The organism is Rhodococcus sp. C26F, from assembly GCF_053345925.1.
In genome coordinates this window covers 212,442-263,534 of the sequence record NZ_JBKFBA010000001.1, presented here as the reverse complement: position 1 = coordinate 263,534, position 51,093 = coordinate 212,442, and the positions used below count along the sequence as shown (strand labels likewise).

General features: G+C 68.2%; 43 protein-coding genes and 1 tRNA gene. 24 read left to right on the top strand and 20 right to left on the bottom strand.

All coding sequences use genetic code 11. The features are described from left to right. Both ACLBYD_RS01180 and ACLBYD_RS01175 read left to right on the top strand, forming a co-directional pair. The coding region (locus ACLBYD_RS01180) for a Dyp-type peroxidase (protein ID WP_447815089.1) at nt 1-686 on the top strand (686 nt) is incomplete at its 5' end. 45 nt (nt 687-731) lie between these two features. Next, the gene (locus ACLBYD_RS01175; protein WP_258259963.1) at nt 732-1,721 is read left to right on the top strand and encodes a R2-like ligand-binding oxidase; all 990 of its coding nucleotides are present in this window, start codon (nt 732-734) and stop codon (nt 1,719-1,721) included. On the opposite strand, the gene ACLBYD_RS01170 is transcribed toward ACLBYD_RS01175, so the two are convergent. Beyond that, on the bottom strand, nt 1,722-2,828 hold the full coding sequence (locus ACLBYD_RS01170) for a hypothetical protein (protein WP_447815088.1): 1,107 nt from the start codon (nt 2,826-2,828) through the stop codon (nt 1,722-1,724). Nucleotides 2,829-3,043: 215 nt separating this feature from the next. On the opposite strand from ACLBYD_RS01170, the gene ACLBYD_RS01165 reads away from it, so the two are divergent. Next, on the top strand, nt 3,044-4,336 hold the full coding sequence (locus ACLBYD_RS01165; protein ID WP_447815087.1) for an alpha/beta fold hydrolase: 1,293 nt from the start codon (nt 3,044-3,046) through the stop codon (nt 4,334-4,336). A 73-nt stretch (nt 4,337-4,409) separates the two neighbouring features. Here ACLBYD_RS01165 and ACLBYD_RS01160 read toward each other — a convergent pair whose 3' ends face one another. Continuing rightward, nucleotides 4,410-6,365 carry an acyl-CoA dehydrogenase family protein gene (locus ACLBYD_RS01160; RefSeq protein WP_447815086.1) on the bottom strand — a complete coding sequence of 652 codons (1,956 nt, stop codon included), beginning with the start codon at nt 6,363-6,365 and terminating at the stop codon, nt 4,410-4,412. 355 nt (nt 6,366-6,720) lie between these two features. Next, nucleotides 6,721-7,185, bottom strand: a complete 465-nt coding sequence (locus tag ACLBYD_RS01155; RefSeq protein WP_447815085.1) for a hypothetical protein — start codon at nt 7,183-7,185, stop codon at nt 6,721-6,723. Between the two features lie 101 nt (nt 7,186-7,286). Here ACLBYD_RS01155 and ACLBYD_RS01150 point away from each other — a divergent pair, with 101 nt between their 5' ends. Together ACLBYD_RS01150 and ACLBYD_RS01145 are read left to right on the top strand one after the other, a co-directional pair. Continuing rightward, on the top strand, nt 7,287-7,814 hold the full coding sequence (locus ACLBYD_RS01150) for a peptidylprolyl isomerase (protein WP_024102562.1): 528 nt from the start codon (nt 7,287-7,289) through the stop codon (nt 7,812-7,814). A 10-nt stretch (nt 7,815-7,824) separates the two neighbouring features. Continuing rightward, nucleotides 7,825-8,751, top strand: coding sequence for a rhomboid family intramembrane serine protease (locus ACLBYD_RS01145; protein ID WP_447815084.1), 927 nt, complete (start codon nt 7,825-7,827; stop codon nt 8,749-8,751). On the opposite strand, the gene ACLBYD_RS01140 is transcribed toward ACLBYD_RS01145, so the two are convergent. Then, entirely contained in the window at nt 8,736-9,194 is a 459-nt protein-coding gene (locus ACLBYD_RS01140) for a PH domain-containing protein (protein ID WP_447815083.1), read from the bottom strand. The two genes, ACLBYD_RS01145 and ACLBYD_RS01140, sit on opposite strands and share 16 nt — an antisense overlap. A gap of 107 nt (nt 9,195-9,301) precedes the next feature. Further along, a complete protein-coding gene (crgA, locus tag ACLBYD_RS01135) occupies nt 9,302-9,565 on the bottom strand; it encodes a cell division protein CrgA (protein ID WP_006550938.1) in 264 nt (87 codons plus the stop codon). A gap of 103 nt (nt 9,566-9,668) precedes the next feature. Here crgA and ACLBYD_RS01130 point away from each other — a divergent pair, with 103 nt between their 5' ends. Both ACLBYD_RS01130 and ACLBYD_RS01125 read left to right on the top strand, forming a co-directional pair. Next, on the top strand, nt 9,669-10,394 hold the full coding sequence (locus ACLBYD_RS01130) for a DUF881 domain-containing protein (RefSeq protein ID WP_447815082.1): 726 nt from the start codon (nt 9,669-9,671) through the stop codon (nt 10,392-10,394). 140 nt (nt 10,395-10,534) lie between these two features. Then, nucleotides 10,535-11,197, top strand: coding sequence for an aminodeoxychorismate/anthranilate synthase component II (locus ACLBYD_RS01125; protein WP_447815081.1), 663 nt, complete (start codon nt 10,535-10,537; stop codon nt 11,195-11,197). A 61-nt stretch (nt 11,198-11,258) separates the two neighbouring features. Here ACLBYD_RS01125 and pknB read toward each other — a convergent pair whose 3' ends face one another. The 7 genes from pknB to ACLBYD_RS01090 form a co-directional block, all read right to left on the bottom strand. Continuing rightward, nucleotides 11,259-13,163 (bottom strand): Stk1 family PASTA domain-containing Ser/Thr kinase, encoded by a 1,905-nt coding sequence (pknB, locus tag ACLBYD_RS01120; protein WP_145690339.1) that lies wholly within the window; start codon nt 13,161-13,163, stop codon nt 11,259-11,261. Next, nucleotides 13,160-14,728: a serine/threonine-protein kinase gene (locus tag ACLBYD_RS01115; protein ID WP_447815080.1), complete on the bottom strand. Its 1,569-nt coding sequence runs from the start codon at nt 14,726-14,728 to the stop codon at nt 13,160-13,162. Before ACLBYD_RS01115 ends, pknB begins: the two co-directional genes overlap by 4 nt. 1 nt (nt 14,729) lies before the next feature. Next, the gene (locus ACLBYD_RS01110) at nt 14,730-16,214 is read right to left on the bottom strand and encodes a peptidoglycan D,D-transpeptidase FtsI family protein (RefSeq protein WP_106200896.1); all 1,485 of its coding nucleotides are present in this window, start codon (nt 16,212-16,214) and stop codon (nt 14,730-14,732) included. After that, nucleotides 16,211-17,659: an FtsW/RodA/SpoVE family cell cycle protein gene (locus ACLBYD_RS01105; protein WP_447815079.1), complete on the bottom strand. Its 1,449-nt coding sequence runs from the start codon at nt 17,657-17,659 to the stop codon at nt 16,211-16,213. Before ACLBYD_RS01105 ends, ACLBYD_RS01110 begins: the two co-directional genes overlap by 4 nt. Further along, nucleotides 17,659-19,188: a protein phosphatase 2C domain-containing protein gene (locus tag ACLBYD_RS01100; protein WP_447815078.1), complete on the bottom strand. Its 1,530-nt coding sequence runs from the start codon at nt 19,186-19,188 to the stop codon at nt 17,659-17,661. Before ACLBYD_RS01100 ends, ACLBYD_RS01105 begins: the two co-directional genes overlap by 1 nt. Continuing rightward, nucleotides 19,185-19,646, bottom strand: a complete 462-nt coding sequence (locus tag ACLBYD_RS01095; protein WP_006550946.1) for an FHA domain-containing protein FhaB/FipA — start codon at nt 19,644-19,646, stop codon at nt 19,185-19,187. The genes ACLBYD_RS01100 and ACLBYD_RS01095 overlap by 4 nt, the downstream gene beginning before the upstream one ends. Nucleotides 19,647-19,800: 154 nt before the next feature. Next, nucleotides 19,801-21,117, bottom strand: coding sequence for an FhaA domain-containing protein (locus ACLBYD_RS01090; protein WP_447815077.1), 1,317 nt, complete (start codon nt 21,115-21,117; stop codon nt 19,801-19,803). A 202-nt stretch (nt 21,118-21,319) separates the two neighbouring features. Here ACLBYD_RS01090 and ACLBYD_RS01085 point away from each other — a divergent pair. Next, a tRNA-Leu gene (locus ACLBYD_RS01085) sits at nt 21,320-21,402 on the top strand. 130 nt (nt 21,403-21,532) lie between these two features. Beyond that, on the top strand, nt 21,533-22,237 hold the full coding sequence (locus ACLBYD_RS01080) for a hypothetical protein (RefSeq protein ID WP_447815076.1): 705 nt from the start codon (nt 21,533-21,535) through the stop codon (nt 22,235-22,237). A 43-nt stretch (nt 22,238-22,280) separates the two neighbouring features. On the opposite strand, the gene ACLBYD_RS01075 is transcribed toward ACLBYD_RS01080, so the two are convergent. After that, the gene (locus ACLBYD_RS01075; RefSeq protein WP_231911987.1) at nt 22,281-23,036 is read right to left on the bottom strand and encodes a pentapeptide repeat-containing protein; all 756 of its coding nucleotides are present in this window, start codon (nt 23,034-23,036) and stop codon (nt 22,281-22,283) included. A gap of 556 nt (nt 23,037-23,592) precedes the next feature. Between ACLBYD_RS01075 and ACLBYD_RS01070 the strand changes: the two genes are divergently transcribed. From ACLBYD_RS01070 to ACLBYD_RS01040, 7 genes are all read left to right on the top strand, one after another. Continuing rightward, entirely contained in the window at nt 23,593-24,234 is a 642-nt protein-coding gene (locus ACLBYD_RS01070; protein WP_064256026.1) for a dihydrofolate reductase family protein, read from the top strand. Nucleotides 24,235-24,280: 46 nt separating this feature from the next. Further along, nucleotides 24,281-24,487: a hypothetical protein gene (locus tag ACLBYD_RS01065; protein ID WP_006553307.1), complete on the top strand. Its 207-nt coding sequence runs from the start codon at nt 24,281-24,283 to the stop codon at nt 24,485-24,487. A gap of 235 nt (nt 24,488-24,722) precedes the next feature. Further along, nucleotides 24,723-25,070, top strand: coding sequence for a metal-sensitive transcriptional regulator (locus ACLBYD_RS01060; protein WP_024102573.1), 348 nt, complete (start codon nt 24,723-24,725; stop codon nt 25,068-25,070). A 40-nt stretch (nt 25,071-25,110) separates the two neighbouring features. Next, complete coding sequence (locus ACLBYD_RS01055) at nt 25,111-25,317, top strand: heavy-metal-associated domain-containing protein (RefSeq protein ID WP_064256025.1); 207 nt, start codon at nt 25,111-25,113, stop codon at nt 25,315-25,317. Further along, entirely contained in the window at nt 25,314-26,276 is a 963-nt protein-coding gene (locus ACLBYD_RS01050; RefSeq protein ID WP_447815075.1) for a hypothetical protein, read from the top strand. The genes ACLBYD_RS01055 and ACLBYD_RS01050 overlap by 4 nt, the downstream gene beginning before the upstream one ends. A gap of 26 nt (nt 26,277-26,302) precedes the next feature. Beyond that, nucleotides 26,303-28,585, top strand: coding sequence for a heavy metal translocating P-type ATPase (locus tag ACLBYD_RS01045; RefSeq protein WP_447815074.1), 2,283 nt, complete (start codon nt 26,303-26,305; stop codon nt 28,583-28,585). Nucleotides 28,586-28,631: 46 nt separating this feature from the next. Continuing rightward, on the top strand, nt 28,632-29,630 hold the full coding sequence (locus tag ACLBYD_RS01040) for an MDR family oxidoreductase (RefSeq protein WP_254583527.1): 999 nt from the start codon (nt 28,632-28,634) through the stop codon (nt 29,628-29,630). A gap of 16 nt (nt 29,631-29,646) precedes the next feature. Here the strand turns inward: ACLBYD_RS01040 and ACLBYD_RS01035 are convergent, their stop codons facing one another. The 6 genes from ACLBYD_RS01035 to ACLBYD_RS01010 form a co-directional block, all read right to left on the bottom strand. Then, nucleotides 29,647-30,906 carry a glycosyltransferase 87 family protein gene (locus tag ACLBYD_RS01035; RefSeq protein WP_447815073.1) on the bottom strand — a complete coding sequence of 420 codons (1,260 nt, stop codon included), beginning with the start codon at nt 30,904-30,906 and terminating at the stop codon, nt 29,647-29,649. A 67-nt stretch (nt 30,907-30,973) separates the two neighbouring features. Further along, entirely contained in the window at nt 30,974-31,690 is a 717-nt protein-coding gene (locus tag ACLBYD_RS01030) for an SOS response-associated peptidase (RefSeq protein ID WP_387397656.1), read from the bottom strand. Nucleotides 31,691-31,812: 122 nt separating this feature from the next. Beyond that, nucleotides 31,813-32,535 carry an ABC transporter ATP-binding protein gene (locus tag ACLBYD_RS01025; protein ID WP_447815072.1) on the bottom strand — a complete coding sequence of 241 codons (723 nt, stop codon included), beginning with the start codon at nt 32,533-32,535 and terminating at the stop codon, nt 31,813-31,815. Continuing rightward, the gene (locus ACLBYD_RS01020) at nt 32,511-33,398 is read right to left on the bottom strand and encodes an ABC transporter permease (RefSeq protein ID WP_229566666.1); all 888 of its coding nucleotides are present in this window, start codon (nt 33,396-33,398) and stop codon (nt 32,511-32,513) included. Before ACLBYD_RS01020 ends, ACLBYD_RS01025 begins: the two co-directional genes overlap by 25 nt. A gap of 25 nt (nt 33,399-33,423) precedes the next feature. Next, the gene (locus tag ACLBYD_RS01015; protein WP_447815071.1) at nt 33,424-34,800 is read right to left on the bottom strand and encodes an LLM class flavin-dependent oxidoreductase; all 1,377 of its coding nucleotides are present in this window, start codon (nt 34,798-34,800) and stop codon (nt 33,424-33,426) included. Between the two features lie 20 nt (nt 34,801-34,820). Beyond that, on the bottom strand, nt 34,821-35,876 hold the full coding sequence (locus tag ACLBYD_RS01010; RefSeq protein WP_447815070.1) for an ABC transporter substrate-binding protein: 1,056 nt from the start codon (nt 35,874-35,876) through the stop codon (nt 34,821-34,823). 221 nt (nt 35,877-36,097) lie between these two features. On the opposite strand from ACLBYD_RS01010, the gene ACLBYD_RS01005 reads away from it, so the two are divergent. From ACLBYD_RS01005 to ACLBYD_RS00985, 5 genes are all read left to right on the top strand, one after another. Further along, a complete protein-coding gene (locus ACLBYD_RS01005) occupies nt 36,098-37,519 on the top strand; it encodes a wax ester/triacylglycerol synthase domain-containing protein (protein WP_447815069.1) in 1,422 nt (473 codons plus the stop codon). Between the two features lie 49 nt (nt 37,520-37,568). Continuing rightward, nucleotides 37,569-38,315 carry a Clp protease N-terminal domain-containing protein gene (locus ACLBYD_RS01000; protein ID WP_447815068.1) on the top strand — a complete coding sequence of 249 codons (747 nt, stop codon included), beginning with the start codon at nt 37,569-37,571 and terminating at the stop codon, nt 38,313-38,315. Nucleotides 38,316-38,401: 86 nt separating this feature from the next. Next, nucleotides 38,402-39,058 (top strand): superoxide dismutase family protein, encoded by a 657-nt coding sequence (locus ACLBYD_RS00995; RefSeq protein ID WP_447815066.1) that lies wholly within the window; start codon nt 38,402-38,404, stop codon nt 39,056-39,058. Nucleotides 39,059-39,194: 136 nt separating this feature from the next. Continuing rightward, the gene (locus tag ACLBYD_RS00990) at nt 39,195-40,676 is read left to right on the top strand and encodes a carboxylesterase/lipase family protein (RefSeq protein WP_447815065.1); all 1,482 of its coding nucleotides are present in this window, start codon (nt 39,195-39,197) and stop codon (nt 40,674-40,676) included. 80 nt (nt 40,677-40,756) lie between these two features. Next, the gene (locus ACLBYD_RS00985) at nt 40,757-42,874 is read left to right on the top strand and encodes a catalase (RefSeq protein ID WP_447815064.1); all 2,118 of its coding nucleotides are present in this window, start codon (nt 40,757-40,759) and stop codon (nt 42,872-42,874) included. Between the two features lie 129 nt (nt 42,875-43,003). Here the strand turns inward: ACLBYD_RS00985 and ACLBYD_RS00980 are convergent, their stop codons facing one another. Further along, nucleotides 43,004-44,047 (bottom strand): FAD-dependent monooxygenase, encoded by a 1,044-nt coding sequence (locus ACLBYD_RS00980; protein WP_447815063.1) that lies wholly within the window; start codon nt 44,045-44,047, stop codon nt 43,004-43,006. Between the two features lie 68 nt (nt 44,048-44,115). Here ACLBYD_RS00980 and ACLBYD_RS00975 point away from each other — a divergent pair, with 68 nt between their 5' ends. The 3 genes from ACLBYD_RS00975 to ACLBYD_RS00965 all read left to right on the top strand — a co-directional run bounded on the left by ACLBYD_RS00975 (nt 44,116) and on the right by ACLBYD_RS00965 (nt 51,017). Continuing rightward, the gene (locus ACLBYD_RS00975) at nt 44,116-44,676 is read left to right on the top strand and encodes a TetR/AcrR family transcriptional regulator (RefSeq protein WP_447815061.1); all 561 of its coding nucleotides are present in this window, start codon (nt 44,116-44,118) and stop codon (nt 44,674-44,676) included. 301 nt (nt 44,677-44,977) lie between these two features. Beyond that, entirely contained in the window at nt 44,978-49,573 is a 4,596-nt protein-coding gene (gene gltB, locus ACLBYD_RS00970) for a glutamate synthase large subunit (protein ID WP_447815060.1), read from the top strand. Beyond that, nucleotides 49,566-51,017: a glutamate synthase subunit beta gene (locus ACLBYD_RS00965; protein ID WP_447815059.1), complete on the top strand. Its 1,452-nt coding sequence runs from the start codon at nt 49,566-49,568 to the stop codon at nt 51,015-51,017. The genes gltB and ACLBYD_RS00965 overlap by 8 nt, the downstream gene beginning before the upstream one ends. The last annotated feature ends 76 nt before the right edge of the window (nt 51,018-51,093 follow it).

Below are 51,093 nucleotides of genomic sequence, written 5' to 3'. Positions count from 1 at the left end.
ACGACCCGGTGACCGTCTCGCACGCGGTCCGCACACTCACCAAGAGTGTGCGATCGGTGGCGACGGTCCGCTGGATCCAGCGAGGGTTCCGGCGTGCGGCCGGCACGCGACCCGACGGGACGACGATGCGCAACCTCATGGGGCAGGTCGACGGCACCGTCAATCCCGCGCCGCACAGCCCGGACTTCGACCGGCAGGTGTGGAATCCGGGTGACCCGCCGTGGATGGCCGGTGGCACCTCGCTCGTGTTACGCCGGATCCGCATGGAACTCGACACCTGGGACGAGCTGGACCGTCCCGCTCGGGAACTCGCCGTCGGCCGGCGACTGTCGAACGGTGCTCCGCTGACGGGTTCGGAGGAACACGACGACGCCGACTTCGAGGCCACCGACCGGTTCGGTATCCCGGTGATCCCGCCGGAATCGCACGTCGCGCGGGCGCGTCCCCGCACCGGCGACGAGCAGTTCCTGCGACGGGGGTACAACTACGACGACCAGGACGGCGCCGGATTGCTGTTCGCCACCTACCAGGTGGACGTGGAGCGTCAGTTCGTCCCGGTGCAGCAGCGCCTCGCCGAGCACGACGCGCTGAATCCGTGGATCACTCCGATCGGGTCGGCCGTCTTCCTCCTCCCGCCGGGATTCGGTCCCGACGGCTATCCCGGCGACGTCCTGCTGGGTGTCTGAGACAAGTCCGCGACGGATGTGGAATCGAGGTCTAGCCTCGATTGTGTGACCGAGATTACACAGATACGTCAAGGCTTCGCGTCGCTGCGGGAAGGCGGTCTGAACTGGGACGCCTTCCCGCTGCGTCTCTTCGCGAAGGGCAACGCAGCACATTGGGACCCGATGGACATCGACTTCTCCCACGACGCCGACGACTGGGCCTCGCTCAACTCCGAGCAGCGCCGCAGTTCGACCTATCTGGTCGCGTTGTTCGTCGCGGGTGAGGAGGCCGTCACGCAGGACATCCTCCCGTTCCTCCGCGCGATGGAGGCGGAAGGGCGGCTGGGCGACGAGATGTACCTGACGCAGTTCTGCTACGAGGAGGCCAAGCACGTCCAGGTGTTCCGTCGCTGGATGGACACCGTAGGACTCACGTCCGACCTGCATCCCTTCGTCGCCGAGAATCCCTACTACCGGAAGCTGTTCTACGAGGAACTGCCGCACAGCCTCCGCGTCCTCGACCGCGATCCGTCGCCGGCCAACCAGGTCCGCGCGAGCGTCACCTACAACCACGTCATCGAGGGCAGCCTCGCGCTGACGGGGTACTACGCGTGGCAGAAGGTGTGCACGAAGTTCGGGATCCTGCCGGGCATGCAGGAGATCATCCGGCGGATCGGATCCGACGAGCGCCGGCACATGGCCTGGGGCACGTTCACCTGCAGACGGCATGTGGCAGCGGACGATTCGAACTGGAACGTCGTGCTGCAGCGGATGGAGGAACTGCTTCCCCTCGCGACCGGCATGATCCAGTGGCAGAACGAGCAGTTCGACGAACAGCCCTACGGGCTCGACAACGACGAGTTCATCTCCTACGCGGCGGACCGTGCCCAGAGACGGCTCGGCGCAATCGAATCCGCGCGCGGACGTCCGCTCGAGGAAATCGATCTCGATTTCGCTCCTGCGGTGCTCGAGGAACGTTTCGGCGACGAGGACGCTGCCGCGCTCGCCGCGGTGCCCGCTCCCGACCGCGCCCCGGCGGAGCGAGCGGGGCAGTAGTCAGAGCAGCACGCCGGCAACGAGCGCGATCAACACGAGAACGGCGACGACCCCGATGACCACCGTTCTCGTGTTGCCGCCGCCGCTCTCCTCCTCGGTGTCGGCGGTGAGAACGGGAACGGGTGCGGACTCCTCCGCGGCGCCGCGTGCGTCCACGAAGTTCTCGGCCTCGACGCGCCGCTCCTCGAGTTCGCGCAGTCGCGCGAGACCGCCGGTGAGGACGTCGGTTTCGTCGTAGGAGGGCGGCAGCCCGATCCGGGTCTTGTTGGTCTCGCGTGCCGGGGTGAATCCGGCCGCGAGGATCGCTGCGCCGAGTGCCGCGGTCTGTTCCGGGCCCGGCCCGACGAGGCTGCGCACCGTGAGTTTCGTGGCGAGGCTGTTGGCGATCTCCTGGATGTGGGTGCGGTCGCGGGCGACGAGACCGTCGCCCATGACGACGACGGCCTCGAGATTGTCGGGCATCCAGCCGAACGATCCGAGGGCCGTGGCGAGTTGGGCCGCCGGGGACGGAGCGCCCTGAGCGGGGGTGCGGTAGGCCTTGCCGGCGGGCACGCCCGAACGTACGAGGGTGACGGTCGAGCCGCCGTCGTCGAGATGGAAGACCCCCACGAGCTGTCCTGGGGTCTCGGATATCTCGGAGGCGTACCAGGCGGCGGCCGCCTGCGCGTCGGACACGAGGTCGACGTGGCGCAGATCCGCGTAGTCCAGGGCCGCGCGCAATGTCGCGATGGTGTCCGGATCCCAGTGCGACGGGTAGGTCGCGGCGTAGCCGGGGTCGCTGTCGCGGTCCATGCCGCCGAAGGTCGGCAGCGGATGGCACTCCCGCAGCAGGCAGTGGATGGCAGTGGCCATCGCGTCCTCGGCGCGGTACATGCGACCGTCGCTCGCGGTGATGCCCGAGGCGTCGCCGACCCGCGTGAGGAAGCCCGCGATCGTGCGTGCTTCGTCCCCGTGCGCCACGCTGCCGAGCGACGTGTTGCCGTCGTGGTCGACGTGCAGGACGGAGTCGCGGGCGAGGACGACAGGGTCGGGAGTGCCGGGTTCGTTGGATGCGATGACCGCCGTGGACACGACTCGCCCGATCCGGAGGCCGACACCGATTGCCATGTCTTCCCTTCCTCGAGAGGCTGCTCGTCCGTCTTGCTGCCGAGGACCCGACTCGCTCCGGGTGCGCCGGACAAATGCACCGCTTCGGGCGCGAAGAACGATTGTGGCAGACAGGGAGGGAAGTGCCGACCTTACTTTCCGGTAAGTACGTGTTACAGTCCGTACCGCCGTGACGAGGGACACACGGCTCCGGTGGATCCAGGTGGAGGAACAACATGGTGGGGCGTGCTCGGAAGTGGATGGCCGCGGCGGTGACGTCGACGGTCCTCGTGGGCGGGCTTCTCGGAACCGCGACGACAGCGGGAGCCGAGACGGACTTCTATTTCCCGCCGGAACCGCTGCCGACGGGTGCCCCCGGCGACGTCCTGCGCACGGCACCGTCCGATCTGGCATTGCGCGCGCCGGTCGCCGAAGGCGTCTTCCCCGGTCAGGGCACCAAGCTGCTGTACCGCAGCAACGACGCCAAGGGCGCACCCAATGCGGTGAGCGGAACCTACATCGAGCCGTCGACGCCGTGGAACGGTCCTGGCGACCGGCCGCTCGTCGCGCTGGCCATCGGTACCCACGGTCAGGGTGACCAGTGCGCGCCGTCCCGCAATCTCGGGGCGCTCGTCAACTACAACCCGCCCCTCGACTTCTTCACCGAGTACGAGGTGCTGTCGATCAACGCGCTGCTGCTGCGCGGCATCGCCGTGGTCGTCACCGACTACGACGGTCTCGGTACGCCGGGGCACCACACCTACGTGAACCGCGCCGCCGAAGCCCACGCGGTGCTCGACTCGGTGCGCGCGGCGCTGAAGCTCGAGAACGCGTCGGTGACCGAGAAAAGCCCGGTCGGCCTCTTCGGCTACTCGCAGGGCGGCGGCGCGTCGGGCGCTGCGGCCGAGCTCGCACCCGAGTACGCGCCCGAACTGAACCTCGTCGGCGCCTACGTGGGTGCTCCGCCCGCCGACCTCGTGGCCACGCTGAAGCAGATCGACGGCACGCTGCTCACCGGTGCCATCGGGTACACGATCAACGGTCTGGCCGACGCCTACCCGGAGATCCGCGACGAGATCGACGCCGAGGTCAGCGATCGCGGCCGTGAAATGCTCGCCGCCGTGGCGGACCAGTGCGTCCCGGAGACGATCGCGAACTTCGCGTTCCAGCGCACCGGCGACTACACCCGCACGGGTGAGCCCCTCGACGTCGTGCTCGAGCGCCTTCCCCAGGTCCAGAAGATCCTCGCGGAGCAGCGCATCGGCAACCGCACGCCGGCCGTGCCCGTCCTGCTCCAGCACGGCACGCAGGACGACACCGTCCCCTACGGTCAGGGCCATCAGCTGGCGCTGGACTGGTGCGACAAGGGCGCGACGGTGCAGTTCCTGCCCAACACGACGCCGCCGATCCTGCCCGGCTTCATCATCAATCACGCGGTGCCCATGATCGGCGGACTGCCCGACTCCGTCGCGTACATCGAAGCGCGACTGCGCGGTGAGCCCGCACCGTCGAACTGCGGAGCCTTCTGACGATCCTTCGAATCCGCAATCGATCCGGCCCGCACTCCCTTCCGGGGGTGCGGGCCGGGTCCGTGTGCAGGGTCTACACCGAGTGACGGGTGTCGATGATCCGGCGTGCGACGTTCGTCTCGGTCGACGGGCCCGGTTCCCAGCGGGAGATCCACGGACCGGTGCCCTCGCTCGGATCGAGCACACCGCGCTCGAGCCACTCGTATCTGCCCTCGAGAACGCCGGCCGCGGTGCGCCGGTCCTCGGCGTCGGTGTTCGTCCACAGCGCGTCGAACAACTTCTCCACGCGCAGTCGCGACTGCTTGCAGAAGGCGTCGGCCAGTTCGAAGGCAGAGTCGGCTCCCGGATGCCCGTCCACGCGTTGCCGTTCGGCGCGCACGCACACGGCGGTCGCGGCGAACAGTTCGCCTCCGATGTCGACGATCCGGCCGAGGAAGTTCTCCCGCTTCTCGAGTCCGGCCTGCCAGCGGGCCATCCCGTAGAAGGTCGAGCGGGCGAGCTTGCGCGAACTGCGTTCGATGTACCTCAGATGCGGCGCCAGGGAACCGAATTCGTTGTAGGTTCGCGGTAGTTGCCCCTTGCCGGCGACGAGCTTCGGGAGCCACCGGGCGTAGAACCCGCTCGCACGCACCGCGGCCTGCGCCTTCTCCTTGCCCGTCGAATCGGGGTCGGCGAGTTCGCCGGCCGCACGCAGGTGGGCGTCGACCGCCTCGCGGGCGACGAGCAGACGCATGATCTCGCTCGACCCCTCGAAGATCCGGTTGATCCGCAGGTCGCGGACGAGTTGCTCTGCGGGAACGGCTCGTTCGCCGCGTGCAGCGAGCGACTCGGCGGTCTCGTAGCCGCGCCCGCCGCGGATCTGCACGAGTTCGTCGGCGATGAGGCATCCCATCTCGCTCGCCCACAACTTCGCCAGCGCCGCCTCGATGCGGATGTCGTTGCGCTGCTCGTCGTTCATCTGACCCGACAGTTCCACGACGGACTCGAGTGCGTAGGTGGTCGCGGCGATGAACGAGATCTTCGCGGCGACGGCCTCGTGCTCGCCGACCGGCTTGCCCCACTGCACCCGCTCCGACGACCATTCGCGGGCGATCTTCAGCGCCCACTTCCCGGCACCCGAACACATCGCGGGAATGGCGAGGCGACCGGCGTTGAGCGTCGTCAACGCGATCTTCAGCCCGTCGCCCTCACGCCCGATCAGGTTCTCCTTCGGAACCCGCACCTTGTGCAGCCGGGTCACGCCGTTCTCGATCCCGCGCAGACCCATGAAGGAGTTCCGGCGTTCGACGGTGATGCCGGGCGAATCCGCTTCCACGACGAAGGCGGAGATCCCGCCGCGATGGCCCTCGCTCTTCGGTACGCGGGCCATGACGACGAGCAGTTCGGCGACCACCCCGTTGGTCGTCCACAGCTTGACGCCCTCGAGTTCGTAGGCGCTGCCGTCCTCGACCGGGATGGCGGTGGACGCGAGTCGCGCGGGGTCGGACCCGACGTCGGGTTCGGTGAGCAGAAAAGCCGAGATGGCGCCGCGCGCGCATCGCGGCAGGAAGCGCTGCTTCTGCTCAGGGGTGCCGGCGAGCTTCAGCGGTTCCGGCACACCGATCGACTGATGGGCCGACAGCAGCGCGCCGATGCTGGGATGCACGCAGGCGACGACCGTCAGGGCCCGGTTGTAGGCGACCTGCGACAGCCCGAGGCCGCCGTACTCCTGCGGGATCTTCATGCCGAAGCAGCCGAGTTCGGCCAGCTCGCGGACGTATTCGTCGGGTATCCGTGCGTCGCGTTCGATGCGGCCGCCGTCCATCGAACTGCACGCGGCGCGCAGGCGTGCGAGGAACTCCTCGGTGCGGGAGTCCTCGTCGGGTGTCGGTCGCGGGAAGGGGTGGACGAGGTCGAGGGTGAGCCGTCCGAGGAACAGTTCCTTCGCGAAGGACGGCTTGTTCCACTCGGATTCGCGCGCCTGCTCCGCTACTTCACGAGCCTGCCGCTCGGTGACCTGTGGGGTTCGGACATCGGCGCTGTCTGCCATGACTGCCTCCGGGTCGCGTGCCTACTGGTGAGTATGCACCCGGATGTGTCGCTTATCACAGGTTCGGCCAAGTCGATCATGAAGCGGTCGGGATGTGAACGAGATCACTACCGCGGAGGTCGTCGGGGACGTGCCGGTACTCCCGGACGCGCCTACGCTCGAATCGTCACCGACGACGTGCCCCGCCCGTCACTCGCCGATCCCCATCGCGGATCGGAACGGAGGTGGCCATGGAATTCCTGGCCTTCGTCCCCGTCCTGCTCACTTTCCTCGGCGCGCTCTACTTCGCGGCGTGCCTCATCGTCGACCGCGAGATCCGATCCGCGGAACGAGAATTCGGCACCGCGGACGGCGATCAGGCCTCCGAGGTGTCGGTGGACTCGGGGGAGACCGGCGTCGACGCGGCCTGTCCGGTCGTCGTCGCGGCGGATTCCGCCGGCCGCACGCGCGGCGGTTCCGGAGCGATCGGAGGGTGAGCCGGACGGCGTCGCCGGTAGAACACGACCCCGCCTGCGGCCACGACGGCAACCGCGCCGGCGACGACGAGACCGACCCGCCTGCCCGTGCGCTCCGGACGCGAGGACGACTTCGCGGCACACCGCTCGGCCGCGGCCCGCCGGGCCACCGAGAGCAGTTCGCCCGCGACGTCCAGACCCTTGCGTGCTGCGAAGAGTCCGGCCGCACTCGAGCCCTGCGCGAGCGCTACCGCGCCCTCGCCGGCCACGCGGAGAGCACCCGCGAGATTGCCGGATTCGTCGTGGCGTCGCACGAATGCCGGAAGCCACACGTGGTCGGTCTCGGCATGAATCAGCTTGCTCATGCGTCCACTCTTCCATACCGCCCGGACCTGCGGTCGTGACCGGAGAGCGTGTCCCGCGCCGCCTGTCCTGCCCGGGAAGCGGGAAATGGCACCATGGTGGGGTGACTTCACCGCATCAGACAGCAACGGCCACGCTCCACACGAACCGCGGCGACATCGCGATTGCGCTTTTCGGCAACCACGCGCCGAAGACGGTCGAGAACTTCGTCGGCCTGGCTCAGGGCACCAAGGAGTACAAGACCCAGAACGCCAAGGGCGAGACCAGCGGTCCGTTCTACGACGGCGCGGTCTTCCACCGCGTCATCGACGGCTTCATGATCCAGGGTGGCGACCCCACCGGCACCGGTCGCGGCGGCCCGGGCTACCAGTTCGCCGACGAGTTCCACCCCGAGCTGCAGTTCGACCGCGGCTACCTGCTCGCGATGGCGAACGCCGGCCCGGGCACCAACGGCTCGCAGTTCTTCATCACCGTCGGCCCGACCCCGCATCTCAACCGTCGCCACACCATCTTCGGTGAGGTCGTCGACGCCGAGTCGAAGAAGGTCGTCGACGCGATCGCGACCACCGCCACCGACCGCGCCGATCGTCCGGTCGACGACGTCGTGATCAACAGCATCACCATCTCCTGAGAGAGTTCCCATGACGAACCCCGGCTGGGGCTCCGCGGCCGAGGGTGGTGGCCCGCAGCCCCAGCCGCGGTGCGTTCGCCATCCCGACCGCCCGACCCTTCTCGCCTGCTCCCGATGCGGCCGACCCGCGTGCCCCGAGTGCCTGCGTCCCGCCTCGGTCGGTCAGCACTGCGTCGACTGCGTCGCCGCGGCCGAACGGTCGACACCGCAGGCCCGCACCATCGCCGGCGCACCCGTCCGTTCCGATCGGCCCTCGCCGATCGTGACGTACGTGCTCATCGCGCTGAACGTGCTCGTCTTCGGCATCACCGCCGCGCAGTCGGGCAGCGTGATGACCAACGAGCAGGGCTCGGCGCTGTTCCTCGACTGGGCGTTGTGGCCGCCCATCATCGCCGCGCACGGCGAGTACATCCGGATCCTCGGCAGCGGATTCCTGCACTTCGGCCTGCTCCACCTGGCCGTCAACATGTTCGCCCTGTGGGTGATCGGACGCGACACCGAACTCGTGCTCGGACGCGCCCGGTACCTCTCGGTCTACCTCGTGTCGATCCTCGGTGGATCCGCCGCGGTGATGTTCATGGAGACCGGTGCGGTCACCGCCGGAGCGTCGGGAGCGGTCTTCGGTCTGCTCGGCGCGCAGGCCGTCATCCTGCTGCGCCTGCGTCGCAGCCCGGCACCCGTGCTGACCATCGTCGGCCTCAACGTGATCATCAGCATCACCATCCCGGGCATCTCCCTGTGGGGTCACCTGGGCGGTCTCGTCGCCGGTGCCGCCGTGACAGCGGCCCTGCTCTACGCCCCGCAGTATCTCGGTGCCGGCACCGACCGGGACCGCATCGTGCGCACCGGATGGATCGCGCTGGTCGCGGTCGTCGCGGTGACGCTGGTCGCGATCGTGCTCGCCGTCGTGCGGCTACGCGATCAACTGGGCGTCTGATCGGGCGCGAGATCGCGCACCGCCAGCGCGGCGTGCACGTTCCGCGGGTCGGTGCCCAGATCCCACCGGCCGAAGATCATCAGGTTCTCCGTGCCGGTCGCGGGGTCGATCGTGTCGATCTCGAGCATCGGCACGCGCCGCCCGAAGCGCGGGTACTCGACGATCCGCACGCGGTGCAGGGCCGCGCGTGGGAACTCGCGACGACCCGTCAACCGCATCGTCGCGACCCCCGTTCCTCCGGGGAGCACTTCGAGACGCGGACGCTGCCGCAGCGCGAGCGCGACCATCACGAGGACGAGCACCGCCGCGAAACCCACCAGTACGCGACCGGCCGCGTCGGGAACCGCAACCGCGGCCGTCACGGCCAAGGCGATACCGGCGGCCGACAACGCCGCTATCGCGGCGGGCGGCGTCGCCCACCGCAGCGCTGTCTCGTCGGGCATCTGCGTCCTCTTCCGATCCGTTCCCCGGGGACCTCTCACCGGGTTGTGCACAGTGTTATCCCCAGGTGGGGATGAATAACATCGGTGTAACCCGAGCGGGGTGGAGTTCAGCGCCAGTTCATCGTCATGATCAGACCGACCACCATGAACCCGAAACCGATCAGGAAGTTCCAGGCACCGAGATCGTTCATCCACGTGATCTGCTCGGCCGCGAGGTAGTAGACGATCAGCCACAGCAACCCGATGACCATCAGGGCGAGCATCACCGTCACGTACAACGTGCTCGACGGCGTGCCCTTGACCTTCACCGGTGTGCGGCTCACCGTCCGGGTCGCGGAGACGTCCTTCTTGCGAACCTTCGACTTGGGCATGGTGTCCTCGTTCTCACGTCTCCACCCGTCGCTCACGGATGGAGTGGTCGGTCAATTACCTGTTGAGATCACGCTAACGTAAGGCCAGGATCGGAGGTACGACGTGTCGGAACGACGACTGCGCGCGCCCGTGTGGGGTGTCGCGACCCTCGTCGTCTGCCTCGTGGCCGGTCTGCTCGTGGGTACCACCCGCGGAGTGTCCGAGGGCGACGAACTGCGCGCCGGCGACTCCCCGCGACTGTCCGATCTGGTCCGGGCCGCGCAGGAGAAGGCCGACGAACTGGCCGCCACCCGAGATGATCTCACCACCCGCATCGACGAACTCCAGGACCGTGCCGCGGTGAACGACGAGGACGTCGCCGCAGTGCTCGACGACCTGTCCGCGATCGAGGACCCGGCCGGACTCGTGGCCCGCCGCGGTCCGGGCGTGACCGTCACTCTCACCGACGCACCCCGCGACGCCAACGGGCGCTATCCGTCCGGTGCCTCACCCGACGATCTCGTCGTGCACCAGCAGGACGTGCAGAGCGTGCTCAATGCGGTGTGGGCCGGCGGTGCCGAGGCCGTGGCCATGCAGGACCAGCGGATCGTCGCGACGTCTGCACCACGCTGCATCGGCAACACGCTGCTGCTGCACGGACGCACCTACTCACCGCCCTACGTCGTCACCGCGCTCGGCGACCCGGCACGGCTGCAGGCCGCGCTCGACGCCGAGCCCGGTATCCGTATCTACAAGCAGTACGCGGCCCGCTATCAACTCGGCTACACGCAGCAGGCGTCGGAGGATCTGTCGGTCCCCGCCTACACCGGTAGTTCGTCCGCGCGCTGAGCGGTGCCCGAATCGGACACCGGGCGGGTCGCCCTCTACCGAGCACCGGGCGGGTCGCCCTGTAGCGAGCACCGGGCGGGTCGCCCTCTACCGAGCACCGGGCGGGTCGCCCTGTAGCGAGCACTGAGTACCCTCGTCTCATGCGCATTCTCGTCGTCGACAACTACGACAGCTTCGTCTTCAACCTGGTCCAGTATCTGGGGCAGCTCGGAACGACGGCCGACGTGTGGCGCAACGACGACGAGCGGCTCACAGCACCAGGTGCTCTCGCGCGGGTCGCGAAGGAGTACGACGGCATCCTCCTCAGCCCAGGGCCGGGCACACCCGAACGCGCCGGGGTGAGCATCGACCTGGTCAAGGCATGTGCCGACAGCAGCACTCCGCTGCTCGGTGTGTGCCTCGGCCACCAGTCCATCGGTGTCGCGTTCGGCGCGACCGTCGATCGCGCCCCCGAGCTGCTGCACGGCAAGACCAGCCTGGTCCGCCACAACGGTGCCGGTGTGCTCGCGGGCCTGCCCGATCCGTTCACCGCGACCCGCTACCACTCGTTGACCGTGCTGCCCGAGACGATGCCCGCCGAACTCGAGCCCACCGGCCACACGGAGACCGGCATCGTCATGGCCCTGCGTCACGCCGAGCTGCCGATCCACGGTGTGCAGTTCCACCCCGAATCGGTGCTCACCCAGGGCGGTCACCGCATGCTCGCGAACTGGCTCGCGGCCTGCGGCGAGGCACCGGACGAGACGCTCGTCGCGCGCCTCGAGGCGCAGATGGCACGCGCGCTCGACGGCGGAGCCGCCTGACGCACCCCATTTCCGACGAGAAAGGCGCCGGTCCTNCCGGCGCCTTTCGTCGATAGCTCGCTCAGCGGATGCCGAGCACACCGACGCCCACGGTGATGGGCTGGTTCTTCGAGATCTCCGAACCCGGCGGCTGGGCCTGCGTGATCACGGTGCCGACGAGATCGACATCGAGTGTCGCCTCACGCGTCTGCTGGAGCTGAGAGGCGTTGCCCGTCCAGCCGGCGCCGCGCAGAGCGGCGAGTGCATCCGACACCGACCGGTTGGTGATGACGGGCATCTCGATGCGGTCGCCATTGGACACCCGCACCGTCACCGTCGACCCCTGTTCGGTGGAGGCGCCACCGGCCGGGCTCGTCGACACGACGGTGCCCTCGGTCTCGCTGGAGTCGATGTTCTCGACGACGACCTCGAAACCGGCACCCTCGATGTTGTCGCTCGCCACCTCGACGGTCTGGCCCACGACGTTGGGGACGCGCACCAGTTCGGGGCCGGATCCCAAAGTGATGGTGATGGGGCTGTCGCGGTCGACGCTGGCTCCCGCACCGGGGCTCTGGTCGACGACGAGGTCCTCGTCGTCGGCATCCGACGGAGCGCGTCCGACGTTCGGGTCGAGCCGGAGACCGACGGCGGACAGCTCCTGGGCTGCGCGTTCCTGCGTCATGCCTTCGAGCCGCGGGATCTGCACCTGTTCCGGTCCTGTCGAGACCTCGAGGGTGACGGTCGAACCCTCCTCGGCCTGGCTCCCGGGCACGGGACGGGTGTTGATGACGTTGCCGTTCGCGACGACCGGATCGCTCTTCTGCTGGATCGAGACCCGGAAGCCGGCGTTCTGCAGCTGGCTCTCGGCGAGCTCGGCGGAGATGTTGCGGACGTCGGGCACCGCGACCTGGGCGGCCGTCGAACCGGGGCCGAGCGACCACAGGAAGACGCCGACGATACCGACCACGGCGACTGCGGCGATGCCGAGCAGCACCTTCTTGAGAACCGAGCCGCCGCCGGAATCCTCGGCGGGTGCCCCGGCGGCACCGGCGGCCGCGACGCGGCTGTGCCGCCCCGTGTTGTTGTCGACGGAGTCGATCAGCGTCGTGCGGTCCTCGTCGGTCATCACCATCGGCGCACTCGGACGCTGCCCGCTCAGCACGCGGATCAGGTCGCTGCGCATCTCCGCGGCCGACTGGTAGCGGTTCGCGGGGTTCTTCGCCATCGCCTTGAGGATCACCGAGTCGAGCTCGGGCGGCACCGACGAATTCACCGATGACGGCAGCGGCGGATCCTCCCGCACGTGCTGGTAGGCCACCGCGACGGGCGAGTCGCCCTTGAAGGGGGGCTCGCCGGTGAGGATCTCGAACAGGACGCAGCCCACCGAGTACACGTCGGACCGGGCGTCGACCTGTTCACCGCGCGCCTGCTCCGGGGAGAGGTACTGCGCGGTGCCGATCACCGCGGCGGTCTGCGTCATCGGGCTCGCGGCGTCGGAGATGGCCCGGGCGATGCCGAAGTCCATGACCTTCACCGCGCCGGCCTTGTTGATCATGACGTTGGCCGGCTTCACGTCGCGGTGCACGATCATGTTGCGGTGGCTGAAGTCCAGGGCCGCGCACACGTCGGCGATGATCTCCATCGCCCGCTTGGGGGTCATCGGCCCGTCGGCGCGCACGATGTCGCGCAGCGTGTCGCCCTCGACGTACTCCATGACGATGTACGGGAGCGGCCCGGCCTCGGTCTCGGCCTCACCGGTGTCGTAGACGGCGACGATCGCCGGATGGTTCAGCGCAGCGGCATTCTGCGCTTCGCGCCGAAAGCGCAGGTAGAATGTGGGGTCGCGTGCGAGGTCGGCACGCAACACCTTGATGGCCACATCCCGGCCGAGCCGCAGATCCCGCGCGAGGTGCACCTCGGACATACCGCCGAAGCCGAGGATCTCACCCAGCTCGTAGCGGGAGGAGAGCTTGCGGGGTGTGGTCATGACGTTCCTTGGTTGTTCGTACCGTTGCTGGTTTCGGATGAATTGTCGTCCCCTCCACCGGCGGCCTCGGGGTCGGTCTCGTCGTCGCCGTCACCCTCCGCGCCGCCCGTGCCGCCGTCGCCGCCACCCGTGTCCTCCGCTGTGGTGGTGGTCGTCGTCGTGGTCGGGGCGGTCGTGGTGGTGGGCGGTTGCGTCGTGGTCGGCTCGGTCGTCGGCTCCACCGTGGTCGTCGGCGGCTGCGTCGTCGTCGTGGTCGGAGGAGGTGTGAAGGTCTCCGTCTCGACGGGCGGCGGCAGCGGCACGAACGTCGTCGTGGTGGTCAGCGGCGGACGGGTCGTCGTGGTGGTCGCGCGGGTCGTGGTGAGTTGCGTCGTCGGCGACGGAGCGCGCGTGGGTTGCTCGTCGTCGCCACCGAACAGCACGATGCCCAGGGTCACGAGGGCGAGCACGACGGCCGCACCTGCGGCCCAGGCCAGCGCGGTGGGGCTCGGCATACGCCGGCCGCCGTCGTCGGCGGGCACACCCGAGGTCGGCGGACCCGCCACCGGCGGACGACCGGCGGTCGGCGGCTGAGCGGAGCGCGGAACCGACGAATAGGCCGTCTGGTCGTACTGCTGGGTGGGGTGCAGGGCACGGGTCGAGGAAGTGTGGGCCGTCGTCCCGGGCACGCCGGGCGGAAGCACGCGGTTGGCGCTGGTCACCGGCGGCACGTTGCCGGGCGGGGGCACGGGCCGTCCGGACCGCACCGCAGCGACGGCGTTGGCGAATTCGCCACCGTTCGAATAGCGGTAGGCGGGGTCCTTCGACATCGCAATCTCGATGAGTTCGCGCACCTCGGGCGGAAGATCCGTCGGCAGCGGTGCCGGGGTCTCCTGGACGTGCTTCATCGCGACGGTCACGACGCTGTCGCCGAGGAACGGGCGGCGTCCCGACAGCACCTCGTAGCCGACGACGGCCAGCGAGTACACATCGCTCGCGGACGTCGCCTCCTGACCCAGTGCCTGCTCGGGAGCGATGTACTGCGCGGTGCCCATCACCATGCCGGTGCGGGTGACCGGGGAGGCGTCGACTGCCTTCGCGATACCGAAGTCGGTGATCTTCACCTGGCCCGTCGGGGTGATGAGGATGTTGCCCGGCTTGACGTCGCGGTGCACCACGCCGGCGTTGTGGGCCGCCTGCAGGGCGCGTCCGGTCTGCTCGAGCATGTCGAGCGCGTGCGGCAGCGACAGGCGTCCGAGCCGCGACAGGACGGCGTTGAGCGGTTCGCCGTGTACGAGTTCCATCACGAGATAGGCGATGGACTGGCCCTCGGCGTCGGTGGTCTCGCCGTAGTCGAACACCCCGGCGATGCCGGGATGGTTGAGCTGGGCGGTGGTGCGGGCCTCGAAACGGAACCGGGCGAGGAAGTCCTCGTCGCCGGACAACTCGGCCTTGAGGACCTTCACCGCGACCCGCCGGTCGAGCCGGGTGTCGAGTCCTTCCCACACCTGACCCATTCCGCCGGTCGCGATGAGTCGCTGGAGACGGTAACGGTCGGCGATCATGGCGCCGCTGCTCAGAGCCATGTCAGCCTCCCTGTAATCCGGCCGAGATGACGGCCCGTCCGATCGGGGCGGCCACCGAGCCGCCGGTCGCGGCGAGAGCTCGGTCGCCGCCGTCCTCCACGATCACCGCGACGGCGATGCGGGGTTGTTGTGCAGGTGCGAATGCGATGTACCAGGTGTGCGGCGGGGTGTTCCGCGGATCGTTGCCGTGTTCTGCAGTGCCCGTCTTCGATGCGATCTGCACACCCTGGATGGCACCGCCACCACCGGCGTTGTTCTCGGCACCGATCATCAGGTCGGTGAGGGTCGCCGAGACCTCCGGCGAGATCGCCTGGCCCAGCGATTCGGGCTTGGTCTCCTCGAGCACCGTCAGGTCGGGTCCCTGCCGACGGTCGACGAGATACGGCTTCATGCGCACCCCGCCGTTTGCGATGGTCGCGGCGATCGACGCGTTCTGCAACGGAGTGAGGGCCACATCACGCTGACCGATGCTCGACTGGCCGAGTGCCGCGCCGTCCGGGATGGGGCCGACGGTGCTCGCCGCGACGGGCAGCGGGACGTCGAGGGTCTCGCCGATGCCGAGCTTCTCCGCCTGCGAGACCAGGGCCTCGCGTCCGTCGTCGATGCCCATCTCGACGAAGGCCGTGTTGCACGACCGTGCGAACGCCTCCCGCAACGTCACCGTCGGTGCGTCGCCGCACGCCGCTCCGCCGTAGTTCTCGAGGGTCGTCGCGGTGTCGGGCAGGGTGATCTGCGGTGCCGCGGTGAACTGCGTGTCGGGGGTGACGCCGTTCTCGAGCGCCGCCGCCGTCACGACGACCTTGAAGGTCGAGCCCGGAGGGTAGGTCTGGGAGATCGCGCGGTTGAGCATCGGCTTCTCGGGATCGGCGTTGAGCTCGTCCCAGGCCTGCGAGGTCGCGGCGCCGTCGTGTCCCGACAACCGGTTGGGGTCGTAACTCGGCGTGCTCACCATCCCGAGGATCCTGCCGGTGCTCGGTTCGATCGCGACCACCGAGCCCGTGTAACCCTTCGAGGTCAGCTCGTCGTAGGCCACCTGCTGAACGACCGGATCGATCGTGGACACGACGTTTCCGCCGCGCGGGTTGCGGCCCGACACCAGGTCGAACAGGCGACGACCGAACAGCAGGTTGTCGGAACCGTTGAGCAGCGAATCCTCGGACCGTTCGAGTCCGGTGCTGCCGTACTGCATCGAGTAGAAGCCGGTCACCGGCGCGTAGGCCAGCGGGCTCATCGGCTGGGTCGGCGGCGCCGGGTATTCGCGCAGGTACTTGTAGCGGCTGTCGGTGGGCACCGACACCGCGAGAGCCTGGCCGGCCGCGACGATCTGTCCGCGCTGACGGGAGTACTCGTCGATCAGCACACGCGAGTTGCGCGGATCGGTGCGGAGATCGTCGGCCTTGATGACCTGCACGTAGGTGGCGTTTGCGAGCAGCGCGACGACCATGAACATCACGGCCATCGCGACCTTGCGGAGCGGACCGTTCATTCGCGCCCCATCATTTCCGTCTTGGCCTCGGCGATCGGCGTGGGCGCCTTCTTACGGGGGATCGCGGGTTGGCGGGCAGCGTGCGAGATCTTCATCAACAGAGCCAGGAGCAGATAGTTTGCGAGCAGCGACGAACCACCGTAGGACACGAACGGTGTGGTCAGGCCGGTCAGGGGGATCAACTTCGTGACACCGCCGACCACCACGAACAGCTGGACGGCGAGGGTGAACGACAGGCCGGCGGCGAGCAGCTTGCCGAAGCTGTCGCGCACCGCCAGCGCCGTGCGCATGCCGCGGACGACGAGGATCAGGAACAACAGCAGGATGGCGGCCAGGCCGATCAGGCCGAGTTCCTCACCGATCGCGGCGACGATGAAGTCGGTCTTCGCGAACGGCACCTGCCCCGGCCGTCCGCTGCCCAGGCCGGTGCCGGCGACCCCGCCGGTCGCGAGACCGAACAGCGACTGGGAGATCTGGTAGCCGGTGTTGTTGTAGTCGGCGAGCGGATCGAGCCAGGTCTCCACGCGCACTCGCACGTGACCGAACATCTGGTACGCCGCGTAGAAGCCGACGGCGAGCAACGAGAATCCGATGATCAGCCAGCCGACACGTTCGGTCGCGATGTAGAGCATCACCAGCACGGTGGTGAACAGCAGCAGCGACGTGCCGAGGTCCTTCTCGAAGACCATCACACCGATCGAGATGATCCAGGCCGCCAGGATCGGGCCGAGATCGCGGGCGCGGGGGAAATCCATCCCCAGGAAGTGCTTGCCTGCGGTGGTGAACAGATCGCGTTTCGCCACGAGGACCGATGCGAAGAAGATGATCAGCAGGATCTTCGCGAACTCACCGGGCTGGATGCTGAAACCGGGCAGCCGGATCCAGATCTTGGCGCCGTTGACCTCGGAGAACCTGCTCGGCAGCAGGGCCGGGATCGCGAGCGCGATCAGGCCGATGAGACCGAGCGTGTAGCTGAACCGCGCGAGCAGGCGGTAGTCGTGCAGGAACACGAGCACGACGATGAACAGCGCGATGCCGAGCGCCGTCCACAGCACCTGCTGCGTCGCATCGGGCGACGGCGGCGGCAGGCCCATGTAGCGGGCGTTCTCCTGGTCGGACAGGTCGAGTCGGTGGATGAGCACGAGTCCGAGACCGTTGAGCAGCGCGACGATCGGCAACAGCAAGGGATCGGCGTACTTCGCGAAACGCCGGACCGCGAAGTGCGCGGCGAGGAACAGCGCCGCGAAGGTCACCCCGTACTTGAGCAGGTCGAGGGTCAGCGCCTGCTCCATCGAGACCTCGACGAGCATGAGCGACACGGTCGTGACACCGATGGCCGCGATGATCAGGGCCAGTTCGGTGTTGCGCCGGGTCGACTGGACGGGAGCCGGGGCGAAACCTCCCGGAGGGCTCGGGAAGGCCCCCACACCATGGGACACCGACATCAGGCGCCCACCCTGCAGTTCTGACCGGGGATCTGGGGCGTGGGCTCGGGAGCCGGCTCCATGTTCGGAGCGGGTTCTCCGGGAGTCGGTTCACCGGGCTGGGGTTCACCGGGCTGGGAGGCCGGTGCCGGTTGGCCCGGCTGCGGCTCACCGGGCGCCGGCGGCTGCACCGCGGGTGTCTCGGTGGGCGGAGTGCCGTTCGGTCCGGGAGCCGGCGTCGGCTCGCCCGGGCCGGGGGCCGGTGCGGGAGCAGGCTCGGGTTCCTCCGGAGTGCACACCGGCAGCAGGTCCAGTTCTGCGAGCCGCTGCATCTGCTCACGGGTGTCGTCGAGCGACCCCGACGGAAGACCGGCGCGGACCTGCTCGCGGGCGGCGGGCCACAGATCGTCGACGAGCATCACCCGGCACGACGCGCTGGCGGGATCGACGAGCGTGAGATCGCCCTCGTCGGTGATGCACCCGACCCGTGCGGCCTCCTGCAGCGAGTAGCCGAAGACGTCGCCGGGGATGCCGCGCAGCACGGTCACGCGACCGTCGTCGGCGCCGACGTAGTAGTTGTTGCGGATCAGCTGGCGGCCGACGAACAGACCGCCGACCAGCACCGCGATCACCACGACGGCGGCGGCGGGCCACCACAGACGGCTGCGCTTCTTCTTCGGCTCGGGCTCGGGGGCCTTGTTGATGACCCGCTTGGGCGTGGCGCGCGGCGGTCGCATCGCGGCGGCGCGACCCGCTGCGGTGTTCGGCGGGGGAGTGTCCTCGTCGTCGTCCGCCGATGCCGCACCGGCGACGATCGGATGCGACTGGCCGTAGTCGAGATCGATCACGTCGGCGACGACGACGGTGACGTTGTCGGGGCCGCCGCTGCGCAGCGCCAGCTCGATGAGCCGGTCGGCGCACTCGTCGTGCGTGCCCTGCCGCATCGTGTCGGCGATGGTCTCGTCGCTGACGACGTCGGACAGGCCGTCGGAGCACACGAGGTAACGGTCGCCGGCGCGGGCCTCGCGCACGGTGAGGGTCGGTTCGACCTCGCTGCCCGTCAGCGCGCGCATGATCAGCGACCGCTGCGGGTGCGTGTGCGCCTGCTCGGGGGTGATGCGGCCTTCGTCGACGAGCGACTGCACGAAGGTGTCGTCGCGGGTGATCTGGGTGAGCTGACCGTCGCGCAGGAGATAGGCGCGGGAGTCGCCGATGTGCGCGAGGCCGAGCTTGCTGCCGGCGAACAGGATGGCCGTGAGCGTGGTGCCCATGCCGTCGAGTTCGGGCTCTTCCTCCACCTGGTCGGCGATCGAGGCGTTGCCTTCGCGGACGGCCGCGGCGAGCTTGCCGAGGAGGTCGCCGCCCGGCTCGTCGTCGTCGAGGTGGGCGAGCGCCGCGATCATCAGTTGGGAGGCGACCTCACCGGCTGCGTGGCCGCCCATGCCGTCGGCGAGGGCGAGCAGGCGGGCACCGGCGTAGACGGAGTCCTCGTTGTTGGAACGCACGAGGCCGCGGTCGCTGCGGGCGGCATATCGGAGTACGAGGGTCACGGGCGGAGCTCGATCACGGTCTTGCCCACACGGACCGGGGTTCCGAGCGGGACACGGACAGCGGTGGTGACCTTCGCGCGGTCGAGATACGTGCCGTTCGTCGACCCGAGGTCTTCGACGTACCAGTCGGAACCTCGCGGCGACAGGCGTGCGTGGCGCGTGGACGCGTAGTCGTCGGTCAGCACGAGTGTGGAGTCGTCGGCACGGCCGATGAGAACCGGTTGGGTGCCGAGCGTGATCCTCGTGCCGGCCAGCGCGCCCTGCGTGACCACCAGGTACTTGGCGGTCTTGTTACGGCTCAGCGTCGGCAGCACCGACTGCTTGGGGGAGTAACGCGGGAGCGGTCGCGCGGCGCCGGCGTAGATGTCGGACCGGAGCGTGCGCAACACCGCCCATACGAACAACCACAGCAGGAGGAGGAATCCCGCTCGGGTCAGCTGCAGAATCAGCCCCTGCACGGTGCATCCTCCTTCGGGGTAGTCGACCGGTCGTGTTCCTGGTCGTGCGGTCACTCACAATACGGACACCGGACGACTCCATGCAGCGTCCGACGCGCTGTCACACGCGTCGGACGGTATGAACGGGTCCGGTCGGTCCTTCGATACCGGCTGATCAGAGGATGCGCACGAGGATCTCGGAGTGCCCGGCGCGAATCACGTCACCATCGGCGAGCTGCCAGTCCTGCACCGAAGCGCCGTTGACCGTCGTGCCGTTCGTCGACCCGAGATCGGAGAGCATCGCGACCTGGCCGTCCCAGCGGATGTCGATGTGGCGACGCGAGACGCCGGTGTCGGGCAGGCGGAACTGTGCGTCCTGGCCGCGGCCGATGATGTTGCTGCCCTCACGGAGCTGGTAGTAGCGACCGCTGCCGTCCTCGAGCTGGAGCGTCGCGGTCAGCACCCGACCGGCAGTCGGAGACTTGTAGCCGCCCTGCTGGTAGCCCTGGTCGTAGCCGGGGGCCGCGGCGGCGTAACCCTGGTCGTAGCCGCCCTGCTGCGCGCCGTACTGCTGGTCGTAACCCGGCTGTGCGTAGCTCTGCTGACCGTAGGCCTGCTGGTCGTAGCCACCCTGCTGGTAACCCTGGTCCTGGTAGCCCTGGTCGTAACCGGGCTGCGCGTAACCCTGCTGACCGTAGGCCTGCTGGTCGTAGCCACCCTGCTGCGGGTAGTCGTGGCCGTAGTCCTGGCTGTACGCCTGCGGCTGGGCGCCCTGGGCACCGTAGGCCTGCTGGTCGTAACCGCCCTGGTCGTAGCCGCCCTGCTGGTAGTCCTGCTCGCTGTAGGCCTGGCCGTACGCCTGCTGGTCGTACCCACCCTGCTGGTCGTAGCCGCCCTGAGCCTGGTCGTAGCCGGCGTTGCCGTAGCCCTGGTTGTAGCGCTGCTCCTGGCCGACGTGCGCGTGACCGTTGCGTGCGTACTGCGGTTCCGCCTCGGCGGGGTCACGGCTGGGGTCGTAGCCGGGGTTCTGCGTCATTGGGCCAGCTCCTGGTTCAGAGGTCACGGGTGGGCGGTTCTGTGGGTTCCGCGGTGACGGAGCACGCGTCGCTGAGCGCCCCGCATCGGGATCTACCGAGCCGCGAGTCCGGAACTGCCCGGTGTGCAGTGCCGACGACGACTCGAAGACGACTTGGATCTCACCGTATGTCTGCCATCCCTGTTCTCGGATGAAGTCCTCAAGGTGACGGGAGAATGCCTTCACAGTCAAGTCCCGATCCGCTGCGAGGGCGTCGTGATCGGTTTCGCTGATCGTGATGACGTAGTGATTGGGGGCGAGCATGTGGCCCCGATCGAGCTGTTGGACGCCGTCCGTTGCCTCCTGCTGCAGCGCCGCCTCGACTTCCTGGGGCACGACGCCGCCGCCGAACACGCGGGCGAAAGCGTCGCCGATCGCGGCCTGGAGTTTGCGCTCGAAGCGCTGGGCGATACCCATGGCGACCCCCTTTCCGTACTCAGCGTGTCGCAACGCAGATCTCGTCACTGCATGGTATCCACTTTCCCCCGGATTCGACCCTGCGGTATTCGGCACGTCTCCGACGGATGTGCTCAGCGATCGGGCCGGCGGCGCCCGCAGCCCTCTGACCAGGCGAATAGTTGTTTGGCTTCGGTGTGTGTTACTGTTTTCGGCGTTGCTCGGGCGAGTGGCGGAATGGCAGACGCGCTGGCTTCAGGTGCCAGTGTCCTTCGGGACGTGGGGGTTCAAGTCCCCCTTCGCCCACAGGGTGCAGTTCCACGAACTGCGACGGACGAGGTCACGAACTCTTCGGAGATCGTGACCTCGTTTTCGTTTATCCGGCCCCGATCCGATGCCCTTCTCGGCCGTGCTCTACTGGGGCGGTGATGGCCCGGTGACCCCCGACACGGCAGATATCGGCGAGATCCTCATCAGCTCGCGCTCCCTGGACGAATACCGGTCGATGTTCGACCTCTCCGACGACGATCTGTCGCGGAGGATCCTGGACTGCCCGGCCGGCGCGGCGGGGTTCACCGGCGCGGTGAACCGCCTCGGTGGTGACGTGACGGCCTGCGACACGGCCTACTCCGACTCCGACGCGAAGCACCTCGCCGTCGTTGCCGCTGCTGAGACCGAGCGCGGGAACCGGTACATCCGGGACCACGCCGAGAACTACGACTGGACGTTCTTCGCCGACCCCGACGAACACGCACGGGTGCGGCGGCAGGTGGTCCGGGATTTCGCCGAGGACATCCGTCGGCATCCGCACCGATATGTCGCCGGGTGGTTGCCGTCCCTGCCGTTCCCCGATGCGGTGTTCGATCTCGTGCTCAGTTCGCACCTGCTGTTCAGCTACGCCGACCGACTCGACCGCACCTTCCACCTCGACGCGATCCGGGAACTGATGCGTGTCGCCCGGGACGAACTGCGCATCTTCCCGCTCGTGGAGTCCGGAACCTCGGTCCTCTGCCCCTACCTGGACGAACTGCTCACCGACCTCCGGGAACACGGCATCGACGGTGAGGTCGTGGAGGTCGACTACCGATTCCAGAAGGGCGCCCACCACATGCTGGTGTGCCGCCGCATCGGGTTTCCCTGAGCGAAAGGAAGGGCGCAGGGTGGCCGCGCCCTTCCCGATCCGGCTACTCGCTCGACCAACTCCGCGGTACCGGCACTCCGGTGGGTACTCGCGTCCGTCGATTGCCGTGCGCGCCGGCGAGTTGCGGTCCGGTGAGATACAGCGCGAGGGACAGATCGGCGTCCTCCACCCGCGCGCCGCGGAGATCCGCGCCGAGCAGGTCCGCTCCCGCGAGGTCGCATTCTCGGAGGTCGGCGCCGATGAGCAGTGCATTCCGCAGGTCGGCGCCGCACAACCGGTAGGCACGCAGATCGGTGCCGACGAGGTCGGCGCCCGGGACGAGATCGGGATTCATCCGTCCGTCGTCCGCGAAGTACGAAGCCCGCACCTCCGCACTGACCTCCATGAGGACCGATCGAACGGATGCACGCATCTCGTCGGTCTCGAGGGACTCGAGTTCGTCCACGCTCCGGCGGGTCTGGGAGGCAAGAGATTCGACGAGCTCCCGCGCGTCGTCGGCGATATCCGGATCGTAGGTACGTTGCTGGGCTTCGAGCAGGTGCCACATCATCTCGTGCAGTTCTTTCACAACGGCGAATGCCGAGAACATCCCGTCGCGGGTCTCGGGTCGGTCCCGCCAACTCACGCCGGCGAACAACCGCTGGGAGACCACCTGTCCCGCACCGAAACAATCGAAGACAGTGCAGCCGCGGAAGCCGCGGGACGACAGCGTCTCATGGATGGTGCACGAGAAGGACGCATCGAGATGCCGGCACGGCGACCCGGCAGGCTTGTCCTCGGCGAAATCCGAAGACCTCATGAATGCGAAAGCCGTGCAACACAATGCGAAGCAACGGCTGCAGTCACCCCGAAGTTCGGATCGGTGACCGGTCGGTGATGGGGACGAGTGACGTGATGGGATGAGCATGTGAACTCCGAGAGTCGATTCCGATGCATGACGGGACCGGGGAACCCTGGCGCGGGTTCCCTCTCGGGGCACACGGAATCACCGCCGCCTGCAAGCGCGGTTCGCGGACGGCGCGGGACATCTGTCTCACGGATACACGGTGCTGATCACTGGCCACGACGATACCGGTCGGCACGCGCGGTGTCAGCGGGCCGGACTGCTGTCGTCGAACCTCGGGAGGACCCCGCGTTCAGACGCTCGCCTCGCGCGACCCCACCTGCGTCAGGGAGAGGCGCAGCAACTCGCCGAGGGCGTCACGACTACGCGTCAGGCACGCGATCCGGCCGTCGAGGTCCTCGCCCGGACGGCGCCGGAACCGTCTCCGTGATCCGGGCAGCGGCCGATGACTTCGCGGGGTTCACGGGGTCTTCCTCTTCGTACCGGTCGATCGGGATGTGAGGAGAAGAAAGTGGGCCAGTTGCTGCGAGTGCAGAACTTTTCGGTGTCGAGCGACGGCATCGGTGCGAGGGAGGACCAGAGCTTCGAGAGTCCCTTCGGTCTGGATCCGGGTCCGATGTTCGAGTGGGCCGGCGCCACGGCGAGTTGGCACCTGCGGACCGAACCCGGCGGGAGCCGCGGGCTCGACGACTACTTCATCCGGGACTTCTCCTGCAATATCGGCGCGGAGATCATGGGACGCAACAAGTTCGGTCCTCAGCGGGGTCCGTGGCAGGACCACGAATGGCAGGGTTGGTGGGGTGACGAGCCGCCGTTCCATACCCCCGTGTTCGTTCTGACCCACCACGAACGTCCGTCCTTCACGCTCTCCGACACCACCTTCCATTTCGTGAACGGTGAACCGGCCGCGGTGCTCGAACAGGCTCGCGCCGCCGCGGAGGGCAAGGACGTCCGACTCGGAGGTGGCGTCTCCACCATCCGTGAGTTCCTCGAGGCCGATCTGGTCGACACCATGCACGTCGTGGTGGCGCCGGTGCGGTACGGCACCGGTCTGAAGCTCTGGGAATCCCCGGACGAGCTACGGGACCGTTTCCACCTCGAGGTCGTGCCCAGCGCGAGCGGGGTGGTGCATCACCTGTTCTGGAGGAAGTGAACGCCCGCGACCGGCGCATAATGGGAGATGGGGGTAGGAGGTCGTCATGCGTGCTCTGAGTGGCCTACTGGATGTCGTGCTCGGACTTCTCACCGCCCTGCTCGGCACCGTTCTGGGGATCGTCGCCGCCGTGGTGATGCTCCTGGGTGCGGTGTTGTGCGTGACGATCCTGCTGATCCCACTGGGCATCCCCGTCATCCGGCTCTCCCGCCGGCTGTTCACCCTCGCCGGGAAGATGATGCACGTGCCGTGACGTCCCGCGACGAATCGACTACGAGGCGCTCGACCGTCTCGTGAGGCGCTCGGGCATGTCGTCCACCGGCTACGGAACCTCTTCGGAGCGGCCCCNGCGGGGCCGACTCTTGCAGCCGTCACGATGTCATGCGCCTCTACCTGCGCAAATAGCCTGAGCATCCTGTCAGTTGCCGTACATACCCTAGGGGGGTATGGTATCCGGCAGGACGACCGACGCGACAAGGACGACTCCGATGCCGAATACCCCGAGCGAGACCGTGCACACCGATGCCGTCGCACACGACGACGCGCATCAGCACAGCTATATCGCCAACAACACCAAGGCCGACTACCTCAAGCGACTGCGTCGCATCGAGGGGCAGGCCCGCGGTCTGCAGCGGATGGTCGAGGAAGAGAAGTACTGTATCGACATCCTCACGCAGATCGCGGCGATGAAGAAGGCCCTCGAGGCCGTCGCGCTCGGTCTGCTCGACGAGCACATGGCGCACTGCGTGGCCGGTGCCGTGCGCGCCGGCGGCGACGAGGCCGACCTCAAGTTGAAGGAAGCCAGCGACGCCATCGCGCGACTCGTCCGTTCCTGATCGTCCAGACCCGTTCACGACCCGTATCCGAGGAGTTCCCATGAGCCGGACCAGCACCTACACCGTCACCGGCATGACCTGCCAACACTGCGTCGCGTCGGTCACCGAAGAGGTCCAGGAGATCCCGGGCGTCGAGAATGTCGCGGTCGATCTGGCCACCGGTGCCGTCACCGTCACGAGCGCCGAGTCCCTCGACGATGCCGCCGTCGCGGCCGCCGTCGAGGAGGCCGGCTACAGCCTCGCATGAATACCCCGGCCAAGCTCACCGGCTTCGTCACCGCCGTAGCCGCGGTCTTCGGTATCGCGCTGCTCGTCGGCGCGACCATCGGCCCGGTGGAAGAGCAGACCGAGGATCCGACCGCGAGCGCCCACGACGCCGGGCACGGTGATGACACCGCCACCGGCAGCGCCGCGGAAACACCTGCTGTGGAAGAGATCCCGGGAGGTCTGATGACGTACCGGAACGGTTATGCCCTCGCACTCGCCGAGACCGACCTCGAGTCGGGCGAGGACAGGAACCTGACATTCGCGATCAACGGTCCCGACGGCGCGCCGGTGACCGACTTCGACGTCACCCACGACAAAGAGCTGCACCTGATCGCCGTGCGTCGCGACTTCACCGGCTTCCAGCACGTCCATCCCGTGCTCGACGAGAACACCGGCATCTGGTCCGTCGACGTCGACCTCACGCCCGGCACGTGGCAGGTCTTCACCGACTTCACACCCACCGGGGGAGAGGCGCTCACGTTGGGCACCGACCTCGCGGTGGCAGGCGAATTCGTTCCTGCCGCACCGCAGGCCGACAACCGCACCGCAACCGCCGACGACTACGAGGTCACCCTCGACGGCGACCTGTCGTCGGGTAGCGACGCGATGCTCACCCTCACCGTGAGCAAGGACGGACGGCCGGTCACCGACCTGCAGCCCTATCTCGGTACCTACGGACACCTGGTGGCGCTGCGCGGCGGCGACCTCGCCTATCTCCACGTCCACCCGGACGGGACACCCGGCGACGGCACCACTCGATCCGGTCCCGAGGTCGTCTTCCGCACCTCCGTCCCGAGTGCCGGCACCTATCACCTCTATCTCGACTTCCAGCACGACGGAGTGGTTCGCACCGCGGCCTTCACCCTCACCGTCGGAGGCACCGGCGAGGTGCAGCCGGGGTCCGGCGCACACGGTGACCACAGCCATTCCGGCCGCTGACGGCCCATTCTTCCGAGGAGACGCACATGACCACGCAGAGTCAGCCGGTCGCCGCCGAATCGATCGAACTCGCCATCACCGGCATGACCTGCGCATCCTGCGCCAATCGCATCGAGCGCAAGCTCAACAAGCTCGACGGCGTCACCGCGACCGTCAACTACGCCACGGAGAAGGCGAAGGTCAGCTACCCCGACGACGTGACACCCGAGGATCTCGTCACGGTCGTCGAACAGGCCGGCTACGGCGCCACACTGCCGCCGCCGCCCGCACAGGCGGCCGACCGGTCCGATGACGTGCCCGAATCCGATCCCGTTGCGGCGCTTCGTCACCGGCTCGTCGTCTCGGCGATCCTGACGGTACCGGTGATCGCGATGGCGATGATCCCGGCCCTGCAGTTCACCAACTGGCAGTGGCTCTCGCTCACCCTCGCCGCACCGGTCGTGGTGTGGGGTGCGTGGCCGTTCCACCGGGCGGCGTGGATCAACCTGCGTCACGGTACGTCCACCATGGACACCCTCGTGTCGCTGGGAACCCTTGCCGCCCTGGGCTGGTCGGTCTACACCCTGTTCTGGGGCACGGCGGGTGAACCGGGGATGGTCCACCCGTTCGAGTTCACCATCGCGCGGGGCGACGGCAGCGGCAACATCTATCTCGAGGCCGCGGCCGGTGTCACGACGTTCATCCTCGCCGGACGCTACTTCGAGCAACGGTCGAAGCGACGCGCCGGCGCCGCCCTGCGGGCCCTGCTCGAACTCGGCGCCAAGGACGTCGCGGTCCTCGGACCGGACGGGACCACCGAGACCCGGGTTCCGGTGGAGCAGTTGGCGGTCGGGGATCTGTTCGTCGTGCGGCCGGGCGAGAAGATCGCCACCGACGGTGTGATCGAACGGGGCACGTCGGCGGTCGACGCGTCGATGCTGACCGGTGAATCCGTTCCCGTCGAGGTCGGTGTGGGCGACAGTGTCGTCGGCGGCACGGTCGACGTGGGTGGACGACTCGTGGTGCGCGCGACCCGCGTGGGCTCCGACACCCAGCTCGCGCAGATGGCGAAGCTGGTGGAGGACGCCCAGAACGGCAAGGCCCAGGTGCAGCGCCTCGCCGACCGGATCTCCGGCATCTTCGTGCCGATCGTCCTGCTGATCGCCGCCGGCACCCTCGGTTTCTGGCTCGGCACCGGCAACGGCCCCGCGGCGGCGTTCACCGCGGCGGTCGCGGTGCTGATCATCGCCTGCCCGTGTGCCCTCGGCCTGGCCACCCCGACCGCGCTGATGGTCGGTACCGGTCGCGGCGCCCAGCTCGGCATCCTCATCAAGGGACCCGAGGTCCTCGAGTCGACCCGCTCGGTCGACACCGTGGTCCTCGACAAGACCGGCACGGTCACCACGGGCCGGATGACCCTGCGCGAGGTCGTCGCCGACGACGGTGAGAACGCCGACGAGGTGCTGCGGTACGCCGGGGCACTCGAGTCGGCGTCGGAACACCCGATCGCCCGTGCGGTCAGTGACGCGGCCGCGGACAGGTTCGGCGGCCTGCCCGAGGTCGAGGAGTTCACGAACGTCGAGGGTCTCGGCGTGCAGGGAGTGCTCGTCGACGGCGACACGAGCCGCGCCGTGCTGGTGGGACGACCGAAGCTGCTGGCCGACTGGTCGCAGCATCTGTCCCAGAACCTGCAGCACGCGTTCGAGAAGGCCCAGAAGTCCGGTGGCACGGCCATCGCCGTCGGCTGGGACGGAAAGGCCCGCGGCATCGTCGTCATGGCGGACGCGGTCAAACCGACCTCCGCGAAGGCCGTCGCCGAACTGCGGGAGCTCGGCCTGCGTCCGATCCTGCTCACCGGCGACAACGCCGCCGTCGCGCACACCGTGGCGGCCGAGGTCGGCATCGACGAGACCGACGTGATCGCCGACGTGCTGCCCACCGACAAGGTCGACGTGGTCGAACGACTCCAGCGCGAAGGTGCGGTGGTCGCGATGGTCGGCGACGGCGTCAACGACGCCGCGGCGCTCGCCCGGGCCGACCTGGGCCTGGCGATGGGCACCGGCACCGACGTCGCGATCGAGGCGAGCGACCTGACGTTGGTCCGCGGCGACCTGATGGTCGCGGTCGACGCCATCCGGTTGTCGCGCCGCACGCTGACGACGATCAAGGGCAACCTGTTCTGGGCGTTCGCGTACAACGTCGCGGCACTGCCGCTGGCGGCCGCCGGCCTGCTGAACCCGATGCTCGCCGGTGCCGCGATGGCGTTCTCATCGGTGTTCGTGGTCTCCAACAGCCTGCGACTGCGACGGTTCCGCGCGCACGCCGCCTGACCGCTTTCGGCTGCAGAGAGGAGGACGGCCTGTCAGGATCGGATCCATGACACAGCCGTCCTCCTTCCGTGCCCTGGTCGTCGACGACACCGACGACGGCCAGGTGGCACAGTTCCGCGAACTGACCGACACCGACCTTCCCGACCACGACGTCCTCGTCGAGGTCGAATACTCCTCGCTGAACTACAAGGACGGTCTCGTGATCGCGGGGCCGCAGAAGATGGCGCGACGCACCCCGCTGATCGCCGGCGCCGATCTCGCCGGCACCGTCCTCGAGAGCAGCAACCCCGACTGGAAGCCCGGCGACCGCGTCGTCGTCAACGGCTGGGGTCTGTCCGAGACCCAGTCGGGCGGATACACCCGGCGCCAGCGCGTGAAGCCCGAATGGCTCGTGCGCATCCCCGACGCCTTCTCCACACGCGACGCCATGGCCATCGGCACCGCCGGCTACACCTCCGCCCTGTGCCTCGACGCGCTCGAACGGTACGGGATCGCATCCGACGCGGAACTGCTCGTCACCGGCGCGGCCGGTGGCGTCGGCTCGATCGCCGTCGCGCTCGCCGCTGCCGCAGGACACACGGTGGTCGCCGCGACCGGCCGTCCCGAGACCCACGACTTCCTGAGCGAACTCGGTGCGTCGTCGTTCGTCGACCGCGCCGAACTGCAGGGCAAGGGCCGGCCCCTGGGCAAGGAACGCTGGGATGCCGCGGTGGACGCGGTGGGCGGTTCGACGCTCGTGAACGTGCTGTCGCAGATCCGCTACGGCGGTGCGGTCGCCGCGTGCGGTCTCACGGAGTCGCCGTCGATGCCCGATGCCACGGTGATGCCGCACATCCTGCGCGGCGTCGCGTTGCTGGGCGTCGACTCGGTGATGGCGCCTGCTCCGCTGCGCCGGTCGGCGTGGGATCGTCTCGCCCGCGATCTGCCTGCGAGCACCCTGGATTCGCTGTCGCGGGTCGAACCGCTCTCGGACGTCCCGCGACTCGCCGAGGAGATCCTGGCGGGCAAGGTGCGCGGCCGGGTGGTCGTCGACGTCACCGCCTGACGGTTGAAGAAGGCGACTACCTCGACGTCTCCGCGTCCGGAAGCGGTTCCGGCGACACGGTTTCCGGACGCGGGAGACGACCGAAGGCGAGCCAGAGCAGGAATCCGAATCCGGCCGTGACGTAGAGCGTGCCGAGTAGGTGCTGCCATGCGGCCCAGCCGAATTCGAGATCGCCACCCGTGGGGAACAGGTGGTGCGGACCGATCACGAAGACGAGCGCGACACCGGCGGCGATCGCCGTGAGCCTCTGCGCATCGGGCGCGCGCCACGCACCGAGCGCGAGGGTCATCAGTGCCGGCGCGACCCACACCCAGTGGTGCGACCACGACACCGGCGACGCCAGCAGCACGGCCGTCGCGTTCGCGAACAGCGCGAGCACGAGATCGCCCTGTTCGAGGGCGCGCCGGATGGCCACCGCCGCGACCAGCAACATCACCGCGACGGCGAGCAGCCACAGCACGGAACCCATGAGTTCGGGCGGTCCGAATCGGGAGATCACGGCCTTGAAGGACTGGTTGGTGGCGAAGTACGCCGCGCCGATCCGGCCGGTGTCGGGCAGGGTGTCGAGCCAGTACTTCGCGGAGGTCGCGGGCATCACGGCGAACGCGAGGGCGGTGAATCCGACGGTCGAGGCGACGATGGTGGCGCTGGTCCGCCGGTCGCGCCGCAGCAGGAACAGCAGCAGGAACGCGATGGGCGTGAGCTTGACGGCGGCCGCCAGCCCGATCAGCATTCCGCGCGGCCACTTCGGGGTCTTCACCAGGACGTCGAGGGCGACGAGCGCCATCAGGACGAGATTGATCTGCCCGAACGAGATCGTCTCCCGCACGGGTTCGAGCAGCAGCGCTCCGGCGACCGCGACCGCCGTGACGATCCACGCCGTCCGCGCCTCGAAGTCCGGACGGAGCCGGTCCAGCACGACCCGCAGGGTGACGACGAGTGCCGCGACGGAGACGAGGGTGAAGACGATCTTGCCGAACGTCACAGGGATCAGCGCCAGGGGAGCGAAGAGCATCGCCGACAGCGGCGGGTAGGTGAACGGCAGCGCGAAGTCGTCGGTCACCGGAGGCATCTGTCCGTAGATGTCGGCGCCGTCGAGCAGGACCCGCGCGCCCATCCGGTAGACCAGGAAGTCGATGAGTTCGCTTCCGACGAGGATTGCGACGAGCACACCCGCGGAGACGAGCGATGCGATCACCGCGACGGCGGTACCCCGATGTCCGGTGAGGAACGGAGGCGTCGTCGAACCGGTCGGAGTCAGCCGTGATTGTCGCACCCGGCAACTTTAGTCAATTCCGATATTCGTTCCGGTCCGACGTGGGGAACGCCATACGGCCGAAATATCACGAATCGACAGGTCGCAGCAGGTCGGGGTTGTTGTTCCGCGGCGAATTGACCGCCGTGCTCACCTCGTACGGTTCGAGGGTCGGTTCGGGAATCGAATTCAGCAGGGCGTCGACGTCGTCGCGGTTCTTCAGGTCGGGATCGAGCCACGGATCGACGAAGGTGTCGGGCAGGATCACCGGCGATCGTTCGTGGATGTGCCCGGCGGCGTCGGTCGCCGGACGGGTCAGCACGGTGCACGTCCACAACCAGCGGTCGGGATGGTCCTCCGGCAGCTCCGGGTCCGGCCACAGCTCGTAGAGCCCGGCCATCGAGATCGGCCCGTCCGCGTGCAGGAAGAACGGGATCTTCTTCCCGTCCTCACCCTTCATCCACTCGTAGTATCCGTCGGCCGGCAGCACGCACCGCCGCTTCGCTGCGGCCGCCTTGAAGGCGGGCTTCTGGGTGATGGTCTCGGACCGGGCGTTGATCATCCGCGACCCGATCTTCGGGTCCTTCGCCCAGAACGGCACGAGCCCCCACTTGATCTGCGAGGACACGATGCGGATCGGCTCGGCATCCGGTTCCTCGCGTGGCGCCCGCTCGAGCACGACGTTCACGCGCTGGGTGGGGGCGATGTTGTACGACGGGGGCAGTTCCTCACCCACTGCCTCGACGGCGTCGTAGGCCGCGAGCAGATCCCCGCGGGTACTGGTGCTGGCATAACGTCCACACACGATGCATCTCCCGTCGGCGGCTCCGGAGCAACGATTCGATTCTCTCGCATCGGTCGCTCCGGAGCGGGTCGCTCGGACGGAGACGGAGCGGGGGTCGCTCCATCGGAGACAGCGTGGATCGCTCAGACGGCGACCTCGACCCCCAGTGCCTCGAGCAGGGTGCGGCGGTACTCCGCGATCTCGACGACGTGATCGGCTCGCGGATGCGGCAGGTCGATGGTCAGTTCGACGGCGAACGAGCCGTGGTCGAGCACGAGCACGCGGTCGGCGAGAGCGATGGCCTCGTCGACGTCGTGGGTGACGAGCAGGACCGCGGGCCGGTGCTTGGCGCACAGTTCCTGCAGCAGACCGTGCATCCTGATCTTCGTCAGTGCGTCGAGGGCACCGAACGGCTCGTCGGCAAGCAGCAATTCGGGTTCGCGTACGAGCGACCGCGCCAGCGACACCCGCTGCTGCTCACCGCCGGACAGTTCGGTGGGCCAGGCCTTCTCGCGCCCGGCGAGCCCGACCTCCGCCAGGGCGGTGCGGCCGCGCTCGGCGGCGTCGTCACCGTCGAGACCGAGGATCACGTTGTCGAGCACCCGAGCCCAGGGCAGCAGTCGCGAGTCCTGGAAGACCACGGCTCGCTTCTTCGGCACCTCGAGGGTGCCCGAGCCGGGCACACCGTGGTCGAGTTCGGCCAGGGCGCGCAGCAGGGTGCTCTTGCCCGAGCCGCTGCGGCCGAGCAGCGCCACGAACTCGCCGGGGGCGATCTCGAGGTCGATGCTGTTCAGCACCGCGCGTCCGTCGAAGCCGCGGCTCAGGCCCCGGGTGCGTACGGTCAGCTGCCGATCGTCCTGCGCCATGCCAGCGCCTTCCTCTCTGCCGCACGGACCAGCAGGTCGCTGCCGAATCCGAGGATTGCGTAGACCACCAGTCCGACGATGATGATCTCGGTCATGCCGTAATTGCGGGCCTGGTACATCAGGTAACCGATGCCGCTCGAGGCGTTGACCTGCTCGACGACCACCAGGGCCAGCCACGAGATGGTCACCGCCAGGCGCAGGCCGGTGAAGAAACCGGGCAGCGCCCCCGGCAGGGCGATGCGCCGGACGAACTGGGCGCGGGACAGATCCAGCGTCTCGGCCAGTTCGACGTAGCGGGCGTCGATGCCGCGCAGTGCCGAGTAGGTGTTGATGTAGACGGGGACGAAGACCGACAGGGCGATGAGCAGGATCTTCATCTCCTCGCCGATGCCGAACCACAGGATCGCCAGCGGCATCAACGCCAGGGTGGGGATGGAGCGCTTGATCTGCACCGGTCCGTCGATCAGCGCCTCACCGATGCGCGACAGGCCGGCGGCCAGTGCAAGCACCAGTCCGAGGACAACGCCGATGACCCCACCGATCAGGGCGCGCTGGACGGAGGTCCACAGGTTCGACTGCAGTCGTCCGTCGCCGATCAGTTCCCATGCGGTGGTGACGACCGTCCACGGCGCCGAGAGGGTCTTCGGATCGAGTACCCCGGTGGCCGAGGTGACGATCCATGCCACCAGCAGCAGCGCCGGGCCGATCGCCAGGCCGAACTTGATCGGCTTGCCGGGAGCGAGGCGGCTGCGGGTCGTGCGCGGCGACAGGTCGGCCGTCGCGCCGGGGTCGGGCTTCTGGTCGGTGTCGGCGTCACCGGCCAGGCCACTGCCGAAACGCCGGGGTTCGACGGAGACGCTCATGGCTCCAGTCCTTTCGTCGATTCGATCAGACGCCGGACAGTGCGAAGTCGCCGGTGGCGCCGGCCGGAGCGAGTTCGTGTGCGTACTGGCTCTCCGGACGCGGCAAGCCGTAATGGTCGCGCAGGGTGGTGCCGGTGTACTCGGTCCGGAACAGGCTGCGCTCCTGCAGGATCGGCACCACCTGGGAAGCGAACGCCTCGAGGCCCTGCGGGTACTGCGGCGGCATGATGTTGAAGCCGTCGGCGGCGCCGTTGGTGAACCACTCCTCGATGATGTCGGCGATCTGCACCGGCGTGCCCGCGACGACGTTGTGGCCGCGTGCGCCGGCGAGCTTGTGCAGCAGCTGACGCAGGGTCGGCTGTTCGCGCTCGACGATCTTCGCGAAGACCAGGCGGCGGCTGTTGTTGTTGTCGGTGATGTCGCCTGCGCCGGCGAACAATTCGACCGGCACCTTCTCGTCCAGCTCGAGCCGGGACACGTCGATGCGGCCCATCTTCTGGAGCTGCCCGAGACCGTATTCGACGATGGTGAGTTCGTTGAACTCGCGATGCAGTTCCTTCGCTTCGGCCTCGGTCGCGCCGATGAACGGGCTCAGGCCGGGAAGGATCTTCACGTGATCGGGGTTGCGTCCGAATGCCGCTGCGCGGGTCTTGATGTCGGTGTAGAAGGCCTGGGCGTCCTCGATGCGCTGGTGCGCGGTGAAGATCGCCTCGGCGTAGGTCGACGCGAAATCGCGGCCGTCGTTGGAGGATCCGGCCTGCACGAGCACCGGGCGCCCTTGCGGCGAGCGGGCCGAACCCAACGGGCCGCGCACCTTGACGTAGTCACCCTCGACGTCGATGCGGTGGATCTTGTCCGGGTCGGCGTAGACGCCGGCGGCCTTGTCGAGGACGAGTGCGTCGTCCTCCCACGAATCCCACAGCTTGATCGCGGCGTCGACGAATTCGCGTGCCCGGGCGTACCGTTCGTGCACGTCGGGGTGTTCGGTGTACCCGAAGTTCGCTGCCGCTGCGTCGGTCGCGGTGGTGACGATGTTCCAGGCGGCGCGGCCACCGGAGATGTGGTCGAGCGAGGAGAACAACCGGGCGAGGTTGTAGGGCTCGTAGTAGGTGGTCGACGCCGTGGCGATCAGCCCGAGATGCGTGGTGACCGTGGCCATCGCGACCAGCGTGGTGATCGGTTCGAGGCCGTAGTCCGGACGGTACTTCACCTCGGTGCGCAGAGCCGGACCGTCGGCGAAGAACACCGCGTCGAGCTTCGCGCTCTCCGCGAGGCGGGCGAGTTCCTGGAAGTAGGTGACGTCGTAGAGACGCTCGGGCACGCTGCCGGAATGGCGCCACGAGGCCTCGTGGTGGCCGGTCGGGTAGATGAAGGCGTTGAGGTTGAGCTGGCGGTTCGTCATGTCGGATTCCCCTCGGAAGGTCAGCTGCGGGTGTGGGAGGCGCCGGTCTCGGCGACCGCTTCGGTGACGACCTCGTCGAAGCGCAGATCGAAGGCGTCGGCGGCGTCGACGGGCTTGGGCAGTTCACCGGCGGCATCGATCACGTCGATGGTGTGCTGCTGGGTCGCGATGAGCTCCTCGTCGAGGTGCGGGAAGGTGGTGATCCCGGAGGTGTCGAGGATGCGCTCGCCGTCCTCGGCCGTCAGGCCCTGGCTCTTCACGAAGTGGGTGTCGATGTACGCGTCGCGGTTGTTGTTGGCCCAGTCGACGGACGTGATGTACGCGGTGACGTAGGCGCGGACCGCTGCGGCGGTCGCCGGGTCGGACAGGGCCTTCTTGCTCGAGTAGAGGTACGAGATGCCTTCGCTGAGGTCCTCGATCTCGGGGCGCGGCAGCGACGTCGCACCCGGGGTCTGCATGTACCGGGAGAAGACCGGCTCGCTCATCGGGGCGGCGTCGATCTGGTTGGAGCGCAGTGCGTCCGGGAAGTCCGGCAGCGACATCGACACGAGCTCGACGTCGTCGACCGAGAGGCCGGCCTTGTCGAGGCCGCGGAGCACGAAGGCCTGCTGCGAGGTGCCCTCGGCGTAGCCGATGCGCTTGCCCTTCAGGTCCGCGAGCGTCGTGATGTCCGAAGCATTCGGGGCGATGCCCATGTTGAGGCTGTTGTTCGTCTGCATGGCCGCGACGACCTGCACGTCGTCACCGGCGACCAGCGACTGGACGGTCATGATCTCGCCGGCCCACGCGACGTCGACCGCGTCGGCGCGGAAGGCCTCGAGGATCGCGGGCGCGCCCTGGAAGGTCGCGAACTCGTACTCGAACGGCAGCGCGTCGAGTTGTCCGGAGCCGGTGAGGAGGGACAGCTGCCGCTCACCCTGGTCGGCGATGACGAGCTTGGTGCCCGCCGGGATCTCCGTGGGCAGCGCGCTGTCGGAAGCGAGGCCGTCGCCCGAGGAACCGGAGCTACATGCCGCGACCGCGGTCAGAAGGAGCGCGATGATGGCCGTCGATCCGGCACGACGTAGACGGGGCATGGACTTCCTCACGGTTCTGGCGATGGGGAGCGAACTTCGACGGCGTCGAAGTCGTCACCGATCCTGTGCGATCCGTCGGCGGGGGGCCAGGGTTTGCGTCAGCGTGAGCGAAAGGTCCTCGATCCGGCCCATCGGTGCTGTTCGCGGGCCGATATCGCCGGTATCCGCACATCGCGGCGGTTACCGTGCGAGGAGAACCGGAGGCGGGGGAGGTGGTGCGCATGGGTGCGGACGGTCGGCACATGTCGCAGCCGGATCTGATGTCCTGGCGGATGGAGAAGGACCCCGTCCTGCGGTCCACGATCGTCGCGGTGGCTCTGCTCGACCGGTCACCCGACCAGGAGCGCTTCGTCCGGATGATGGAGCGCGGAACACGTGCGGTGCCGAGCTTCCGCCGCAAGCTCGTCGAATCCCCGTTCGGGCGGACCCCACCGCGATGGGTGGACGACCCCGACTTCGAGCTGTCCTGGCATCTGCGGCGCATCGCGCTCCCGCATCCCGGGGGATTGGACGCCGTGCTCCCGCTCGTGCGCGCCGCGGCGATGTCGGCCTTCGACAAGGACCGTCCCCTCTGGGAGGCGACGATCGTCGACGGCCTCGACGACGGTCGCGCCGCGATCGTTCTCAAGGTGCACCACTCGCTCACCGACGGCATCGGTGGCATCCAGATCGCGAACGAGATGGTCGACTTCGAGCGCGACGGTACCGACCGCGGGCCACTGCCCGAGGATCCGCCGACCTCGGCTCCGGCATCGAATCTCGCCGATTCCGTGGGTTGGTACCTCTCGACGGCCGGCGAGATGGTGGGGAGGGGTGTGCCGTGGCTCGTGCGTTCCGGTCTGAGGTCGGTGACGAATCCGGTCGCAGCGCTGCGCAGCGTGGTGGACACGGCCCGCTCGACGGCCCGGTTCGTGCAACCGGTGTTCACGACGCTGTCCCCGGTGATGGTCGGCCGCAGCACCGTTCGGGAGGTCGCGGCCCTCGATCTGCCGCTCGACGCTCTGCGGCAGGCCGGACGGGCAGCGGACTCCTCGCTCAACGACGCCTTCCTGGCCGGAATCCTGTTGGGGCTGAGGCACTACCATTCCCGGCACGGCGCGCAGGTCGCCGAACTGAGGACGACGCTGCCGATCAGTCTCCGGCGCGAGAGTGACGCGATCGGAGGAAACCGGATCACTCTGGCGCGGTTCGCTCTTCCCCTCGATGTCGCCGATCCGGTCGCGTCGATGCACCGGGTGGACCGGATCGTCCGGTCGTGGCGGGACGAACCGGCCGTGCCGCTCTCGTCCGCAATCGCGGGTGTGCTGAACGTGCTCCCGGCCGGTGTGCTGGGTGGGATCCTCGAGCACATCGACTTTCTCGCGTCGAACGTCCCGGGTTCCCCGATCCCGCTGTACATGGCCGGGGCGGAGGTGCTGAGGTACTACCCGTTCGCTCCCACCGTCGGCTCGGCCGTCAACATCACGCTGATGTCGCACACGAGCCACTGCTGCATCGGAATCAACGCCGACTCCGCCGCCGTCCCCGACCTGCCCGTCCTCGTCGAGTCGCTGGTGGAGGGCTTCAGTGAGGTGCTCGCGGTGGGAGGCGAGCGCACGCGCATCGAGGTCACGCTCTCCGCTACGACGACCGCGCAAACCTGATCGTCAACCCAAGGTTGACGGAAACCACGCGTCAACTTAGAGTTGACGCATGGAACCCATTCGTCCTTCCCATCCCATCCGGCTCGACGACCTCATCGATGCGATCAAGAAGGTCCACGACGATCCACTCGAACAGCTCTCCGATGCCGTCATCGCGGCCGACCACCTCGGTGAGGTCGCCGATCACCTGATCGGGCACTTCGTCGACCAGGCCCGACGTTCCGGCAAGTCGTGGTCGGAGATCGGCCAGAGCATGGGCGTGTCCAAGCAGGCAGCCCAGAAACGGTTCGTGTCGAAGAGCGACAACGACCTCGACCCCGAGCAGGGATTCTCACGGTTCACCCCGCGCGCACAGAACACCGTGATGGCGTCGATGAACGAAGCACGTGCCACGGGAAGCCCCGAGATCACGCCCGTCCATCTGATCCTCGGTCTGCTCGTCGACACCGAGTCGCTCGCCGCCCGCGCACTCGCGGCCCAGGATGTCGACTTCGCGGCGCTGCGCTCGGCCGCCGTGGCGATGCTCCCCGAACCGTCGAGCGACGTCCCCGAACTCGTCCCGTACGACACGGGTGCCCGCAAGGCCCTCGAACTGACCTTCCGCGAAGCCCTGCGACTCGGGCACAACTACATCGGCACCGAGCACATCCTCCTCGCGCTCCTCGAACTCGAGAACGGCGACGGCGTGCTCTCGGCGGCCGGCGTGAACAAGAGCGCCGTGGAGAAGAAAGTCGCGGAGGATCTCGCCGCGATCGTCGAGGCCCAGCAGGCCGAGGACGGCAAGACCGGGTCGTAGGACCGGGCGGGACCTACGCGCCCGTGGCGCAGGCACGTTCCCTACGGCCAGGTTCGCCGACGGCCCCCTCGGGGTACGTCGAAGTCATGAACACACGTCACGCATGTCTCGTCGCGGGCTTCTCCGTCGCCACGCTCGTGGCTGCCGGGTGCAGCAGCGACGACTCGTCCACCGACACCGAGGCCACCGTCGAGACCCCACCCACTTCGCTCACGACCACCACCACCGATTCCATGCCCACGCCGCTCCCCGGAATGAGTGGCGACGCCTTCGGGCTCCCGAACGAGGGAGGCGACGACGACAACGCCTTCACCTACGACGAAGCGGCTGTGCCGGTCGGCGCGACCTTCGACGTCGAATCCGAAGAGGAGAACGGCCGGACCACCGTCACCCTCAGGGTGATGGGTATGCAACCCGATCGGGACTTCGGGGCGCACGTCCACACGCAGCGGTGCGGGCCGAACCCGCCCGATTCGGGGCCGCACTACCAGAACCAGGTCGACCCGGCGGCGAACCCCGACTCGCCGTCCACCGATCCCGCCTACGCCAATCCGCAGAACGAGATCTGGCTCGACATCACCACCGACACGCAGGGCAACGCCGAGGCGTCCACGACCGTCGATTGGGAGTTCCGCGACGACGAGGCCAACTCGGTGGTGCTCCACGCCCAGCACACCATGACCGCGCCGGGTGAGGCAGGACAGGCCGGCGACCGGCTCGCCTGTATCGACGAGGACTTCTGACCCGGACGACGCAGTGACGACCCGACGGTCCGGTGGGTGAGCGCCACCCGCCGGACCGTCCTCGTGCCGTGAATCGGGCTCGGGCGAACGACTTCCGTGCCATGCTGACGCAGGAACCGGTGAAGGAGGAGCGTGGATGGAACCCGTCGTCGACACCACCGGCGGACGAGTACGCGGTACGACCGTCGGCGGCACGGCAGTCTTCAAGGGCATCCCGTACGCCGCCGCGCCTTTCGGTGAGCTGAGATTCGCAGCGCCCGGACCTGTTCCCCGATGGGACGGCGTGCGCCCCGCGACCGAGTTCGGCCCCACCGCCCCGAAGGCGCCGTACGCCCCACCGATCGATCAGCTCCTGCACGAACCGTCGATCCCGGGCGAGGACGTTCTCGGACTCAACGTGTGGAGTCCCGATCTCTCCGGCTCGCTGCCCGTGATCGTGTGGATCCACGGTGGCGCGTTCGTGCACGGCAGCAGCGCGGTGGCGCTGTACGACGGTGCGAACTTCGCACGCGATGGCGTCGTCTTCGTCAGCATCAACTACCGACTCGGCGCAGAGGGATTCGCGCTCCTCGACGACGCTCCGGCGAACCGCGGTCTCCTCGATCAGGTCGCCGCCCTCGAATGGGTCCGCGACAACATCGCGGCCTTCGGCGGTGATCCGAATTGCGTGACGATCGCCGGTGAATCCGCGGGGGCGATGAGTGTGGTCTCGCTGCTGGCGATGCCCGCCGCGCGCGGGCTGTTCCGTCGCGCGATCGCCCAGAGCGGCGCCGGACATTCGGTGATGTCGGCCGGCACCGCGCGGACGGTCGCCGGCGCCCTGGGCGACATGCTCGGCGTCGCCCCCACCCGCGCGGCGTTCGCCGGGATCGAGCCGAAGGTGCTCGTCGACGCGCAGGAACGTCTCACGGTCCGGATCCGCGGTGAGCGCGACCCGGCGACATGGGGTGAGATCGCCACCGACTCGATGGCCTTCGAACCGTGCGTGGACGGGACCGTGCTCCCGGGCCGGCCGATCGACCTCGTGGGGAAGGGCGCGGGATCCGACGTCGATGTGCTCATCGGCCACAACGACGACGAGATGACGCTGTTCTTCGTGCCTCTCGGAGTCGACGGACTGCTCGACGAGGCCGCTGCGCGCGGACTCGCCGCCGCCTACGGCCTCACCGATCCGGAGGCGTTCGACGCCTACCGTCGCGCTCGTCCCGATGCTCGCCCCGGCGATACGGCCATGCACATCGTGCGCGACTGGATGTACCGCATCCCGGTGCTCCGCGTCGCGGAGGCGCGTGCCGCACACGACGCCGAAACCCATGTCTACCGGTTCGATTGGAAGTCGCCGCTGTTCGACGGCCGGCTCGGCGCGACCCACGCGCTCGACATCGGTTTCGTGTTCGACAATCTCCATCTCCCTCAGGCCGCGACGCTCGCGGGTTCCGCGCCTCCGCAGGAGCCGGCGACGCGGATGCACCGGGCGTGGGTGGACTTCGCGACCACGGGTTCGCCGGGATGGCCGCCCTACGGGGACGAACGCACCGAGATGCTCTTCGGTGACACGTGTACGACCGTCGACGACCACGAAGCCGATCTGCGGACGCTGTGGGACGGAATTCGCTGACCGAGTTTGATCTACGTCGTCCCGGGTAGTCGTGGGAAAGACGTGTCCAGCCCAGACGACAGCCACGAATCGGAGTTCCCATGCCCGCCGACACCCCGAAGATCCCCGGTGTTCCTTCGTCCACCGTGCCGCCCGTGGAGGAACCCACGACGCCCACGACTCCGCCCGAGCCCAAGCCGGATCAGGCCGAGCCCGAGGTCAGGACGGCCACCGGTACTCTCGCGGATCTGCCGCGCGGTCGTGCCCAGCAGGGGGAGTACCTGACGACGGCTCAGGGTGCGCGGCTGACGGATACCGACCACTCCCTCAAAGCCGGTCGACGCGGACCGATCCTGTTGCAGGATCACCATTTCCGCGAGAAGATCACCCACTTCGACCACGAACGCATCCCGGAGCGGGTGGTGCACGCCCGCGGCGCCGGCGCCCACGGCGTCTTCCGCGCGACGGGTGCCGCGAGCTCGATCACGCGTGCCCAGTTCCTCCAGAAGGACGTGGAGACACCGGTGTTCGTGCGGTTCTCGACGGTGCTCGGCTCCCGTGGCTCGGCCGACACGGTGCGCGACACCCGCGGTTTCGCGACGAAGTTCTACACCGAGGAAGGCACTTTCGACCTCGTCGGCAACAACATCCCGGTGTTCTTCATCCAGGACGCCATCAAGTTCCCCGACATCATCCATGCGGGCAAGCCGCACCCGGATCGTGAGATCCCGCAGGCGCAGAGCGCCCACGACACCTTCTGGGACTTCGTCTCGCTCCACACCGAGGCCACGGCCCACACGATGTGGAACATGTCCGACCGGGGCATCCCGCGCTCCTACCGGATGATGGAGGGCTTCGGCGTCCACACCTTCCGCGTGGTCAACGCCGAGGGCGACACCGCGCTGGTGAAGTTCCACTGGAAGCCGCGCCTCGGCGTGCACTCGCTGGTGTGGGAGGAAGCCCAGCTCATCAACGGTTTCGACCCCGACTTCCACCGCCGCGACCTCGCCGACGCGATCGAAGCCGGTGCCTACCCCGAGTGGGATCTCGGTGTGCAGGTCTTCCCGGACACCCCGGAACAGACCTTCGAGGGGATCGATCTGCTCGATCCCACCAAGATCGTCCCCGAGGAACTCGCGCCCGTGCAGATCATCGGCACGATGGTCCTCAACGCCAACCCCACCAACTTCTTCGCCGAGACCGAGCAGATCGCCTTCCACCCGGGCCATCTCGTCCCCGGCATCGACGTCACCGACGATCCGCTGCTGCAGGGCCGTCTGTTCTCCTACCTCGACACCCAGCTGACGCGACTCGGCGGACCGAACTTCGGGCAGATCCCGATCAACCGCCCGCACGCACCCGTCAACGACATGTTCCGCGACGGCTTCCACCAGCACGCCGTCCACACGGGTGTCGCTCCGTACAAGCCGAACTCGCTCGACGCGGGATGCCCGTTCATGGCCGGTGTCACCGAAGGTGCCTTCGTCGACCTGCCGGTGGAGGTACCGGCGGCGAAGAAGGAGCGTGAGGTCTCCCGGTCGTTCGACGACCACTACACGCAGGTCCGCCAGTTCTACCTGAGCCTGTCGGAGATCGAGCAGGACCACGTGGCGTACGCCTACACCTTCGAGCTGGGCAAGTGCTACGAGCAGTCCATCAAGGAACGGCAGCTGCAGATCCTGGCGAACATCGACACCGGGTTGTGCGAGAAGGTGGCGGCCGGTCTCGGTCTGCCCGCTCCGAAGCCGACCGTCGAGGTCTCCGATCTCCCGCAGAGCCCCGCGCTGGCGCAGGTCGGCAAGACGTGGCCCGTGCAGGGCCGGTTGATCGGCATCGTCGCCGACGACACCACCGACGTCGATCAGGTGCTCGCGGCCGTGCAGGCCGTGGACGCGGCCGACTGCGTCCCGCTGGTCGTCGCCCCGCACGGCGGGATGCTCGGGGGAGTCGTACCGATCTCGCGCACCTTCCTCACGGCCCGCTCGATCGAGTTCGACGCCGTGATCATGGCGACGACCGTCCCCGACACCCGGGTCCGGATCCTCGTCGACGAGATGTTCCGGCATCACAAGGCACTGGCCGCGTGGGGAGCCGGTGCGGCGGCACTGGAGGAGCTGAAGGCACCAGGTGTCGAGCTCGTGGACGGACCCGAAACGGCCGTCGCGCAGGTGCTGGAGTTGCTGGGTACCCACCGCGTGTGGGATCGAGACGCCGTGTGACAGACCTCACCTGAGCTCGTCTTCCGAAGTTCGGGTGCCCCAAGTTATTCTTTCGTTACCTCTGGCCGCAGCTGATTCTCATCGCTGCGGCCAGTTGTTATTTAAGCCCAGGTCAGGGCGCAAATCGCATCATCGGGTGAATCGCGCCGCCGCGCCCACGAACGGGTCGCGCAGAGCCGTGAACCGGCGTGCGGTCGCCACCCGGGCGAGAACTCGGGACGCACGCACCAGTCGCTGGGTGCGGCGCCGCCGGGCGCGGTCGTACCGCTCCAGCGCCTCGGCCACCGGATGCTCGGACAGCAGGACCGCGAGTGTTGCGCCGTCGATCATCGCCTCGCACGCGCCGCGACCGAGATTCGGTGCCATCGCGTGAGCGGCGTCACCGATCAATGCGACGTTGCCGTGGACGAAGGACGGCAGCGGGGATGATTCGTACAGATCGTGGTGCAGCACGTCGGCGGGGTCGATCCGGTCGAGCACGTCGCGCACGGCCGGGTGCCAGTCGCGGTAACGCTCGCGCAGTTCGTCGATGCTCCCCGCTCCGCCGGCCGGGGCGCGCACGGCGGCGAACCAGTTGGTCAGATCCCCGTCGCGCGGAGTGATGCCGAACAGTGCGCCCGGTCCCCACGACTCGCTCGCCGTCGATGCGATACCCGGTACCCAACCCCGCCACGCGCAGTAGCCGGTGTGCACGGGACGGTAGGAGGGGCCGAACAACCGGTCGCGCACCGCGCTGTTGATGCCGTCCGCCGCGACGACGACGTCGTAGGCGGCGAGATCGGACAACTCGGGAGCCGGGGCTCCGAACCGTATGAGATCGGACTGCAGCCCCTCGGCCAGGATCGTGAGAAGTTTCGGCCGCGAGAGCAGGACGACGGGACGCGCCATGCTGCGGATGCGTCCGATCACCCGCCCGTCCCATCGCAGGAAGGCCGCACCGTCCTGCAGCACGCCGAGCTTCTCCACCTGCCCGCCGAGGCCGGAGCCGCAGCCGGCGGTGGTCAGGGCGTCGAGGGCTTCGGCCCACATACCGAGCGCGGTGCCCGTCTCCGGGAGGGAGGGTGCGCGTTCGAAGACGTCGACGTGCCAGTCGCGCCGGACGAGCGCGTTGGCGACGGTGAGCCCGCCGATCCCTCCGCCGACTACTGCTGCTTTGCCCTGTCGCGTGGCCATGCCGCCACCGTACTACTTCTGTAGTGTCCAGTCACTACTTATGTAGTGAGGGTCGTAGGATCGGGTGCGTGACCGACAAACGCACCCTGGTCGTGGACGCCGCGATCGCTCTGGTGGGCACCGAGGGGCTGCGGGCCCTCACTCACCGCCGCGTCGATGCGGTCGCGGGCGTACCCGCCGGCTCCACATCCAACTACTTCCGCACCCGTCACGCCCTCGTCGAAGGTGTGCTCGACAGACTGCTCGAGCAGGATCGGGTCCAGCTCGCGGCGATCGGCGCCGCGTTGCCGGGAGACGCGCGTGAGCTCGAAGACCTGATGCACGGTTATGTGATGTTCGTGACGGGGGACGACCTCGTGCGAACCCGCGCACGCTTCGCGATGTTCCTCGAGGCGATGGCGACGCCCGAACTGCGTGCCGGGGTCGAGACCCGCCGCAGCGAACTGCGCGGATGGATCGGGACCGTGCTCGCGGGCCTCGGCGTCGACGATTCCGCCACCGCCGCGCGGGTTCTCATCGACTACCTGGACGGACTGATCCTGCATCGCTGCACCTCGCACGACGACGGGCCGGACCTACGCGACGGCGTGTCCCGAATGGTGCGAATTCTGCTTTCCACGGCAGGGTGACGCCCGCGATTCCGGTGCGTTACGGCTGCGTTTCCGCAGGTGGGCGGGAGAATAGGGCAGGCTTGCTTGCATTACCCCCCGCCACCTGGCATATCGTTCGTTTCGAAGACGGTGGGACCACGACGTCCCACCGGTCGCCGGGTCCACGCTCGTGCTGCCGAAAAAGGCACCCGCACCGTCGCGGATGAGCGGATACTGGCGATGTCGAAGGTATCGGGCACCCGGCCGATACCCGTCTACGGCAGTAGATGGCCATCAGCGCTGCTGGTCGTCGGTGCTATCGCATCAACGAAGGCTAGGTATGACTCATCTCCCCGGGCCTCGAGGGCTCTACCACCCGGCGAACGAGCACGACTCCTGTGGCGTCGCGTTCGTCGTCGACATGCACGGTCGTCGCAGTCGCGACATCGTGGAGAAGGCGATCACCGCCCTGGTGAATCTCGAACACCGCGGTGCAGCGGGAGCGGAACAGAACACCGGCGACGGCGCCGGCATCCTGATCCAGGTCCCCGACGCCTACTTCCGTGAGGTCGTCGACTTCGATCTTCCCGCCGAAGGCGCATACGCGACCGGTATCGCGTTCCTGCCCAAGGACACCGCCAAGGCCGATGCCGCGGCCGCCGAGGTCGACCGCATCGTCGCCGAAGAGGGCCTCGAGGTCCTCGGCTGGCGCGAGGTGCCGATCGACGAGTCCGAGCTGGGTTCCATGGCCAAGGACGCCATGCCCACCTTCCGGCAGATCTTCATCGCCTCCGGCGCCCGCGCGCTCACCGGCCTCGAGCTCGAGCGCCGCGCGTACGTCGTGCGCAAGCGCACCGAGCACGAGCTCGGCCACCACGGCGCGGGCGAGGACGGTCCCGGCAGCGAGACCGTCTACTTCCCGAGCCTGTCGGCGTCGACCTTCGTCTACAAGGGCATGCTCACCACGCCCCAGATGAAGGGCTTCTACCGCGACCTGCAGGACGAGCGCGTCGTCTCGGCCCTCGGTCTCGTGCACTCGCGGTTCTCCACCAACACGTTCCCGTCGTGGCCGCTCGCGCATCCTTTCCGCCGCGTGGCGCACAACGGCGAGATCAACACCGTCACGGGCAATGCCAACTGGATGCGCGCCCGTGAGGCACTCATCGACACCGAGGTCTTCGGCGGTCGCGACAAGCTCGAGAAGATCTTCCCGGTCTGCACGCCGGGTGCGTCCGACACCGCGCGTTTCGACGAGGTGCTCGAACTGCTGCACCTCGGTGGTCGCAGCCTGCCGCACGCCGTGCTCATGATGATCCCCGAGGCGTGGGAGCGCCACGACTCGATGGATCCGGCACGTCGCGCGTTCTACGAGTACCACGCGGCCCTCATGGAGCCGTGGGACGGACCGGCCTCGGTGTGCTTCACCGACGGCACCGTCATCGGCGCCGTGCTCGACCGCAACGGCCTGCGCCCCTCGCGTGCCTGGGTCACCGACGACGGCCTCGTCGTCATGGCCTCCGAGGTGGGTGTGCTCGACATCCCCACCGAGAAGATCGTCAGCAAGCGTCGCCTGCAGCCGGGCCGCATGTTCCTCGTCGACACGGCCAAGGGCCGCATCGTCGAGGACGAGGAGATCAAGCGCGAGCTCGCCGCCGAGCATCCCTACGAGGAATGGGTCGCCAACGGCGTCACCCGTCTCGAGGATCTGCCCGAGAGCAAGTACACCTACATGTCGCACGAGCGTGTCGTGCTGCGGCAGCAGGTCTTCGGCTACACCCGCGAAGAAGTCGACCTCCTCGTCAAGCCGATGGCGGCCTCCGGCGCCGAGGCGCTCGGCTCGATGGGCACCGACACGCCGATCGCCGTGCTGTCGTCGCGTCCGCGTCAGCTGTTCGACTTCTTCTCGCAGCTGTTCGCCCAGGTCACCAACCCGCCGCTCGACGCGATCCGCGAGGAGATCGTCACCAGCATGGGCGGCATGCTCGGCCCCGAGGGCGACCTGCTGAACCCGACCGAGGCGTCGTGCCGGCAGATCCTCATCGGTGCGCCGGTCATCGACAACGACGACCTGCAGAAGCTCATCCACGTCAACGACGAGAAGCAGTTCCCCGGCTTCAACAGCGTCATCATCCGCGGCCTGTACCCGGTCGCGGAGGGTGGTGAGGGTCTGCGTCGCGCGCTCGCCTCGATCCGCGAGCAGGTCTCGCAGGCCATCGAGAAGGGCGCACGCCTGATCGTGCTGTCCGACCGCGAGTCCGACGAGAAGCTGGCGCCGATCCCGTCGCTGCTGCTCACCTCCGCGGTGCACCACCACCTCGTCCGCGAGAAGACCCGCACCAAGGTCGGTCTGCTCGTCGAGGCCGGCGACGCCCGCGAGGTCCACCACATCGCCGCCCTGTGCGGTTTCGGTGCGGCCGTGGTCAACCCGTACATGGCGTTCGAGAGCATCGACGAGCTGCTGCAGAACGGCGACCTGCCCGAGGGCATGACCCTCGACAAGGCCATCGCCAACTACATCAAGGCGGCCTCGAAGGGCGTGCTCAAGGTGATGTCCAAGATGGGCATCTCCACGCTCGCCTCCTACACCGGTGCGCAGCTGTTCCAGGTCATCGGCCTGTCGCAGGAACTCGTCGACGAGTACTTCACCGGTCTGCAGTCGCAGCTCGGCGGTGTCGGTCTCGACGAGGTCGCCGCGGACGTCGCGGCCCGTCACCGCACGGCCTTCCTCGACCGCCAGTCCGAGCGCGCGCACCGCGAGCTCGAGGTGGGTGGCGAGTACCAGTGGCGTCGTGAGGGCGAGTACCACCTGTTCAACCCGGACACGGTGTTCAAGCTCCAGCACGCGACCCGCACCGGCCAGTACTCGATCTTCAAGGAGTACACGAAGCTCGTCGACGACCAGTCGGAGCGACTCGCGTCGCTGCGTGGTCTGTTCGAGTTCAAGAAGGGCGTGCGCCCGCCGGTGCCGCTCGACGAGGTCGAGCCGGCGAGCGAGATCGTCAAGCGCTTCTCGACCGGTGCGATGAGCTACGGCTCCATCTCGGCCGAGGCGCACGAGACCCTCGCGATCGCGATGAACCGTCTCGGTGGCCGCTCGAACTCCGGTGAGGGCGGCGAGCATCCGAGCCGTTTCACCCCGGACGAGAACGGCGACTGGCGGCGCTCGGCGATCAAGCAGGTCGCCTCGGGTCGCTTCGGTGTGACCGCGCACTACCTGAGCAATTGCACCGACATCCAGATCAAGATGGCGCAGGGCGCGAAGCCCGGTGAGGGCGGCCAGCTGCCGCCGCACAAGGTGTACCCGTGGGTCGCCGAGGTCCGTGGTTCGACGCCCGGCGTCGGCCTGATCTCGCCGCCGCCGCACCACGACATCTACTCGATCGAGGATCTCGCGCAGCTGATCCACGACCTGAAGAACGCCAACCCGAAGGCCCGCATCCACGTGAAGCTGGTCTCCGAGCTCGGTGTCGGCACGGTCGCCGCGGGTGTGTCGAAGGCACACGCCGACGTCGTGCTCATCTCGGGTCACGACGGTGGTACCGGCGCGTCGCCGCTGACCTCCCTCAAGCACGCGGGTGCTCCCTGGGAGATCGGTCTCGCCGAGACCCAGCAGACGCTGATGCTCAACGGTCTGCGCGACCGCATCGTCGTGCAGGTCGACGGCCAGATGAAGACCGGCCGCGACGTCGTCGTCGCCGCTCTCCTCGGCGCCGAGGAGTACGGTTTCGCGACCGCGCCGCTCGTGGTCTCGGGCTGCATCATGATGCGCGTGTGCCACCTCGACACCTGCCCCGTGGGTGTCGCGACGCAGAACCCGGTGCTGCGCAAGCGGTTCACCGGCAAGCCGGAGTTCGTCGAGAACTTCATGCTGTACATCGCCGAAGAGGTGCGCGAGTACCTCGCCGAGCTCGGTTTCCGCAGTCTCGACGAGGCCATCGGCCAGGTGGACGTCCTCGACACCCGCAAGGCCGTCGAGCACCATCGCGCGTCGAAGCTCGACCTGTCGCCGCTGCTCGAGAAGGTCACCTCCCCGATCTACGGGGAGCAGGACATGCACTGCACCAAGGAGCAGTACCACGCTCTCGACAAGGCACTCGACAACGAGCTGATCGCGAAAGCGCAGCCCGCTCTCGAGTCGGGTACGTCGGTCTCGTTCGACACTCCGATCACCAACGTCAACCGCACCGTCGGCACGATGCTCGGCCACGAGCTCACCAAGAAGTACGGTGCGGAAGGGTTGCCGGACAACACGATCGACATCACCTTCACGGGTTCGGCCGGCAACAGCTTCGGTGCGTTCGTCCCGCGCGGCATCACGATGCGGCTCAACGGCGACGCGAACGACTTCGTCGGCAAGGGCCTGTCGGGTGGTCGCATCATCGTGCGCCCGCCGCACAATGCGGCCGAGGGTTTCGTGCCCGAGGACAACATCATCGCCGGCAACGTCATCCTGTTCGGTGCCACCTCGGGTGAGGTCCTCATCCGTGGCATCGCGGGTGAGCGCTTCGCGGTCCGCAACTCCGGAGCCACGGCCGTCGTCGAAGGCGTCGGCGACCACGGCTGCGAGTACATGACGGGTGGCAAGGTCGTCATCCTCGGCAAGACCGGCCGCAACTTCGGTGCGGGCATGTCCGGTGGTGTCGCGTTCGTGTACAACCCGGACAAGGACTTCGAGAACAACCTGAACACCGAGCTGGTCGACCTCGAGGATCTCGAGGGCGAGGACTTCGCGTGGCTCAAGGGCGCCGTCGAGCGGCATCGTGACGAAACGGGCTCCGAGGTCGCAGCCCGCATCCTGGCCGACTGGTCACAACAGGTCAGCCACTTCGCGAAGGTCATGCCTCGCGATTACAAGAAGGTACTCATGGCTATCAAGGACGCCACCATCCGTGGTGCGAACGTGGACGAGGCGATCATGGAGGCTGCTCGTGGCTGATCCCACCGGTTTCCTCAAGCACGGTTCCCGCGAGACGCCGGTCCGCCGGCCCGTCCCGCTGCGACTCCTCGACTGGAAGGAGGTCTACGAGCCGTTCCCGCTCGACACCCTCCGGACCCAGGCAAGCCGTTGCATGGACTGCGGTATCCCCTTCTGCCACAACGGTTGCCCGCTCGGGAATCTCATCCCCGAGTGGAACGACCTCGCCTACAAGGGCAAGTGGGAGGACGGGATCGAGCGTCTCCACGCCACGAACAACTTCCCCGAGTTCACCGGCCGGCTCTGCCCGGCGCCCTGTGAGGCGTCGTGCGTGCTCGGCATCAACCAGGACCCGGTGACCATCAAGCAGGTCGAGGTCGAGCTGGTCGAGAAGGCCTTCGACGACGGCCGCGTCAAGCCGGTTCCGCCGTCGAAGCTCACCGGCCGCAAGGTTGCGGTCGTAGGCTCCGGGCCCGCGGGTCTCGCTGCGGCACAGCAGCTCACGCGTGCCGGTCACTCGGTGACGGTGTTCGAGCGGGCCGACCGCATCGGTGGTCTGCTCCGCTACGGCATCCCCGAGTTCAAGATGGAGAAGCGCTTCATCGACCGCCGTCTCGCGCAGATGGAGGCCGAGGGCACCGTCTTCAAGCCGGGCGTGAACGTGGGTGTCGACATCACCGCCGACGAGCTGCGCGAGCAGTTCGACGCCGTGGTGCTCGCCGGCGGCGCGACCGTCGCCCGCGACCTGCAGATCCCCGGACGCGAGCTCGACGGCATCCACCAGGCGATGGAATTCCTGCCGATCGCCAACCGCGTGCAGCTCGGCGACCTGCCGGCCCCGACCATCACGGCCGAGGGGAAGAAGGTCGTCATCATCGGCGGTGGCGACACCGGCGCCGACTGCCTGGGGACCTCGCACCGTCAGGGTGCGGAGAGCGTCCACCAGTTCGAGATCATGCCGCGGCCGCCGGAGCAGCGCGCCGAGTCCACCCCGTGGCCGACCTACCCCCTCATGTACCGCGTCTCGTCGGCGCACGAGGAGGGCGGCGAGCGCGTCTTCTCCGTCAACACCGAGGAATTCGTCGGTAAGGACGGCAAGGTCACCGCGCTCAAGGCACACGAGGTGCAGATGGTCGACGGTCGCTTCGAGAAGGTCGAAGGCAGCGACTTCGAACTCGAGGCCGATCTGGTGCTGCTCGCGATGGGCTTCACCGGTGCCGAGAAGCCCGGTCTGCTCACCGATCTCGGTGTCGACTTCGACCAGCGCGGCAACGTCGCCCGCTCGTCGGAGTGGGCCACCAACGTCGACGGTGTCTTCGTCGCCGGCGATATGGGTCGCGGACAGTCGCTCATCGTCTGGGCGATCGCCGAGGGTCGCGCGTGCGCCGCTGCGGTGGACAGCTTCCTCGAGGGCGAGACGGCACTGCCGGCGCCGATCGCGACCACCACGATGCCGCAGCGCTGAGCGCGGGAATCTGCCGGCGTCCGAGTGGCGCCGGAGAGTTGAGCGCTCCAGCGTCGCAGCGCTGAACGAGGTACGA

Excerpts from the sequence above, each read along its gene's own strand:
- ACLBYD_RS01040 (WP_254583527.1), top strand. The coding sequence starts at position 28,632 with ATGACACAGCCGTCCTCCTTCCGTGCCCTGGTCGTCGACGACACCGAC.
- ACLBYD_RS00985 (WP_447815064.1), top strand. The coding sequence starts at position 40,757 with ATGCCCGCCGACACCCCGAAGATCCCCGGTGTTCCTTCGTCCACCGTG.
- ACLBYD_RS01090 (WP_447815077.1), bottom strand. The coding sequence starts at position 21,117 with ATGGGTATCGCCCAGCGCTTCGAGCGCAAACTCCAGGCCGCGATCGGC.
- crgA (WP_006550938.1), bottom strand. The coding sequence starts at position 9,565 with ATGCCCAAGTCGAAGGTTCGCAAGAAGGACGTCTCCGCGACCCGGACG.
- ACLBYD_RS01075 (WP_231911987.1), bottom strand. The coding sequence starts at position 23,036 with ATGAGGTCTTCGGATTTCGCCGAGGACAAGCCTGCCGGGTCGCCGTGC.
- pknB (WP_145690339.1), bottom strand. The coding sequence starts at position 13,163 with ATGACCACACCCCGCAAGCTCTCCTCCCGCTACGAGCTGGGTGAGATC.
- ACLBYD_RS01015 (WP_447815071.1), bottom strand. The coding sequence starts at position 34,800 with ATGACGAACCGCCAGCTCAACCTCAACGCCTTCATCTACCCGACCGGC.
- ACLBYD_RS00995 (WP_447815066.1), top strand. The coding sequence starts at position 38,402 with ATGAACACACGTCACGCATGTCTCGTCGCGGGCTTCTCCGTCGCCACG.
- ACLBYD_RS01065 (WP_006553307.1), top strand. The coding sequence starts at position 24,281 with ATGCGTGCTCTGAGTGGCCTACTGGATGTCGTGCTCGGACTTCTCACC.
- ACLBYD_RS01000 (WP_447815068.1), top strand. The coding sequence starts at position 37,569 with ATGGAACCCATTCGTCCTTCCCATCCCATCCGGCTCGACGACCTCATC.
- ACLBYD_RS01010 (WP_447815070.1), bottom strand. The coding sequence starts at position 35,876 with ATGCCCCGTCTACGTCGTGCCGGATCGACGGCCATCATCGCGCTCCTT.
- ACLBYD_RS01105 (WP_447815079.1), bottom strand. The coding sequence starts at position 17,659 with ATGTCGGTGTCCCATGGTGTGGGGGCCTTCCCGAGCCCTCCGGGAGGT.
- ACLBYD_RS01060 (WP_024102573.1), top strand. The coding sequence starts at position 24,723 with ATGCCGAATACCCCGAGCGAGACCGTGCACACCGATGCCGTCGCACAC.
- ACLBYD_RS01145 (WP_447815084.1), top strand. The coding sequence starts at position 7,825 with ATGACGAACCCCGGCTGGGGCTCCGCGGCCGAGGGTGGTGGCCCGCAG.
- ACLBYD_RS01055 (WP_064256025.1), top strand. The coding sequence starts at position 25,111 with ATGAGCCGGACCAGCACCTACACCGTCACCGGCATGACCTGCCAACAC.
- ACLBYD_RS01140 (WP_447815083.1), bottom strand. The coding sequence starts at position 9,194 with ATGCCCGACGAGACAGCGCTGCGGTGGGCGACGCCGCCCGCCGCGATA.
- ACLBYD_RS01110 (WP_106200896.1), bottom strand. The coding sequence starts at position 16,214 with ATGAACGGTCCGCTCCGCAAGGTCGCGATGGCCGTGATGTTCATGGTC.
- ACLBYD_RS01025 (WP_447815072.1), bottom strand. The coding sequence starts at position 32,535 with ATGGCGCAGGACGATCGGCAGCTGACCGTACGCACCCGGGGCCTGAGC.
- ACLBYD_RS00980 (WP_447815063.1), bottom strand. The coding sequence starts at position 44,047 with ATGGCCACGCGACAGGGCAAAGCAGCAGTAGTCGGCGGAGGGATCGGC.
- ACLBYD_RS01170 (WP_447815088.1), bottom strand. The coding sequence starts at position 2,828 with ATGGCAATCGGTGTCGGCCTCCGGATCGGGCGAGTCGTGTCCACGGCG.
- ACLBYD_RS01020 (WP_229566666.1), bottom strand. The coding sequence starts at position 33,398 with ATGAGCGTCTCCGTCGAACCCCGGCGTTTCGGCAGTGGCCTGGCCGGT.
- ACLBYD_RS01050 (WP_447815075.1), top strand. The coding sequence starts at position 25,314 with ATGAATACCCCGGCCAAGCTCACCGGCTTCGTCACCGCCGTAGCCGCG.
- ACLBYD_RS01155 (WP_447815085.1), bottom strand. The coding sequence starts at position 7,185 with ATGAGCAAGCTGATTCATGCCGAGACCGACCACGTGTGGCTTCCGGCA.
- ACLBYD_RS01005 (WP_447815069.1), top strand. The coding sequence starts at position 36,098 with ATGGGTGCGGACGGTCGGCACATGTCGCAGCCGGATCTGATGTCCTGG.
- ACLBYD_RS01125 (WP_447815081.1), top strand. The coding sequence starts at position 10,535 with ATGCGCATTCTCGTCGTCGACAACTACGACAGCTTCGTCTTCAACCTG.
- ACLBYD_RS01165 (WP_447815087.1), top strand. The coding sequence starts at position 3,044 with ATGGTGGGGCGTGCTCGGAAGTGGATGGCCGCGGCGGTGACGTCGACG.
- ACLBYD_RS01115 (WP_447815080.1), bottom strand. The coding sequence starts at position 14,728 with ATGGCTCTGAGCAGCGGCGCCATGATCGCCGACCGTTACCGTCTCCAG.
- ACLBYD_RS01160 (WP_447815086.1), bottom strand. The coding sequence starts at position 6,365 with ATGGCAGACAGCGCCGATGTCCGAACCCCACAGGTCACCGAGCGGCAG.
- ACLBYD_RS00990 (WP_447815065.1), top strand. The coding sequence starts at position 39,195 with ATGGAACCCGTCGTCGACACCACCGGCGGACGAGTACGCGGTACGACC.
- gltB (WP_447815060.1), top strand. The coding sequence starts at position 44,978 with ATGACTCATCTCCCCGGGCCTCGAGGGCTCTACCACCCGGCGAACGAG.
- ACLBYD_RS01045 (WP_447815074.1), top strand. The coding sequence starts at position 26,303 with ATGACCACGCAGAGTCAGCCGGTCGCCGCCGAATCGATCGAACTCGCC.